The following is a 46,602-nucleotide window of genomic DNA, read 5'->3' on the forward strand; positions in this document are numbered from 1 at the left end:
TCCGACGTACGGCGGGGTGAGCACGCCGAGCCTGTCGCCCGCCTCGACCCCCTGAGCGACGAGGCGGCCGGCCGTCTCCGAGACGAGGCGGTCGAGGTCCGTGTACGTCCACGCCTCGCCGTCCTCGGCCCGGACGAGCGCCGCGTCGTCTGGGGAGGCCGCGACCCGCTGTGAGAGCCAGTCGCGCACGGGGGTCACCCCCGTCGCGGCGGCGACTCACTCATCGTTCGGTTGCCGGACGGTGAGGACCGGGACGTCCGAGGTCCGGACGACCCGCTCGGTGACGCTGCCGAGGAGGTACCGGTCGAGTCCCTTCCGCCCGTGCGTGCCCATCACGACCATGTCGATCGCGTGCTCGTCGACGTATTCCCGAATCGAGCGGTAGGCGGTCCCGCTGGCGACCGTCGACTCGCAGTCGACGCCGGCGCCCTCGGCGGCGTCCGCGACCCGCCCCGTGGCCTCTTTCCCCTCTGACTCGAGGGCGTCGACGACGACCTCGGCGCCGGCTTCGAGCGTCGAGTACGCTGCGCCGTCGACGACGTACAGCGTGTGGAGGGTGGCGCCGTACCGCTCGGCGAGGTCGATCGCGTGTTCGATCGCGGCGTCCGACGCGGGGCTGCCGTCGGTCGGAACGAGAATCTGCGAGTACATCTCACCGCCGGCTACGCCCGGTACCGATTAAAAACCCGATCACAGCGGGCCGACGTCGGTCCGGCGCCGGTCCGATCGCACGACCGCGCTCCGGAGACGGCCGTCTCGACGGCGTCGTCGTTAGCGGAAACCCATCGCTTCGATCTGCTCTTGATACCGGTTGCGGATGGTGACCTCGGTCACCTGCGCGACGTCGGCGACCTCGCGCTGGGTCTTCTTCTCGTTACAGAGCAGCGAGGCGGCGTAGATCGCGGCGGCGGCGAAGCCGGTCGGGGACTTCCCGGAGAGGAGCCCCTGCTCCGCGGAGACGTCGATTATCTCCGTCGCCTTCGACTGCACCTCCTCGCTCAGCTCCAGCGAGGACGCGAAGCGCGGGACGAACTGCTTCGGGTCGACCGGCTTCAGCTCCAGGCCGAGCTCCTGGGAGATGTAGCGATACGTCCGGCCGATCTCCTTCTGCGGGACCCGCGAGACGTCGGCGACCTCGTCGAGCGAGCGCGGGATCCCCTCCTGCCGGCAGGCGGCGTACAGCGCGGCGGTGGAGACGCCCTCGATCGATCGCCCGCGAATGAGGTCCTCGTTGAGCGCGCGTCGATAGATGACCGAGGCGACCTCGCGTACCGACCGCGGGACGCCGAGCGCGCTCGCCATGCGGTCGATCTCCGAGAGCGCGAACTGGAGGTTGCGCTCGCCCGCGTCCTTGGTGCGGATCCGCTCTTGCCACTTGCGCAGTCGATGCATCTGTGACCGCTTCTCGGAAGAGAGCGACCGGCCGTACGCGTCCTTGTCCTTCCAGTCGATCGTCGTCGTCAGCCCCTTGTCGTGCATCGTCTCGGTGATGGGGGCGCCGACGCGCGACTTCGACTGCCGCTCGGAGTGGTTGAACGCGCGCCACTCCGGGCCGCGGTCGATGTTCCGTTCGTCCAACACCAGGCCGCAGTCCTCGCACACGAGCTCTTGATCTGCGTCCGTGACGATCTCTTCCGAATCGCACTCCGGGCAGGAGAGCGTCTCCGTCTCGTCCGATTCTTGCTCGGTGTTCCGCTCTTGTTGACGCTGGCGGCTCGGACGTTCCATTATAAGATTTCTGGTTATTGGAGTATTTAAACCTTTGTCCGGAACCCGCGGGAGACGTCGGCCCGCGACCGCATCGCGTAACCGGCTTCGAACGAGTCCGTAGCGAGTGAAACGCCCGTCCACGCTGACGTTCCGCCGTCGGTCCCGCGCTCTCAACCGCCGTCGCCGCCGGGGGTCGAACACGAAATGTGACTGTCGCGGAGGGCGGTACTGGCGTCTCGCCGGTCGCTCTTAATCAATTACTACCAAGCATTCACAAAGACTTTTGTATAACCACGGCATATTGGATATCATGAGTACGACGCGGTCCGACGCGATCGAGGGGACGCTCCGCGGCTGTCGACCCGCGGAGATCGACCCGATAGTGATCGACGGCGACGACCTCGACAGCACCGCGCCCGAACACCTCCGTGACCTCAAGGCAGAGCTCTCGGCCCGCGGCTACCAGCCGGCGACGCTGTCGGTCGAGGCCAGCTTCGACTCCGAGGAGACGCTCGCGACCCAGCGCGAGGCCGACCGGCTCCGCGAGTTCGTCCGCGCCGCCTCGTTCCTCGGCGCCGGTCGGATCGAGGTCCGCGTCGACGAGGTCTCGGACCCGGACGCCGCGGAACCGGCGCTGTCGGCGCTGACCGAGCGCGCCCGCCGCGAGGGCGTCGAACTCGTCCGGGCCGACGGCGACCCGACCGCGGCCTGACGGATGGCGTCGAAGCGCTCGCTGGCGACGAAGCTCGGCGTCGTCGCCGGGTTCGACGAGCCGAGTCTCGCGCTCGAACAGTACCCCACGCCGCCCGACCTCGCCGCGCACGTCGTCCACCTTGCGGACCTCCACGGCGACGTCGACGGCCGCACCGTCCTCGACCTCGGCACCGGCACGGGGATGCTCGCGCTCGCCGCCGCCCTGCGCGGCCCCGCCCGGGTGTTCGGGGTCGAACTCGACCGCACCGCGTTGACCACCGCGGCCGCCAACCAGCGCCGGGTGGCCGCGAGCGCCCCCGTTCACTGGGTCCAGGCTGACGCGACGCGACTTCCCCTCTCCGTCCCGGACCCCGTCACGGTCGTGATGAACCCCCCGTTCGGCGCGCGGGACGGGAACCGGAACGCCGACCGGGGCTTCCTGGCGACGGCGAGCCGCGTCGCGACCGTCTCCTACTCGGTCCACAACGCGGGCAGCGAGGCGTTCGTGGAGGCGTTCGCGGCCGACAACGGCGGCGAGGTGACCCACGCGTTCGCGGCCGACTTCGCGATCGACGCGCAGTTCGACCACCACGAGGACGCGTCGCGCGACATCGACGCCGAAGTGTACCGGATCAAGTGGGCCTGACGGCGACGATCGTTTATAAATGAATGATTCGGTGGCGCGTGCCGGTGAGCGGCCGGAGGGCCGCGGACCGCACGCGCGAGGGAGCCGCGAACAGAGAGGGACCGGTAGTCACTCTCGCAGCCGGCGCTCCGCGCCGGCGAAGTGAGCGACGAGGCTGGGGAGGTGTGAGGTGCGTTGTTGTGCGGGGTGGGACTTTGGGGACCTTCACCGCGACTCCCCCCTACTGCCGTCCCTCGTATCGCTCTCGCGTCGCGATCCGCACCCGGGTCTCCCCGCGCTCCGCGAACACGGCGTCCTCCTCGTGGACGAGCGTCACCCCCCGTAGCGTCACCGACTCGTTGGCCGCGGGGAGCACCGACCGTTCGGTCTCGCCCTCGTACGCCACGCGCAGTTCGAACCCGCCCTCCACGGCCGCGACCGTGACGTTCCGCCCGTCGATCCGCGGCTCCGCCCGCGCCGACTCGCTCGTGAACAGCGTCGAGCGCGTCTCGTTCCGGACCGCGTCGACCCGGTACGTCGGGCCACCGTTCGCCGCGACCCAGCCGACCCGCTGGACCCAGACGGTCTCGCGCCAGCCGGTCCCGCCCACGTCGACGGCGCGGTAGCCCCAGAAGGCGAGGTTCCCGCGCGAGACCGCCGTGGTCCAGATCTCCCGGTCCGCGTTCTTCACGATCACCCCCGAGGTGTTGACGCTCGTCGAGCGGCCGAACGCCCGGACGTCGACGACGTTCACCGTCCGGTCCTCCACGTCCTCCGCGTACGTCACCTGGTACCCCTCGACTTCGACCGGATCGCCCGGGAGGTCCCCGTCGCCGACGGCGACGAGGTTCGGGACCACCCCCGGGCCGGCGACGACCGCCAGCGCCGACGCGAGCAGCAGGAGCCCGACCGCGGCCGGCGTGGCAGAGCGGATCGCCCCGCGGACCGTCGCGGACTCCGGCACGGCCAGATCGGGGCGCAGCGGCTCGTCTCGCCCCGCGACCGCGAGGGCGACGACCGCCGCGAGGACCGCGAGCAGGCCGAGGCCCACGGCCCGGTACAGCTCGTACCGCTGGTTCCCGAGATACCAGTACACCGCCCAGAGCCGGCGCGAGGCGCCGAAGAGGAGCACCGCGCCGAACGCGGCGAGCGCCGTCGTCCGTCGGCCCGCGCCCGCCTCGTCGACGTCGGCGTCGCCCCCGCGTCGCCGCCGGACGAGCCAGGCCGCCGCGAGGGCCCCGGCGATGAGCCCGAGCGCGTGGCCCTGGATCGCCACGTTCGCCCATCCCGGCGGGCCGTAGAAGCCGCTCGCCTCGGCCGTGACGACTGGGTTCCGGAGCGTCTCGGAGGCGACGTCCAGCAGCGTCGCGCCCGTCAGCGCCGCGATCGTTCCGACCGGGTAGAAGACGAGCGCGAACCCCCACAGCGCGAAGACGACCCCCGAGAACCCGATCACCGGTCCCAGCGCGAACAGCGCGGAGACGACCCCGAACGCCGCCATCGCTCCCGGCACGACCGCGAACGCGCGGACGTAGGGGCTCTCGCCGAGCGAGTCGCCTTCGGCGAGCGACGCGAGCGCCGAACGGGCGACGCGCCCCGGCTCCGACGCGGCGAGCCCCTCCGCGCGGACCCGCCGCAGCGACTCCCGTGACGGGAGCGCGGATCGCAGCGTCCCCGTCTCGTCGTCGACTTCGCGACCGCCCGGAAAGTGCCCGTACGCGTACTCGGCGACTCCGCCGGCGACGAGCGTCGACAGGAGGTTCCCGGTGATGTGCCCCCGGTTGGCGTGCGCGAAGCTCGACCAGAGGAGTCCCTCCGGGTAGAGGTACGACCACGAGCGGAACGGGATCACGACGGGCCGATCGGGGTTCTCCAGCCCGCTCTGAACGAAGAGGTACACGCAGATGACGCCGGCGACGGCGACGAGTGTCCCCCACGGCACGCCGAGCAGGAAGCGCGAGCGGAGCGCCCGCGTCCACGCGCCGCTCGGGCGGTCCGTCTTATAAGCGACCGCGAGCGCGACGGCGACGAGCGCGCCGCCGACCGCGAGGTGGGCGGCGTCCGACGTCAGCGCCTCGGCGACCATGTGCAAAACGGAGCGGTCGACCGCATATCAATCCGCGGGTCGGCCGGTCCGAGAGCCCCCGGTGGCGCCCGCGAGACGAAGTCGAACCCTCAGATCTTGTTCTCGGCGTCGTCCGCGAGCTCCTCCATCCGCTTGCCGACGCGGCCGGCGGGGGAGAACTCGTCCTCGCTCATCGCGTTCGCCAGCGCGTTGCCGAGCACGAACACGGCGTGTTTGTGCTCGCTCTTCGACTTGTGGACGTGCGAGGGGTCGACCTCCAGCTCGTCGTACGGGTCGAAGAGCGAGCCGTCGACGGTCTCGTGCGAGCGGAAGTGCTCCATGATCGTCACCATCTGTTCGTGGAGTTCGAGGAGCTCGTCTTTGTGCATACCCTCTGATACGGGTCGTAGACCCTTTAAGCGTTGTTGAGGGGCATACGCACGGCTCAGAGTGTAGGCAGCCGCGACGAGCGGCGGGACGCGAGTCGCGGTGGGGCACCGACTCAGAACACGTACTCGTCTTCGTGGCCCATCATGCCCTCGTCCTCGAATCCGCCGGAATCGTCCTCGTCCTCTCGCGGACCGCTCGTCTTGAACGCCTTTATCCCCGTCGACAGGAGCTCTTCGACCGCCTCCTCGCGGTTGAGGAACTCCCCCTGCTCGACCATCTGAGCGATCTGCATCTCCAGATGCTCCGGCACGGTTATCTCTACTCGTGGCATTTCCTGCCCGGGAGTAATGGGAATGGGTATATAAATGTGGCGTCGATGATACGGCTATTAGAAATCACTCTCGGGCGATATCGGAAGTACGATTTGCGGATTTTTAACGATTCTTTCGATCACTGTAACTATTATAACTTCGCCGATGCTTGTGTGGCTTTTTCGGCCGGCGTGGTCGGCGGCGTGCGCAGCTGGGGTCGTCGGTCCCTCTCGCGACTACCGCTCTCGCGACTACCGCCCTCGACCGCGTCCACGACTGGGCCCCTCGACTGCTTCCGCGAGAGCGACATCCATACGTGCTACCGGGACGTACTGTGGATCATGACCGGATCCGGCGCCTCGGACGCAGCGGGCGGAACGGAGGTCGACGGCGAGACCGACGTCGAGGACCTCACGGGGCTCTACCGCCAGTACGGCGACGACCGACTCCCGCCGGGGCAGCGCGAGACCGACCGCTTCCCGGTGCTCTCGAAGAGCGGAACGCCCTCGTGGGACGCCGAGACGTTCGCGTTCGAGGTCTGGGGCGCCGTCGACGAGCCCCTCGCGTACTCGCTGTCCGAGTTCCGCGAGCTCCCGGCCGTCACCCAGCGACAGGACTTCCACTGCGTCACCGGCTGGAGCAGGTTCGACTGCGCGTTCACCGGCGTCGAGTTCGCCGAGATCGTCGACCGCGCCGGGATCGGCGACGACGTCGACCACGTCCTCTTCCACGCGCTCGACGGCTACACGACGAACCTCTCGCTGGAAGAGTGCGCCCGCGACGGCGTGCTGTTCGCCTACGGATTCGACGGCGACGACCTCCCCGCGGACCACGGCGGCCCGATCCGAGTCGTCACCCCGCACAAGTACGCTTATAAAGGCGCCAAGTGGGTCTCGGGGGTGGAGTTCCTCTCGGAGAAGGAGCTCGGCTACTGGGAGAAGCGCGGCTACAGCGACACCGCGAACCCGTGGAACGAGGAGCGGTACAGCTGACGACCGGCGCCGCACTCGACCCCTGGGATAGTCAGGGTAAAGGGGCCACGGCACCCAACTACGGGTAATGGAACGGGCGCGTTCGACGTCGGTCCCGCCCCTCGTCAGCCGCACGACCGAGGTCGACGCGCCTCCCTTCGCGGCCGCGTTCGACGCCCTCTCGGCACCGCGGACGACGTGGAGCGCGCCGGACGACGCCCTCGTCCTCGGGAGCGGCGCGGCCGCGACGCTGGCCGCGAGCGGTCCGGACCGGTTCGCCGAGATCCGGAGCGCCGCCGCCGACCTGTTCGACTCCGGCGACGTCCACGCCGGGACCGAGGCCGCACGCCCCCGGGTATTCGGTGGGTTCGCCTTCCACGAGGGGGCGTGTGACGGCGACCCGTGGGGGACGTTCCCGGAGGCGCGCTTCGTGCTCCCCCGGGTGCAGCTCACGTTCGCGGAGAACGGGGCGTGGCTCACGGTGAACGCCGCCGGACCGGACGCCGCCGTCGACGCGGTCGAGGACCGGCTCGCCGCGGAGACCGAGCGCCTCGCCGGGATCGACGACGGGAGCGACGCGGACGCCCCTCCGCGTCCCGGTATCGCCGAGACCCGCCGGACCACGAGCCGCGCGGCGTGGCGCGCGAGCGTCGAGGCCGCGGTCGACCGCATTCGCGGCGACGACTTGCGGAAGGTCGTCCTGGCGCAGGCGCTGGAGGCGGACCTGGCGGGCGAGTTCCCGCTGGCGGCGACGCTGGAGCGCCTCGCGGGGAAGTACCCGGACTGCCACCGCTACTGCTTCGAGCCCGACGGGGGCGGGAGCGCCTTCTTCGGCGCGACCCCGGAGCGGCTGGTCTCGCTGCGCGGGCGGACCGTCGAGACCGACGCGCTCGCGGGGACGACGGGACGGGGAGAGACGCCGTCGGAGGACGAGTGGCTCGCGCAGGAGCTGCTCGAGGACGCGAAGAACGTCCACGAGCACCGGCTCGTCGCCGACACCGTCCGCGAGCAGCTGGAGCCGTTCGCGGCCTCGGTGTCCGCCGGCGACCGCCGCGTCCGCCGGCTCGCGACGGTCCAACACCTCCACACGCCGATCACGGCCGAACTGGACGCCGACCGGCACGTGCTCGAGCTCGTCGAGGCCCTGCACCCGACCCCGGCCGTCGGCGGGCTCCCGCCGGACCGCGCCCTGGAGACGATCCACGAGACGGAGCCGTTCGAACGCGGCTGGTACGCCGCGCCGGTGGGCTGGATCGACGCCGCCGGCAACGGCGCCTTCGCGGTCGCGATCCGCTCGGCGGTCGCGACGCCGCGGCGGGCCACCCTCTTCGCCGGCGTCGGGCTCGTCGCCGACTCCGACCCCGACCGCGAGTGGGACGAGATACAGCTCAAGTACCGACCGATCCTCGACGAGCTGGAGGCCGGAGACGAGTCCGCGGGCGCGGGCGACGACTGAGGGTCTGACGACTCCCGCGCCGCTTACTGGAACATCTTCAGCGGCTCGGCCTGCGAGCTCTCCTCGGTGGCCCGCTGCATCCGCTCGGCGAACTCCTGTTTCGCCTCCCGGATCTCTTCCGCCTGGTCGACGAGCCCGTCGGTGTCCGTCTCCGTCCCCGCGATCGGGTCGATCCCCTCGCGGATGAGAATCCGCGCGGCCTCGGGGTCGGGGAACTGCGGGTCCGACTCGACGACGAGCCCGACGGCGTCGCGGCCGCGCTCCAGCGCCTCCGCGAGCATGGCGCCCGTCGGCCCCGAGACGAGGCCGGCCTCGGGCGGGTCCTCGACCTCGACGCGGTCGAGCCGGTCGCCGCCGTCGCCGGTCGCGAGGCCGTAGAGGGCCGGCGGCGCCTCTCCCTTCTCGCGTCCGAGCCCGGAGAGGAAGACCGGGAACGTCGCCGTCTCCGCGAACCAGCTCTCCAGGCAGCCGGCGACCTCGGTCGCGGCGCCGGGCTTCACCGGGACGTCGCTGCGGAGCGCCACGAGGTCTCGCTCCGTGTCCACGTACAGCCGGACGGGCGTCGTCACCGCCGGGTTGTCCTCGCGGTAGACGGCCACCCGCGGGAGCCCGTCGCAGTGGACGTTCGCGTAGTGGTCCATCTCGTGCGCCTCGATCATGTGGTCCGTCGCGATCTTGCCGACGAGACCGACCCCGGGGAACCCCTCCACCAGCGTCGGCTCCTCCAGCGAGACGTCGTCGTCGAGGACTGAGATGCGTGCCATGCGTTCCTCTACTCCGGGCAGCGACCTAAAGGTGGGGCGCGAGGGAAGGCGAACGACCGCGATGGGACGTCCCGCCGCTCCCGTCCCGAAACCGACTAACGGGCCGGCGCGAAATGGAGGCCATGAACCCGTTAGAGCGGTACGAACCGCTCGTCGACGACGCGGCGGCGTTCCGCGCGGCCTGCGACCGGCCGCTGCCGTCGGTCGTCCGCGTCAACCAGATGGCGGCCTCGCCGGCCCGCGTCCGCGAGGCCTTCGACGAGGAGGGCGTCGCCCACGAGCCCGTGGGGTGGCACGACGGCCTCTTCCGGCTTCCCGACGGCAACCCCGGGGGGAACTGGCCGTACGTCCACGGCTGGACCCACGGGCAGGAGGAGGTGTCGGTGCTGCCCGGGCTCGCCCTCGACCCGCAACCGGGCGAGCGCGTCTGGGACGCCTGCGCGGCGCCGGGCAGCAAGACGACCCAGATCGCCGACGCGATGGACGACGAGGGCACCGTCGTCGCCAACGACAACAACCTCGGCCGGCTCTCCGCGCTCCGCCACAACGCCGAACGGCTCGGGATCACGAACGCGATCGTCACGAACCAAGACGCGCGCAACTTCTCGACGAAGCCGCTCGCGTTCGACGAGTTCGACCGCGCCCTCGTGGACGCCCCCTGCTCCTGCGAGGGGACCTGCCGCAAGAACCCGGACGTCGTCGACCAGTGGACCCTCGACCACGTCCACGCGGTCGCCGGGATCCAGAAGGGAATCCTGGCGCGCGCCGTGCAGGCGACCCGTCCGGGCGGGACCGTCGTCTACTCGACCTGCACGTTCGCGCCCGAGGAGAACGAGGCGGTGCTCGACCACGTGCTCGGCGAGGAGGCGTGCGAGATCGTCGATTCCGACCTCCCGGTCGACACCGTCCCCGGCGTCACGGAGTGGGACGGGGAGACGTACGACGAGTCGGTGACGCGCGCCCAGCGCGTCTACCCGCACCACAACGACACGGGCGGGTTCTTCTGTGCGAAGCTGCGCGTGGGCGGGGAAGACGAGGAGAGCGCCGGCGAGGCCGGCGACGGCGAGGTGGCCGCATGACCGACGACGCGCCCACGAACGACGGCCAGCGGTTCGACCGCCTCCCGGAGACCCCCGACGACCGCGAAGTCGAGGGGCGAGCGAGCCGGCGGGAGGTGCTCGACTGGTTCGAAGAGCGGTTCGGGATCGAACCGGACGTGTTCGAGGGGTACAGCTTCTGGGAGAAGGGCGCGGGGAAAGTCTGGATCTTCAACGGCGAGGCGACCGACCCCAGCGAGGTGGAGGCGATCGGGATGACCCTCCTCCGAACGCGACAGGAGCACTGGAAGCCGACGAGTCGGGCGGCCACCCGGTTCGGGCACCGCGCGACGACGGGCGTGATCGAGCTCAACCCCGAGCAGGCGTCCCGGTTCGTCGCGGGCGAGGACCAGGCCCTCCCGGCGTGGGACGGCGACTGGGGGTACCTGATCGCGACCCACGAGGTCGCCGGCGAGCGGGCGCCGATCGGGGCGGGGCTCTACCTCTACGACGAGCTCCGGTCGGTGGTGCCCAAGGGGAGCCGGGCGGACCTGCCGGTCGTCGAGTGAGCGGTCTCCCCGTTCCGCTTAAAAATTCGGTTCGTCGAAACGCCGGTGGCGCTCCGGCGTGACGTGCGGTTCAGATCGACGTGTCTCTCGGTGGCTTGGTGGCGAGGTTGGAGATCCCGTACGCCGCCAGCAGCACCAGTCCGAGCAGGATGGTGTACGACCGGACGCTGAGACTGATCACCGTCTCGTGGACGACCTGCCCCTCCCCAGACACCGGATGCGGCGCTCCAGCAATAATCTCCAGCAGCCCCATCCCGACCGTACCGACCAAGAGGAGCGCCGCGCCGCCGTACAACCCGATTCGTTCCATTGCGTTGAGTTCACTCATATCTTGTCACCTCGTTACCCTATCAGGTACCGCAGCCGCGGGTGGTCTCTGACGAACGACGTCTTCGCGAGGTAGGCGTCGACCCCGAGTACGCGCCCGGCGCCGAGCGTGGCGATCATCGCGAAGATCAATAGCCCCAGCAGATCGCCGGTGATCACGCCGTGGGCCCAGCCGCCGGTCTCGCCGTTGATGAAGTAGAAGAACGTCATCAGGAACGCCCCGAAGAACGCGGCGAGCCGGGTCAGCGCGCCGACGATCAGCCCCAACCCGATTAGGGTCTGTCCGAGCGGGACCATGACGTTGGTAAACGACAGCAGGATCCCGTCCGAGAACAGCGTGACGACCGGACCGAAGGTCGTCTGGGCGGCCGCGCCGCCCACGAACCAACTCGCGTCGAAGGGCCACCCGAGGAACTTGTCGAGGCCCGCGTGGAGGAACCACCAGCCGACGATGAGGCGCATCACGACGAGCCAGTAGGCGACCCGCGATTCCTCTACCGGGAACGATACGTCTCTGCCGAGCAGCTGTGTCTGAATGTTGGTAACCATGGGTTGCCCCAATCAGACAACTGGATTATTAAAGTATATAAAAGTATCAGCATTGTCATCTAAGAGGAATCCGCAGTCGCCACTCTACCCTTTCCGCCTGACCGTTCCCCCGCCGAGCCCCTCCCACTCGACGCGGTACCCGAGCGCCGAGAGCGTCGCGCTCGCGTCGTCGATTCCGTGCTCGTCGAACACCGCCTCCGCCTCGGACAGCGCGGTCCCGTCCGCCAGCTCGCCGGCGATCCGCTCCAGCACCGCCGGCCGGACCAGCGTCCGCCCCACGCGCTCGTGGTCGGGGAACGGGCCGTCAGCTATCGCCGCCTCGCCCACCCCGTACCGGTCGGCGAGGTCGGACAGCGCGAGCACGTCGTCGTCTGGAGCGAAGGCGTCGGGGAGGTGGGCGGCCGCGTCGGCGACGAACTCGGCCTCGTACTCGCGGAGCACGTCGACGACTTCCTTCACGCGGACGGCGCCGGAGTACGTCACCACTCGGTGGTCCCGCGCCGCGACCTCCTCGCCGACGCCGAGGCTCTCGTCGACCGCGACCAGCAGGTCGACGGCCTCCACGTCCGCGAGTTGGCCGAGCTTCTTCTCGACGTACTCGGGGGTCCAAAAGCCCATCACCTCGAAGAACAGCCGGAAGTCGGCGTGGTCGTAGTCGAACGCGAAGTCGGGGATCATCACCCGGCTTCCGGTCTCGAGCGGTTCCGGCTCGCGAACCAAGCTCCAGTCGAGGTCGAGCCCGCGGAACCGTCCGGCGAAGTCGGCCTCGACCCCGCTGTCGAAGTCGGGCTCCGCGACCGGCTCGACGCCCGGGACCGTCACGTCGCCGTCGGAGAGGCGCATAGTGCGCTCCCGGCCGCGGTCGTCGATCGTCGCTGTCAGCTCCCACTCCGCCGACTCCGCGACGGTCCGGAGCAGCCGCGCGAAGGCGGTCCCGTAGCGCCGGGTGCGCGAGAACAGGGCGTCGGGACCCGTGACGACCAGCTCGCGTCCCTCGGGGGTCTTCTCCAGTTCGTACATCAATCGGAGCCGCTTGACCGCCGAGACGAGCCGCTTCGGGTCGTTCGACCGCACCCGGACTTCGGTGGCGTCGAACAGGGCCGTCTGCGCCAGAGAGAGGTTGTACTGGGTCCGCAGCGAGTCCGGCCCCCACCGCACGTCGGCGTCGACGAGGACCTCGTTGACGTCGCGGTCGGCGTACAGCGACGCCTCGACGTCTCCGGAGTCGATCCCGAGCGCGTCGGCGGCGCGGTCGACCGCGGCCTCGCGCTCGGCCTCGCTCGCGACCCCGACCGCCTCCGCGGCCTCGAACGCGGCCCGCCGGACGCGACGCGGCGGAACCGGGGCTCGCGTCTCGAAGGCGCACTCGCGCTCGACGAGCGCCGCGAGCCCGCGGACGAGCTTGAAGTCGCCGCCGGAGTCGGCGGCGTCGGCCTCCAGCGCCGCCAGCGCGTCGTTGAGGTCGCCGCGCCGCTCCCCGGCGTGAGACTCGAAGGTCCCGAGCACCCGGGCCGCGAGCGGGCGGTGCTCGCGGGCGGCGAAGCGCGGGCGGTACCCGCCCCCGGCCCGCGAGACGCGTAGGAGGTCCTTGCGTAACACGGCGACTGCTACGCGAGCGCCGACCTAAAACCGGCCGGTTCCCGCGGTGCGACACGCTTAACTCCGAAACCCGTCGAACGGAGGGTAATGAGTACTGACGCGGCGAGTGACGCGGACGCCGAAAGCGAGGGCGACGCCAGAGAGGAGTCCGGGAGCGGGGGAGCCGCCTCCGACGCCGAACCCCAGGCGTTCGTCCGGACCTGCGAGGCGCTGGTCGACCGGATCCTCGCCGGCGAGATCGACCGCGACGACCTCGAGGCCGCCAAGCTCGACGCCTGCTCGGAGTTCGCCTCCCCGAAGGTGCCGAAGAACACCGAAATTTTGGACCACGCGCCCTCTGAGGCCCGCGACGACGTGATCGAGGTCGTCCAGCGGAAGCCGGTCCGGACCGCCTCGGGCGTCTCCCCGGTCGCGATCATGACCTCGCCGAAGCTCTGCCCCCACGGGAAGTGCCTCTACTGCCCCGGCGGGCCGGCCTCGGAGTTCTCCTCGGCGCAGTCGTACACGGGCCACGAGCCCGCCGCGGCCCGGGGCGAGCAGAATGATTACGACCCGTACGGGCAGGTCACGCTCCGGCTCGAACAGCTCCGGAAGATCGGCCACCCGGTCGACAAGGTGGAGCTGATCCTGATGGGCGGGACGATGACCGCGCGCTCGCACGACTACCAGGAGTGGTTCGTGAAGCGCGCCCTCCAGGCGATGAACGACTACAACCTCGACAAGGAGCCCGAGCCGGCCGAGGGCGAGTCGTTCGCGCCGGACCCCGAAGAGACGGAGTTCGAGTACCTCGAGGACGTGATCGCGGAGAACGAGACGAACGCGATCCGCAACATCGGCACGACGTTCGAAACGAAGCCGGACTGGTGTGACCCCGAGCAGATCGACCGGATGCTCGATCTGGGCGGCACGAAAGTCGAGGTCGGCGTGCAGACGACCTACGAGCGGATCAACCGCGAGATGCACCGCGGCCACGGCAACGACGCCTCCCGCAGCGCGAACCGCCGCCTGCGCGACGCTGCGTTCAAGGTCGGGTTCCACATGATGCCGGGCCAGCCGGGGATGACGCGGGAGATGTGCGTCGAGGACTTCCGCCAGCTGTTCGAGAACCCCGACTGGCGCCCCGACTACCTCAAGATATACCCCACCCTCGTCGTCGAGGGGACCCGGGTGTACGACCGCTGGCGTCAGGACTCGTTTGAGCCGCTCTCGAACGAGGAGGCGGCCGACGTCGTCGCCGAGGCGATGGGCCAGATCCCGAAGTACACCCGGCTCCAGCGGGTCCAGCGCGACATCCCCGCCGACTTCATCGAGGGCGGCGTCTGGAAGTCGAACCTCCGGCAGCTCGCCGACCAGCGAGCCGAGGAGAAGGGGATCGTCCAACGTGACATCCGCGCTCGCGAGGTGGGCCATAACGACGCCGACCCGGACCCCGACGACGTCGAGCTCGACGTGATGACGTACGAGGCCGGCGGGGGGACGGAGCACTTCATCTCGTTCGAGGACCCAGTCCGCGACCTGCTCGTCGGGTTCTGTCGGCTGCGATACCCCTCGTTCGCCCCCGACCAGCCCGGCGCGCCCGGCTCCGAGGACGACGCGATCCGCCGCGAGCTCGGGGACGCCGCGCTGATCCGCGAACTGCACGTGTACGGCAGCGAGGTCGCTCTCGGCGGCGACGGCGACTGGCAGCACCGGGGGTACGGGACGAAGCTCCTCGAACGCGCGGAGGAGATGGCCCGTGACGCCGGCTTCCGCAAGATGGCGATCATCTCGGGGATCGGCGCCCGCGAGTACTACCGGACCAAGCTCGGTTACCACCAGGACGGGCCGTACGTGTCGAAGCGGCTGTAGCGCCGTCCGAGTCACCCGCCGTCTCGCTCGCCGGCTCGCACTCACAACGACACGCCTTTTTCCGGGCCGGCCGTCTCTCTGTCGTATGGACCAGAAGCGGGAGCTGTCGAGCATCGACCTCGCCGCCCTCGTCACCGAGCTCAATCGGTATGAGGGGGCGAAAGTCGACAAGGCGTACCTCTACGACGACGACCTGCTCCGGCTGAAGCTCCGCGACTTCGATCGCGGCCGCGTTGAGCTCATGATCGAGGTCGGGGACACCAAACGCGCCCACGTCGCGGACGCCGAGCACGTCGCCGACGCCCCGGGCCGACCGCCGAACTTCGCGAAGATGCTCCGGAACCGGATGTCTGGCGCCGACTTCGCGGGCGTCGAGCAGTACGAGTTCGACCGGATCCTCACCTTCGAGTTCGAGCGCGAGGACGAGAACACGACGCTCGTCGCCGAGCTGTTCGGGCAGGGCAACGTCGCCACGCTCGACGAGACCGGCGAGGTCGTCGGCTCGCTCCAGACCGTCCGGCTGAAATCTCGGACGGTCGCGCCCGGGTCGCAGTACGAGTACCCCGCCTCGCGGCTCAACCCCCTCGACGTCAGCCTCGGCGGGTTCAAACGGCACATGCGCGAGTCCGACAGCGACGTGGTGCGGACCCTCGCCACGCAGCTCAACCTCGGCGGGCTCTACGCCGAGGAGGTGTGTACCCGCGCCGACGTCGAGAAGGAGACGCCCATCGACGAGGCGACCGACGACCAGCTCCGCGCGCTCCACGAGGCGCTCGAACGGATCGGGGACCGACTCCGCTCCGGCGACATCGATCCCCGGGTGTACGAGGAGGAACTGGACGGTGGCGACGGGGGGGAGGACGGGTCGGACGCCGACTCCGACTCGGACCGCGACCCCCGGGTCGTCGACGTCACGCCCTTCCCGCTCTCGGAGCACGAGGGGCTCCCGAGCGTCGGGTTCGACTCGTTTAACGCCGCCGTCGACGAGTACTTTTACCGGCTCGAAGGCGAGGACACCGACGCGGGCGAGGCCCCCGCCGACGCGAGCCCGTCCCGCCCCGAATTCGAGGAGGAGATCGCGAAACAGGAGCGGATCATCGAACAGCAGCGCGGGGCGATCGAGGGGTTCGAGGAGCAGGCCGAGGCGGAGCGCGAGCGCGCCGAGCTGCTGTACGCGAACTACGACCTCGTCGACGAGGTGCTCTCGACGGTTCGGGAGGCCCGCGAGAACGAGGTCCCTTGGGACGAGATCGCGGAGACCCTCGACGCGGGGGCGGAGCGGGGGATCCCGGCCGCGGAGGCCGTGGTCGGCGTGGACGGCGGTGAGGGGACCGTGACGGTCGAGCTCGCCGCCGAGGGCGACGACGGGGGAACGGCTCGGATTGGACTCGACGCCGGCGACGGCGTCGAGGTCAACGCCGACCGGCTCTACCGGGAGGCGAAGCGCATCGAGGGGAAAAAAGAGGGCGCGATGGAGGCCATCGAGTCGACTCGCCGGGAGCTGGAGGCGGCCAGGGAGCGCAAGGCGGAGTGGGAGGCGAAAGAGGCGGCCGAAGACGAGAGCCCCGGGAGCGACGGCGGTGACGACGAGGACGATGAGGGGTACGAGACCGACTGGCTCTCGCGCTCGTCGGTCCCGATCCGGAGCCCCGACGACTGGTACGACCGCTTCCGGTGGTTCCACACGTCGACCGGCTACCTGGTCATCGGCGGGCGCAACGCCGACCAGAACGAGGAGCTCGTCAAGAAGTACATGGGCAAACACGACCGGTTCTTCCACACGCAGGCCCACGGCGGACCGGTGACCCTGCTGAAGGCCGCGGGGCCCTCCGAGTCCGCGGACCCGGTCGACTTCTCCGAGGAGACGCTGCGGGAGGCCGCGCAGTTCGCCGTCTCGTACTCCTCGGACTGGAAGGACGGCCGCGGCGCCGGCGACGCGTACATGGTCGAGCCCGATCAGGTCTCGAAGACGCCCGAGAGCGGCGAGTACATCGAGAAGGGGAGCTTCGTGATCCGGGGCGACCGGACGTACTTCGAGGACGTCCCCTGTCGGATCGCCGTCGGCGTCCAGTGCGAGCCGGTCACCCAGGCCATCGGTGGCCCGCCGTCGGCGATCGTGGACCGCGCGGCGACGAGCGTCACCTTCGAGCCGGGGATGTACGCGCAGAACGACGCCGCGATGATGGCGTACCGAACGCTGAAGGAGCGCTTCGCCGACCAGTCGTTCGTCCGCAAGGTGGCGAGCGCGGACCAGCTCCAGGAGTTCATTCCGGCGGGCGGCTCGGACATCGTCGAGTGAAGCGGTCGGCGGAGGCCGCGGTGAGGCGAACCGCGGCCGCGTCAGCGCCGGAGCGCGACCCTTTCAAGCCTCGGCGCCTCACACCGCACATGAGCTTCGAGGCGCTGCCGGACGGCTGGCGGGTGTGGAACGAGGAGCCGAGCGGGCGCGCCATCCTCGTCTACCGCCCCGACGTGTTCGACGGCGACGACCTCCCGGCCGAGTGCATGCCGACCGTCTACCTCACGAACGGCGCGCGAACGGCCCGGCCCGGCTCGGGCCAGTACGCGACCGACGAGTGGCACGTCGTCCTCTTCTTGGAGCCCGAGGTCGAGGCGGTCTCGGAGACCCTCGACGACCGGGAGGCGGGCGCCGCCGCGGCCGTCGCGGTCGCGGAGCGGTTCGCCGCCGGCGACGTGGACTACCGCGCCGCCTACCAGGTGCCGCGGGAGGCGTACTTCGAGCGGTTAGACGAGTGTATCGGCGGGGAGTGAACGCCCGACACCGACCGGAGGCGGTCTCCACTATTGATCCGCGTTCGTGAATATATCTTCTGTTCTCAATCCCGATGCCAGCACGAACACGAGGACTTTTATCGCTTCCCGCCTCACCGTCGCGTACATGAACGCCGGTGGGGACAACATCGCTGACGAGCCGCGAGAGAAGTGCGGCGTGGTCGGCATCTCGCTCGCCGACCGCGAGGCCGCGCGGCCGCTGTACTACGCGCTGTACGCGCTCCAACACCGCGGGCAGGAGTCCGCGGGGATCGTCACGCACGACGGGTTCCAACAGCACAGCCACGTCGATCGCGGGCTCGTCGGCGACGCGTTCGAGAAGGGGGACCTCGAGTCGCTGTCCGGCGGGACCGGTATCGGCCACGTCCGGTACCCGACCGCCGGCAGCCTCGACAAGAGCTGCGCGCAGCCGTTCTCCGTCTCGTTTAAGTCCGGGTCGCTCGGGCTCTCGCACAACGGGAACCTCGTGAACGCCGACGAGGTCCGCGAGGAGCTCGCGGCCGCCGGCCACGCGTTCACCTCTGACGGCGACACCGAGGTGATCGCCCACGACCTCGCGCGCAACCTCCTCGAGGAGGACCTCGTGCGTGCCGTCAAACACACGATGAACCGCATCCACGGCTCCTACTCGTTGGCGATCACCCACGACGACACCGTCCTCGGCGTGCGCGACCCACTCGGGAACCGCCCGCTGTGCCTCGGGAAGATCGACGGCGGCTACGTCCTCGCCAGCGAATCGGCCGCCATCGACACCCTCGACGGGGAACTGATCCGGGACGTGCGACCGGGCGAGCTCGTCGTCCTCGACCCCGACGGCTCGGGGTACGACACGTACCAGCTCGTCGAGCGCGAGTCGACCGCCCACTGCTTCTTCGAACACGTCTACTTCGCCCGCCCCGACTCCGTCATCGACGAGAACCTGGTGTACGAGGTCCGGCGTAAGCTCGGGCGGAAGCTCTGGGAGGAGTCCGGTACCGAGTCGGACGTCGTGATGCCCGTCCCCGACTCCGGGCGAGCGTTCGCCTCGGGCTACGCCGACGCCGCCGGCGAGACGACCGCGGACGGGGAGCCCCGCCCGGACGACGACGGCGGTATCGCGTTCGCCGAGGGGCTGATGAAGAACCGCTACGTCGGCCGCACGTTCATCATGCCGACGCAGGACGAACGCGAGCGCGCGGTCCGGCTGAAGCTCAACCCCATCCGGTCGACCGTGGAGGGGAAGTCGGTCACCATCATCGACGACTCCATCGTCCGGGGGACGACCTCGACCCAGCTGGTCGATCTCGTCCGCGAGGCGGGCGCCGAGGAGGTCCACCTCCGGATCGGCGCGCCGGCCATCGTCGCGCCCTGCTACTTCGGGATCGACATGGCGACCCGCGAGGAGCTGATCGCCCCCGACGCCTCCACCGAGGAGATCCGGCAGGCGGTCGGCGCCGACTCCCTGTCGTACCTCTCGATCGACGCGGTCGCCGAGGCGCTCGGGGAGAGCCGCGCGGACCTCTGTCTCGGCTGCGTCACCGGCGAGTACCCCTTCGACGTCGAGGGCGAGGAGAGCGACCGCGACCTCGACGGCGTCGCGCCCGGTCCCACGCCCGCGGACGACTGATCGGGTCGCGGTCTCGCGTTTTGTCCCGTGTCGCTCGACCCCACCGATACGCCAGCGACGCGTTCCCGCCGCGGGAGCCCGGAATCGGGAATTTAAATACGCCCACGCCGGGAGGTACGGGTATGACATCCGACGCCGACGACGCGACCATGAGCCGCCGCGGGCTGTTCAGGGCCGGCGCCGCGGGCGCCGCCGCCGCGACCGGCCTCGCCGCCGGGTCCGGGACCGTCGCCGCCCAGTACGGCGGCTATCTGGACGACGTGGGCAACTACGACGGCACGCACGACTACACCGGTCAGGACGAGGTCACGGTCGCCGTCGGCGCGGTCAACGGGCTCAGGTTCGGCCCGGCGGCGATCCTGATCGACCCCGGGACGACCGTCGTCTGGGAGTGGACCGGCGAGGGCGGCGCGCACAACGTCGTCGCCGAGGACGAGACCTTCGACAGCGGCGAGACGGTCAGCGAGGCGGGGGCCACCTTCGAGTACGCGTTCGACGACGCGTCGGAGGGCGACACGTTCAACTACTACTGCACCCCTCACAAGGCGGCCGGCATGAAGGGCGGCGTCGCCGTCGGCTCTGTCGACGACGACCTCGTCGACCCGAGCGCGGACGGCGGGGACGGGAGCGACGGCGGGGACGGCGGGGACGGAAGCGACGGCGGGGACGGCGGGAGTGACGGCGGGGACGGCGGAAGCGGTGACGGCGGCGACGGCGGGGACAGCGGCACGCCCCTCACCGCGGGCGACATCGGGGCGCTCGCGCTCAGCTTGGGGTTCGCCGGAGCGTTGCTCATCCCTCTCTTCTACGCGGCCCACCGGAAGGCGAACGACGAGCAGTAGGCCGGGCGCGTCTCCGGTCACCGGTCCGCGTTCCGGCTCGCGCCGACGCCGAACCGCCACCGGAACGCGAGGAGGATCGCCGTCAGCCATATCGCCACTTCGAGGTAAAACGAGGGCGTTCCGACGTAGAAGCGCGCGAATTCGCCCGGCGGGATGCCGAGCGGGTCGGGCTTTTTGAGCACCGGCCACGCGAGCGACACCGCGTTGCCGGCTCGCCCGTTCACGACGATGTGGAGCGTGTCCAGCGCGAGGTGCGAGCCCCAGCCGACCGCGACCGCGAGCCCGTGCCGGTGCCTCGCGGCGACGGCGACCGCGAGGGGAGCGAGCAGCGCGGAGTGGCCGACGGAGTGATACGTGTCGACGACCCCCAGCGCGCCGAGCGGCTTGTCGACGGCGTCCGGGAGCGTCGCGCCGGCGACGAGCCACGGGACCGAGAGCGTCGGCGTCTCGGGGAGACGCTTCCGGACCCGGGAGCGCCCCGACAGCCACCCGATCCAGCCGGCGACGAAGAGGTGAGTCGGGAACAGCACGGCGGGTCATACGGGCGACGGCGGCTTCAAACTTCGTCGTCAGGCGACCCCTCCCGAGCCGGTCGCGCCGCCCGGTCAGAACGCGTGGTACAGCATGACGTACACCCCGATTCCCATCGTGAAGGAGATCAGCCAGAGGACGGCGGCGACGAGGCCGACCTGCGCGTGTCGGGTGTGATACAGCTCCTCGTACGGGCGGGTCGCGGCGAGCAGGAGCGCGTGGAAGACGAAGGGCAGACAGCAGATCGCGAGTAGGATGTGGATCCCGAGGAAGGGGAGGTAGAGGTAGGTGTAGGCGGCCTCGGGGCCGGGGAACTCGGTCGTGCCGACGTGGATCAGCCGGTAGAGGTACGCCCCGAGGAAGGCCGTGAAGAGGCCGAACGACGTCAGCATGAACGCGCGGTGTCGGCGCACGTCCCCGCGCGAGATGGCGCGCCAGCCGAGGACGATGGTGCCGATCGCGGTCGCCGAGACGGCGGCGTTGAAGTGCGGGATCGCGGCGAGGACGGCGTCGCTCGCGCGCGGGAAGAGAGCGCTCGGAATCGCGCCGCCGACGGCGCCGAACACCACGGCGAGGGCGGCGACGGAACAGATGGCGGTCAGGAGGGGGACGTTCTCCCGGGCCCACTCGGACATGGGCGGATTGAGGAGCGCCACCCCCAAACCCGTGCCGGTTTCGCCGGCCCGAGCGCCGATGCGCTCGACGTCCGCGGCCGAAATCTCGACGCCCTCGGCCCCGCTTCCCGATGTCACCCCGCGGCACGGCGCTATCGAATGGAAGGGCTTTTAATTAGGGGAAGGGTACGTGGAGTTGCGACAGAACACCGCGAGCGTGGGTAGCCAAGCCAGGCCAACGGCGCAGCGTTGAGGGCGCTGTCCTGTAGAGGTCCGCCGGTTCAAATCCGGTCCCACGCATCGCTCGGGGCACACCCCCGCGATGCACGGTGTTGTCTACACGACAGCACCCACGCATAATTCCTTTCGAACGCTACTCGACGAGTGACGACTACACTTGGCTCTGACTGGTGATGTAGTGGGTGTTCTTGCGGCCCGAGTTGTTCGCTTATAAATGGCTGACCGCAGATCGGCGGCGAACACCTCCAAAGCCCCAGCCGCGAGGGCTCGGTGCGCTCGCTGCGCGCCTCGGTCGCTCACTCCGTTCCCTCCCTCGGTGCTTACGTCGCGCGCCTTCGCCCTCGCGGCTGCCCCTTTGAGTCCCACCCCGCACCGCTCCGCACAGCACCTCACACCTCCCCAGCCTCGTCGGTGGTCCTCCGCTTCGCTCCGGACCACCGACTCCCTCGCGCGTGCTGACTCGCGGCCTTCGGCCGCTCGCAGGCACGCGCCGCCGCCCGGTCATTTATAAACGACATCAGCTCTCACGATCCGCATCGCTCGCGCGAACTGCCACCCTTTTAGTCCCGGCCTGCCGGAGTATGGCGTAATGAGTACGGACGCGACCCCCGAGTACGACCACGAGGAGCTGGGGCTCGTCGCCGGGCTGGAGATCCACCAGCAGCTCGACACGGAGACGAAGCTGTTCTGCGACTCCCCGACGGCCGAGCGCGACCCGGACGAGGCCGAGCGGGAGATCACCCGCCGGCTCCACCCGACGAAGAGCGAACTCGGCGAGCTCGACGACGCCGCGATGGAGGAGAGCCGAGTCGACCGCGAGTTCACCTACCTCGCGTACGACACCACCTGCCTCGTCGAGGAGGACGACGAGCCGCCGCGCCGCGTCGACGGGGAGGCCCTCTCTGTGGCCCTCCAGATCGCCGACCTGCTCGACGTCTCGGTCGTCGACCAGGCCCACGTGATGCGGAAGCTCGTCATCGACGGGTCGAACACCTCCGGCTTCCAGCGCTCGATCCTGCTCGGGCAGGAGGGCGAAATCGAGACGAGCGAGGGGCGCGTGTCGATCGTCGACCTCATGCTGGAAGAGGAGTCGGCCAAGCGCGTCGAGGAGACCGAGGCGGGCGTCGTCTACTCGCTGGATCGGCTGGGCGTCCCCCTGGTCGAGATCGGCACCGGGCCGGACATCCGGAGCCCCGAGGGCGCCCGCGAGGCCGCCGAGCGCATCGGGATGCTGCTCCGGTCGACGGGAGCGGTCAAGCGCGGGCTGGGCACGATCCGCCAAGACGTCAACGTCTCCATCGCCGAGGGCGCGCGCGTCGAGGTGAAGGGCGTCCAGGACCTACAGGGGATCGAGGACATCGTCCGCGGCGAGGTCGGCCGGCAGGCCGAGCTGCTCGAGATCCGCGAGGAGCTCCGCGACCGCGACGCGAGCGTGGGCGACGTCTCGGACGTCACCGAGGTCTTCGCCGACACCGAGTCGGGGGTCGTCCGCGGCGCGCTCGACGCGGGCGGGAAGGTGGCCGCGGTCCCCCTGTTCGGCTTCGACGGCCTCGTCGGCCGCGAGCTCCAGCCGGACCGGCGGCTCGGCACCGAGCTCTCGGACCACGCGAAGCGCCACGGCGCGGGCGGGGTCTTCCACACCGACGAGCTGCCGGCGTACGGCGTGACCGAGGCGGAGGTCGCGGGCCTCCGCGACGCGGTCGGCGCGGGCGAGGAGGACGCGGTCGCCATCGTCGCCGCTGACCCCGAGACGGCCGACCTCGCGATCGAGGCGGCGGCCGAGCGCGCGGGCACGGCCCTCGAGGGCGTCCCCGAGGAGACCCGCGGCGCCAACGACGACGCGACGACCCGCTACCTCCGCCCGCTCCCCGGCGCCGCGCGGATGTACCCCGAGACGGACGTCCCGCCGGTCGAGCCCGACCCCTCGGACGTGGACCGGCCGGAACTGCTCGACGAGAAGACCGACCGCTACGTCGAGGCGTTCGGGCTCGACCGCGGGCTCGCCGAGCAGGTCGCGTTTGGCCGTCGCTTCCCGCTGTTCGAGGCCGCAGTTGACCGCGGCGTCGACCCGACCTTCGCCGCGTCGACGCTGGAGTCGACGACGACGGAGATCCGGCGGGACGGCGCCCCAGTCGAGGATCTCACCGACGACCACTTCCTCGACCTGTTCGGTCTCGTCGAGGACGGCGACCTCGCGAAGGAGGGCGTGCCCGAGGTACTCACGACGCTCGCGGCGGACCCCGATCTCACGGCCGCCGAAGCGGTCGAAGAGGCCGGCCTCTCCGGCGTGAGCGAGGCGGAAGTGCGCGAGGCGGTCGCGGAGGTAGTCGAGCGCAACGCCGACCAGGTCGACGAGGAGGGGATGGGCGCGTTCTCCGGGCTGATGGGCGAGGCCATGGGCGCGCTCCGCGGGAAGGCCGACGGCGAGGTCGTCTCCGACGCGCTCCGCGAGGAGATCGGGAAGCGGTCGTAGCGGGTTCCGTGCCAGTCAGGCCCGTTCTTTACGTATCGGGAGTCCGTGTCTCGATCCGAGAGGGACTACCGGATGGCAGACTCGCCTGCGGCCGACCCGTCGGATGACTCGCCCGCGACAGACTCTCACGACGAGCCGTCCACCGACAGGACGTCTAGCGACCGCGTCTTCGACGCGACCAGTCGGTTTATCACCGGCGTCGAGCTGGCCGCGGCGGCGATGTTCGCGCTCCTCTTCGGCATCGGCGTCATCGACCTCGCGATCCAGATCGCGGAGTCGGTCCCGACCGGTGCGATCACGAACCCGAACGTCGTTATCGGCTTCATCGAGACCGGACTCCTCCTCCTGATCATCGTCGAGGTGTACGAGACGGTCGTCGCGTACATCGAACAGAGCGAAACTCGAGTGATCGTCAGGCTGGTGATCTACACCGGCGTCATCGCCATGGTCCGGAAGGTGATCATCTTCCGGACCTCCGAGTACGCGACGACCCAAGACGCGCTGTTCGCCGCGGTGTCGTACACCGTCATCGTTCTCGGACTGGTCGCGCTGCTGTACGTCGAGCGGTCGATCGGGAACTCGCTCGAAGGCTAATGCTCGGACCGGGCGGCCCGGGTCCCCGATCCGGATTCCGCGATCCGCATCGCCGAATTCGACCGGTTCCCGGTCGACTCGCCCGCCTCGTTTACGATTAATAAATTCGATACACACCCATCCACAGGGAACTCGATCCCGTGAGAGAGCCGTTCGGTCCCGGCCTCCGCTTCGCACGAGGGACGCTCCGACTCAGTCCGTCAGCTCCGCGAGCAGCGTGTCGAGGTCGTATGTCGCCGGCGCGCGCGGCTCGTCTCTGAGGGTGGCGATCGTGAACGTCGAGTTCGTGCGCTCGACCTCCGGGATCGCCTCGAAGTCGCTGATCAGCCGCTCGACGGTGTCGGACGAGGAGAGCCGCGCGAGCACGACAAAGTCGGTCTCGCCCATCGTGAAGAACGCCTCCGTGACGCCCTCGACCGCGAGCAGCTCCTCCGCGAACTCCTCGTACGGCCCCTCGTAGCCCGCGAGCACCTCGACGATGACGGTGACGCCGAGGCCGAGCGCCTCGTGGTCTATGTCGTAGAGGTCGTTCTCGATCACGCCGTCCTCGCGGAGGTTGTTCAGCCGGTAGTGGATCGTCGACACCGGGATCCCCGTCTCCTCGTGGAGCCGCTCGGGACTCCCCGTTCCCAGGTCCGATATCGTCTTCAGGAGCCGCACGTCGCGCTCGTCCATACGCCCCCTTCGCGTGAGGGATTATTGTATATTCCGACTGATAGGGTTGGAGTCGAATTCAAAAACCCGGCTCGTTTCGGGACCGTATTGCACCGTATTCGTATGCGTGATTGTTCATTCAGAATACGGCAGGTTCTGAAAGAATAGTTTAACTGTCTCAACAATCTTCGAACTAACACTCAATGAAGTCACGGAACTTCCTCTCTACTCCGGAATCCGTCGTCAGCGCGTTCGTTCTCCTCGCGATCCTGTGGGGCACCTCCTTCGTCGCCATCGAGGCCGGGTTGCACTACTTCCCGCCGCTGCTCTTCGCCGGCGTCCGGTACGCGATCGCCGGGGCGATCGTGTTGGGCGTCGCCGCGGTCGCGTCCGGCCGCACGGTCCCCCGCGGTCGCGACGAGTGGCTCGGCGTCGCCGTCGCCGCGACCTTCGTGATCGCCACGTACCATGGCCTGTTGTACGTCGGCGAGCTGTACATCTCCGGGGCGGTCGCCGCGGTCGTCGTGAGCCTCGTGCCCGTCTTGACCGCGGTGTTCGCCGCGCTCCTCCTCCCGAACGAGCGGCTCGGAGCGGTCGAGATCGGCGGCTTCGCGCTCGGGGTCCTCGGTGTCGTCGTGATCGCCGACCCGACGGGGGGCGGGGCGGGGAGCGCCGCCCCCCTCGGCGTCGGGCTCGCGTTCGCCGGCGCGGTCGCCTTCTCGCTGGGCGCGGTCCTGCTCCGCCCGCTCCGCACCGACCTCCCGATCGCCGCGCTACAGGGGTGGGCGATGGTGATCGGCGCCGGGCTCCTGTTCGTCGGCGCCGCCGCGCTCGGCGAGTCCCCCGCCGCGATCATCTGGAGCGACACCGCGATCGCGTCGCTCGCGTACCTCACGCTGCTGTCGGGCGCGCTCGCGTTCCTGATCTACTTCGCGCTGCTCGACGCGGTCGGCCCGGCGCAACTCCACCTCGTCGGGTACGTCGAGCCGGTCGTCGCCGCGGTCGGGAGCTGGGTCTTCCTGGGCAGCCTCATCGAGGCCGAGGCGATCGTCGGGTTCGTCGCGATCCTTGCCGGCTTCCTCGCGCTCGAACGCCGCGAGATCGCCGCGTACGTCGGATTCGACGTGTATCACTGGTCCGCGCTGACCGGGCGGAAGTGAGGGATCGCCGCGCCGCTCAGCCGCCGACATCCGTGGTCAGGCCGGCGCGGAGGTCGCGGCCGAAGTAGTGGCCGACCAGCGCGACGACGAGTCCCACCCCGCCGCCGACGGCCAGCAGGGGCAACCCCCACTGCTGGAGGTAGTCGATCCCGATCGGGAGGAAGCCGACGCCGAGGACGTTCGTCACGGCGACGGCCGCCCCCGCGGCGCCGCCGGCGATCCCGGTTTCGACGTACCGGCGCGCAGAGAGGACCAGCCCGATCAGGAACGCCGCGAGGAACACGCCCCCGGCGGAGCCGATCGTCCCGCCGATGAGCGGGATCGCGCCGCCGACGAACACGCCGGCGGCGACGGCGACGAGGGAGAGCGCGAACGCCTTCGCGGAGAACCAGCGACCGCTGGTTCCGACCCGCCCGCCGTCGTCGCTCGCGCCGGCCGCCCGTTCGGACGAGCCGCCCGCCGTGGCGTCGGACCCCGCGTCGTCCGACGACGCGGTCGACTCGCCCCCGGCGAGGTCGTCGTCGAGGAGGTCGTCGAGGTCGTCCATCGGGTCGCCGTCGGACGCCGCTTCCTCCTTGGAGGGTTGCATACCGGAGCGTTCGCCCGTGCGACCTTGTGTCTTGTGCCCACGCGGGGACCCCGCCTTCGTCACGCCGAACCGTTTCACCGGAAACGAGGTGTCTCGGGGGCGATCGGCGGCGACGCGGGGACTGCGGTCGGGCTCTCAGTCGTCCCCGTCGCGTTCGCGCGGCCCCCACACGCGCTTGTCGACGAGCTCGACCGTCATCGGCCGGTCGACGGTCACCTGACAGGACAGCCGGGGGTAGCCGAAGCGGGCCGCGAGCCGGTCGTGCCAGTGGTCCGGGGGCGGCCCCTCTCGTATCCGGACGCCGCAGGTGGCGCAGACGCCCCGCCCGCCGCAGTTCAGCCGGCGGGTCGCGGCCGCGTACGGCGACAGGCCCGCGTCGAGGAGGGCCCGTCGGAGGGTCCGGCCCGGTTCGACCGCCAGCTCGGTGCGCTCGTGTCCGTCGACGACGGTCACCGGAACGCTCTCGGCGCTCGGATCGGTCATTCAATAGTCGGAGCGTGGTGCTCGGTGCCCATAGGTGTGTGCTCGCTCCGGGGCGCTCTCGGGCCCGACTCGGAACGGCTTTGCATGCTCGCGCCGATCCCGTCGACATGGACACGCGTCGCGCGCTGCTGGACGCCTTGGAAGACGGACCGGTCTCCGGCCCGGCGCTCGCGGCGGAGCTCGACGTCTCGCGGGCGGCGGTGTGGAAGGCGGTCGAGGCGCTCCGCGGGGAGGGGTTCGCCGTCGCGTCGACCTCGGAGGGGTACGTCGCGCCCGGGGATCCCGACTACTGCGCGGCCGGGATCGAGTTCGGGCTCGACGCGCCGTACGCGGTCGAGCACCACGACAGCCTCCCGTCGACGAACGACCGCGCCCGCGAGCTGGCGGGCGAGGGCGCCGGCGGCGTCGCCGTCGTCGCCGATGAGCAGACGGGCAGCCGGGGGCGGCTCGACCGCGAGTGGGTCGCGCCCAGCGGCGGCGTCTGGCTCTCGCTCGTGGTCCGACCCGACGTCCCGCCGGCTCACGCCCCGCTTTTCACCCTCGCCGCGGCGGTCGCGACGGTCGACGCCTGCCGCGAGGCGGGCGTCGACGCGCACATCAAGTGGCCGAACGACGTGTTGGTGGGCGACTCCGGCGGTCGCGGCGGCCGCAAGCTGGCGGGGATCCTCACGGAGATGGAGGGCGAGGCCGACCGGGTCTCGTGGCTCGTCGCGGGGGTCGGCGTCAACGCGAATATCGACGCCGAGACGCTTCCGGCGGGCGCGACGTCCCTGCGGGAGGAGTTCGGGGGCCCCGTCGACAGGCGCCGGTTCGCCGCGACCCTCCTCGAGCGCTTCGCGGCGCTCGCGGGGGAGCCGGACCGGATGGACCGGATCCTGCCGGCGTGGCGCGAGCGGGCGAGCACGCTCGGGCGGCGGGTCCGGGTCGAGACGTCGAGCGGCTCGGTAACGGGTACCGCGGTCGACGTCGAGTCGCCGGGCGCGCTCGTGGTCGACACCGGAGACGGAACGCGACGGGTCCACGCCGGGGACTGCGAGCACCTCCGGGACGCGGACGACTGACCGCGGCGGATCGGGTCGCCGAGGCGACCCGGTGGGAGCGTCCTACGTCCCGCCCGTCGCCTCCGACTCGGGGTCCTCGGCGGCCCCCTCGCTCGCGGTCGTTCCGGCCCCGTCGGTCGGTCGCTCCTCGGCCGTCCCCTCGTCGACGGTCCCCACAGCGCTCGGCTCCGGCGAGGCGTCGCCGTCGATCCGGACCGTCAGGACGGGGACGTCGGCGCCGCGGACGACCTTCTCCGCGACGCTCCCGAGGAGGAGCCGATCGATCCCGCCGCGGCCGTGCGTCCCCATCACGACGAGGTCGCAGTCGTTGCCCTCGGCGTACCGGATGATCTCGCGGCTCGGCGACCCCTCGACGACCGCGGTCTCCACGTCGATCTCGGTCTCCGCGGCCAGCTCCTCGACCTCGTCCACGGCCTCGTCGGCGTCGCCCCGCAGGAGCTTCCCGACTCCCTCCCACGACGTCTCCATCGGCATCCCCGCGTATCTCGCCGCGTCGACGACGTGGACGGCGTGGACGGCCGCGCCGTGGACCGCGGCGAGGTCCAGCGCGTGCGCGACCGCTCGCTCCCCCTCCGCCGAGCCGTCGGTCGGGACCAGGATCCGGTCGTAAAGAGTCATCTGTTCACATAGACCGTGACACCGCCGAGGCATAACTCTTTGCAGTTCTTGCCGGTTCTTTTCCGGTGTGCCCCGAGGCGCGCGTTTAAGCCGCTCCGAAGCGACGGACAGCCACGACGACCGAGATACACCTGTCGCGGGTCGAGAGCGAGCTCGAGGACCGCTCGTTCCCCGCGGCCCGAAGCGACCTCGCCGAATCGTGTGCGGGGACCATCGTGTTGTTCGCCGACGGCGACGCCTGATCGGCTCCGGGGCCAACGCCTCCGACGCCTGATCGGGTCCGGGTCCCGCGCCCCTCGCCACCCGTGCGCACGGCACGCCGCGTCTCGCATCGCTTTTTACCGTGGATCGCGCAGTAGCGGTAATGAGTTATCGGATCGGCCTCGTCGGCAAGCCCTCCGTGGGGAAGTCGACGTTTTTCAACGCCGCGACGATGAACGACGTGCCCGAGGGCGCGTACCCGTTCACCACGATCGACCCGACCGTCGGCGAGGCGTACGTCCGCGTCGACTGCGCCGCCCCCGAGTTCGACGAGAGCTGCACGCCGAGCGTCGGCGTCTGCCGCGACGGCACCCGCTTCGTCCCGGTCAAGCTCGTCGACGTCGCCGGGCTGGTCCCGGGCGCCCACGAGGGGCGCGGGCTCGGTAACCAGTTCCTCACCGACCTCAACGAGACCGACGTCCTGATCCACGTCGTCGACTTCTCGGGGAAGACCGACATCGAGGGCGAGACCACCGAGGGCCACGACCCGCGCGAAGACATCGACTTCCTCGAGGCGGAGCTCGACGAGTGGTACCTCGACGTGTTGGAGAAGGGCCTCGAGAAGTTCGCGACGCGCTACCACGGCGCGGACGCCGCGATCGAGGCGGAGCTCGCCGACCAGATGTCGGCGTTCGGCATCGACAAAGACCGGATGAAACGGGTGATCCTCGCCGAGGGACTCGAACTCGACCCCGAGACGTGGGACGACGCCGACAGGGCCGACCTCGCCCGCGAGATCCGGAGGCGCACGAAGCCGATGGTCGTCGCCGCCAACAAGATGGACACGCCCGAGGCCCAGGCGAACTGGGAGGAGATCACGGCGGACCCCGACTACGACCACCTCTCGTTCGTCTCCGCGAGCGCTCACGCCGAAAAGGCGCTTAAAAACGCGGACGAGGCCGGCGTCGTCGACTACACGCCCGGCGAGAGCGACTTCGACCTCGTCGGCGACGTCTCCGGCGAGCAGAGAGCCGGTCTCGATCGGATCGGGGAGTTCGTCGCCGACTACGACGGGACCGGCGTGCAGGGCGCGCTCGAAGCCGCCGTCTTCGACGTGCTCGGCTGTATCGCCGTCTTCCCCGGCTCCGCGAACGGGAGCAGAGACGAGAAGGGCGTCTTCCGCGACTGCTTCATCCTCCCCGACGGGGCGACGACCGAGGACTTCGCGTTCCACATCCACTCGGACATCGGGCAGGGGCTCCTCCACGGCACCGACTGCCGGAGCGGCCGGCAGGTCGGCACCGGCCACGAGCTCTCCCACCGGGACGTGATCGAGCTGATCTCGACGAAGCAGGCGGCGCCGTAGCCGCCGGTCGCAGTTATACCCGGTCGTCGCCGTCGACGCTGGGCACGTCTTCGATCGACCCGACCGGCGTCGCCTCGTCGGGCAGATCCGCGAGTCCGAGCCGGTCGAGCAGCCGGGCCGTCGGCCGCCCCTCGCGGTCCCAGCCGCGGTGCGCGTAGTACCGGTCGAGGAGCCCCTCGAACGCGTCGGGATCGAGCCCGTCGCGTTCGCCCTCGCTCCCGTTCTCGGTCCCCCCCTCGCTCCCGCCACTCGTCTCCCGTCTCAGCGCCTCCGGGAGCCGGTCGTCGGCCCGGGTGAACCCCTCCCGGAGGTTGAACAACCGCGCGAGCGTCCACGTGCGATGACCGAGCAGCCGGAGGTCGTCGGGGTCGCGCTCGTCGCCGAGCGCCGCGAACCACTCGGCGGCGACCTCGGGACCGAGGCTCTCGGCGAGGAAGTCGTCGCCGACGAGACACCACAGCGCGGCCCGGCGGTCCTGCTCGTCGGCGACGGCCGCGGCGCGCTCGGCGGGGCTCCGCTCGGGCGCCGCCACCGCCTCCGTCTCGACCGGTCGGGCCCGCCGGTGACACCCGCCGCGGTCGCTCGTCGCGAACGCGAGCGCCATCGTCTCGGCGCCTCGGGGGTCGTAGGAGCCGAGTTCCATCCCCTTCACCGTCGGGATCAGGTCCGCGCCGCCGAACCGGTCGGCCGCGGCTCGGACCCCGTCCGCGAGCGCGTCGCCCAGGGGAGTCGACCGCGACGCGATCTCTTCGATCAGCGCCCGCGCCGCCGCCTCGTCGCCGAAGGCGAGGTCGGGGTCGGCGCCGACGTCGCGGTCGGCGGGGCCGATCAGCCCCGCCTCGCTCGCGCGGACCGCCCACGCGACCGCGTTCCCCGCGGAGATCACGTCGATCCCGAGCCGGTCGCAGACGTCGCCGAGCGCGGTCACGGCGTCGAAGTCGTCGATCCCGAGCCCCGCACCCAGCGCGATGGGGGTCCCGCCGCGGGGGACGGTGTCGTCGGGCTCGGAATCGGTGTCCGAGTCCCCCTCATCGCCCGCCGGGACTCGGAACCCGCCGGGGACCGGTTCGTCCGCGCGCTCGCGGCCCGCGGCCCGCTCGCTCGCGGGCTCGACGCCGAGGTCGTCGGCCCCGTCGAACCGGCGGGCCTGCCAGCCGCGGGTCGGGAGCACCCCCGTCTCGTCGGCGAACGAGACCGTCTCGAGGGTATCGCCCGCCGCGAGCCAGCGGCCGGCGTCGCTGTCGGCGAACCGCTCCGCGTCGCGCTCGCGGAGCTCGCGGAGCGCCGGCGGCGTCTCGGGCGGGGGGTCACGGGCGACGACGGCCTTCAGGTTCTTCGAGCCCATCACGGCGCCCGCGCCGCCGCGGCCGGCGTGGTGGTCGCCGCCGTCGGAAGCGATCGTCGCGTAGCGCACGCCCGCCTCGCCCGCCGGGCCGATACAGGCGACGGCGGCCTCCGGGAACCGCGCGTCGGTCTCCGCCGCGTCGAGCCCCCGAAGCTCCTCGGCCGGCTCGATCGTCGCCTCGCCGCCGGCGAGCGAGAGCGCGACGGGGTCGTCGGCGGCGCCCTCGACCACGGCGCCGAGGTGGTCGCCGAGCGACCCCGCAAGCCGGCTCGCGAACGAGCCGCCGCCGTAGGAGTCGAGGAACGCCCCGGTGAGCGGCGACTTCGTGACGGCGGCGTAGCGCGGTTCGCCGGGGAGGTGGCCCGTCAGCGGGCCGACGAGGAACGCGAGCCGGTTCGTCGGCGCTGTCGGCTCGACGCCGGGTTCCATCCCGTAGAGGTAGCGCGCCCCGAGCCCCTTCCCCCCGACGTACCGCGCGAGCCACTCCTCGGGGACCGGCTCGCTTCGCACGCGGCCGGCGGAGAGGTCGACGCGGAGGACTCGGTCGGGGACGGTCATCGTGCACACGCTCGCGCTCGGACGGGATTAAACCACACGCCGCGAGGGTGCGCCCGGCGGGCTCGGAGTCCCGCCGGAACCGACGCGCTTTCGCCGGCGGGCGCCCCTACGGGGAGCCATGGACGACGTCGTCGACGCGCTCGACGCGGCCGGGGGAACGACCTGTCTCGTCGGTGCCGGCGGGAAGAAGACCACCCTCTACGCGCTCGCCGACCGGCTCGACCGGGCGGTGCTCACGGCGACCGTGCGGATCCCGATCTTCGACCGCGAGGTCGCCGGCGTCCGGGTGGCCGAGGACCCCGTCGACGCGCTCGCGGACCTCGCGAACGGCGGCGACGAAGACGCGTTCCCGCTCGGGCTCGTCCCGGAACGCGAGCGCGACGATCGCTATCGGGGGTACGACCCGGCCGTCGTCGACGAGATCGCCGCCGCACACGACGGCCCGGTGCTCGTGAAGGCCGACGGCGCCCGGACCCGCCTACTTAAAGCCCCGAACGAGCGCGAGCCGCAGGTCCCGCCTGGCGCGGACCGCGTGGTGGCGGTGGCGAGCGCCGGTGCGGTCGGCGAATCGCTCGACGCGGAGACGGTTCACCGGCCCGAGCGCGTGGCCGCCGTTACCGACGCCGAAGTCGGCGACGAGATCACGCCCGAGCTGGTCGGGCGGGTGCTCGCCGACGAGCTCGGAGGCCGCAAGGGCGTGCCGCCGGACGCGACGTCGATCCCGTTTATAAACGCAGTCGACGACGCCGACGACGAGGCGGTCGCGCGGGAGATTGCCGGAGCGGTTCACGAGCGCGCTGACGTGCCGCGCGTGGTGCTCGCGCGGATGATCGCGGGCGAGATCGTCGACGTCATTGCCTGACCGAGCGCGCCGGAAGCGAAGGCGGCTTGTCCGCGAGCGACCAAGCCTCGCCGGATGGATCTCAAACGGGCCCTGCGCCGCCGGCAGGTCGCGGCCTACGCGGTCGCCGTCGCGCTCGCGCTGGCCGTCGCCCTCGGTCGGCCGAGCGCGGCGCCGGTCGTCGAGCGGTTCATCGACCCGGTGCTGGTCGTGCTCCTGTACGCGACGTTTCTCGAGGTCCCCTTCGTGCGACTGCGGCGCGCGTTCACCGACGGGCGCTTTCTGGCGACGGCCCTCGCGATGAACTTCCTCGTCGTCCCCGCCGTCGTCTGGGCCCTGACGCGGGCGCTCCCGGCGAGTCCGGCGATCCTCGTCGGCGCGTTCATGGTGCTGTTGACGCCGTGTATCGACTACGTGATCACCTTCACGGAGCTCGCGGGCGGGGACGCCGAGCGGATCACGGCGATCACCCCGGCGCTCATGCTGGTCCAGCTCGCGCTGCTCCCGGCGTACCTCTGGCTGTTCATGGGCCGAGAGGTCGCCGCGGTCATCGAGGCGGGGCCGTTCGTGGAGGCGTTCCTGACGGTCGTCGCGCTGCCGCTGGCGCTGGCGTGGCTCACCGAGGCGTGGGCGACCCGGTCGGCGAGCGGCGCGTCCTGGCAGGGCGCGATGGGGTGGCTCCCCGTGCCGGCGATGGGCGCGACGCTGTTCGTCGTCGTCGCCTCGCAGGTCCCCCGGGTGAGCGAGTCGATCGGGCAGATCGCGGCGGTCGTCCCGGTGTACGTCGCCTTCCTCGTCGTCATGCCGCTGCTCGCGCGGGTCGCGGCCGGGCTGGTCGGGCTCGGCGTCGGGGCGAGCCGGGCGCTCGCGTTCACCTCCGTCACGCGGAACTCGCTGGTCGTGCTCCCCCTCGCGCTGGCGCTTCCCGCGGGCTACGAGCTGGCGCCCGCGGTCGTCGTGACGCAGACGCTCGTCGAGCTGGCGGGGATGGTCGCGCTCACGCGGATCGTGCCGGCGTGGCTGCTTCCGGACGCCCCCGAGCGGGTCTCGCGGGATTCGATTCGGGGAGGCGAGTGAGGCGCCCTCGAGAGCGGCTCGCGTCGGGGTAGTACCGATCCGTACCTCTTTGTTCGTGTGTGGTGTCGACGTAACATGGAACTACCCGGGGGAAAGCCTCGACTCCTCCTACTCGTGGGGATCGTCCTCCTCGCGGGATGTGCCGGCGCCGTGCCCGGCGACCAAGGTCCGACGAGCACGGACGGGGGTACCGAGCAGGCGGTCGAAACGGCGAACGGCACCGTCGAGGTCCACTACATCAACGTCGGCCAATCGGTCAGCACGCTCGTCGTCGGTCCGGAAGGGGAGACGATGCTCGTCGACACGGGGCATTACAACGACGACGGCGAGCACGTGTTAGAGTACCTCCGGCGACACGACATCACCCGGATCGACCACCTCGTCGCCTCGCATAACGACGCCGACCACATCGGGGGTAACGCGGCGATCATCCGGTACTACGAGACGGAGGCGGACGGGGTCGGCGCGGTGTACGACCCCGGGATCGCCGCGAGCACGCAGACGTACGCCGGCTACCTCGACGCGGTCGAGGAACACGACGTGACGCTGTACGAGACGCGCGAGGCCGACGCGATCCAGTTTGGAGACGTCGACGTCGACGTTCTCGGGCCGCCGGAGCCGTACCTCGAAAACGAGGCGCGCAACGAGAACAGCATCGTCCTCAAGCTCACGCACGGGGAGACGAGCTTCCTGCTCTCCGGCGACGCCGAGGGCGATCAGGAAGAGTACTTGGTCGACGCGTACGGCGCGGAGCTGCGGTCGACCGTACTGAAAGCCGGCCACCACGGGTCGTCGAGCTCGTCGAGCGAGGCGTTCCTCGACGCGGTGGAGCCGAAGGCGGTCGTCGTGTCGAGCGATTACGACTCGCAGTACGGGCACCCGCACGACGAGGTCCTCCGGCGGCTGTCGGACCGGTCGATCCCGACGTACTGGACCGCGACGCACGGCGACGTCGTCCTCGTGAGCGACGGGAGCGGTGTCTCCGTGCGGACGCAGCGCGACGCGCCCACCGACCCGCTCGCGCTGCGCGACGGCGAGCCGATCGCGCCGGGGACGAGCGGCGACGTCGTCGAGCGCGCCCGGCTCGGCGGGGATCCGGTCGAAGGCGGTTCCGGGAGTGACGCCGACGAAACCGACGACGCCGCCGAAGAGGACGAGGCGTCGTCGACCGAGCCGGGCGCGGCGCTGGAGGTCGCCGCGATCAACGCGGACGCCGAGGGCGACGACCGCCAGAACCTCAACGACGAGTACGTCGCCTTCGAAAACGCGGGCGACGACCCGATCGACTTGGGCGGGTGGACGCTCGAAGACGAGGCCGGCCGGAGCTACGAGTTCCCGAGCGGATTCGCGCTCGACGCGGGCGCGACGGTGACGGTGCGGACCGGCAGCGGGACGGACACCCCCACCGACCTGTACTGGGGCTCGGGGTCGGCGATCTGGAACAACGGCGGCGACACCGTGATACTCTCGAACCCCGACGGGGAACGTGTGCTCGAGGTGACCTACGAATGAGCGATATCGAGCTGTCAGACGGGACGTACACCGCGGTCGTCGACACCGTCGAGGACGGGCTCGCGACCGTGTTCTTCGAACGCGACGACGAGGAGGTGGGGAACGCGGTGGTCGAGGCGACCCTCCTCCCCCCCGACGCGCGGCACGCCGACGCGGTCCTCTCCGTGACGATCGGTGACGGCCGGATCGAGGCCGCGTCGTACTACCCGGAGTCGACGGCGAACCGCGCGGCAGAGGCGCAAGACCGGTTCGACCGGCTTTCGAAGCGACCGCCGTCGGACGACCACGAGTAGCGGGGTCGCACGGCGGACTCTCCCTGCACCGGTCAGCCCGTAGCGCTCCTTTCGCCGTCGACGCGAATCCAACATGGTAGTTTATTACATTTCCGTGGGAGCGGGTAGACGGAGCACACAGATGACAGACGTAACCTTAGACGTCGCCAAGGCGGTCATCGCGGCCGCGGAAGAGCAGGCCGCGGCCATCGAGGTACCGATGTGTATCGCGGTGATGGACGACGGCGCGAACCTCGTGGGGTTCCACCGGATGGACGGCGCGCTGCTCGGGAGCGTCGACATCGCCCAGAACAAGGCGTACTCCTCGGTCTCGCTGAAACTGGACACCGAGGCGATCCACGAGGCGGCACAGCCGGGCGAGTCGCTGTACGGGATCGGGAACACGAACGACGGCCGGATCGTCACCTTCGGCGGCGGGTTCCCGCTGGAGGGCGAGGACGGAACCGTCCTCGGCGGCGTGGGGGTCTCTGGCGGCAGCGTCGAGGAGGACATGGAAGTCGCACGAGCGGGAGTGGAGCGCTTCGAGGAGCTCTGAGGAGGTGGCGGCGGTACGGAAATTGGGTGGCTGGGGAGTCCCAGCCCACCAATCTCGCACGGCCAGAGACCGTGCGAACAGTAGGTGGGCCAACACGGATTTGAACCGTGGACCTCCCGGTTATCAGCCGAGCGCTCAACCTGACTGAGCTATTGGCCCAGGTGAGCGCATTCAGTCGTAGCGCGGGTAGGATTTTAAGGGTTTCCTTTCGTCAGTCCGCCGCCGTCTCGCGGTTTCGACCGGGCGCGCCGCGACCGTCTCGCGGTCAGTCGGTTCGCTCGGTCTCCTCCTCTTCGACCGTGAAGTCGACGTCGACGACGTCGGCGCGGCTCGGGTCGTCGGAACGACCGGCGCCGGCTCCGCTCCCGCTTCCGCCGTCGGGCCCGCCGCCGGCGCCGCTCGCGCCGGGGAAGTCGTCGGGGTCCCCGGAGGCGTCCTCGCCGAATCCGTCGCCGCCGAACGCGCCGCCGCCCATCGTGAAGCCGGCCCCGCCGTCACCGCCGGGGAACCCGCCGATGTACACGTTACCGGACGCGAAGCCGCCGGTCTCGCCGTCGAGGTACGGCACCACGACGTACTTTTTGAGGGCCATCCGGATCGGGACCCGCGAGAGCGGCAACGCGAGCAGGAAGCCGACCGCGTCCGTGACGAGCCCGGGCGTGAGCAGGAACGCGCCGGCGGCTATCAGGAGCCCGCCGTCGAGCAGCTCGTCGGTCGGCGGTTCGCCGCGGGCGAGCTTGCGCTGGACGCGCGCGAGCGTGGCCCGCCCCTCGGCGCGCAGGAGGAGCATCCCGAGCACGGCGGTCAACACGACCAGCGCGACGGTGGTCGGCCATCCCAACTGCTCCGCGACCACGATCAGGAACAGCGCGTCCACGAGGGGGACGACGAGCAGCAGCGCGAGCAGCGTACGTGGGCGCATACCACGAGGGTTCCGGCCGGGGACTCATAGCCCTTTTCGTCCCGGCGGCGGCCGGAGACGCCCGAGGCCGTCGTCCGCCCTCGCGAGCCGCGACCGTCACGGCTTTGACAGGCGAGACCGACCCGAGCGTATGGACATCGTCGGCGCGCTCGGACGCGAGCCCCCGGATCGCGAGTCGCTGCCGCGGTGGGTCGCGCCGCTGCCGGAGGCGCTGGAGGACGTCGCCTTCCGGCTCGTGTGGGTCATCGTCGCGATCAACCTCGTCGGCACCGCGTTCGGCTTCTGGTACTACCGGTTTCAGTTTCAGTCGGTGCCCGTCGAGATGTGGGCGTTCGTCCCGGACAGCCCGGGCGCGACGCTGCTCATCGCCCTCGCGCTCGCGGCGTGGGCGGTCGGTCGATCGAGCGACACCCTCGCGACGCTCGCCTTCTTCGGGAACGTCAAGCTCGGGCTGTGGACCCCGTACGTGCTCGTGGTCTTCGCGCCGCGGTTCGTCGAGAGCTCCGGGCCGCCCCTGTACGCGTTCCTGCTCGTGAGCCACCTCGCGATGGTCGTGCAGGCGTTCGTGCTCTACCGGATCACGGACTTCCCGCCGAAGGCGGTCGCGGTCGCGACGGCGTGGTACACCGTCGACCTCCTGATGGACTACTTCGTCCCCCTGACCGGCGGCGTCACCCACACGTCGTTGCCGTACGCCGACGCGACGCCGTGGTTCACCACGACGGTGTTACAGGTCGCGGCCGCCGGCGCGGTCGCGCTCACCGTGGTCCCGCTGTTCTGGACGCTCGGGACGCACGTCGAGACGCTCCGGGCTCGACGCGGTCGCGGGGGGGACGGGTCGCCTCGCTGACGCGTCCCTGATTTAAGTTCGGCGAGCGCGTCGATGGGGCCATGAGCGCCTACGAGCGGATCGCGGGACTGTCCGTGACGATCGAGTCGGTGGAGCGGCGCCGATACACCGGCGCGACGACGAGCGGGTTCGAGCGCACCACCACCGAGTTCCGGCTGGCCGGCGACGGGGTGATCGGGCGCGGCGAGGACGTGACGTACGAGACCGAGGACCACGCCGCCCTCGTCGGGACCGACCCCATCGACATCGAGGGCGAGTGGACGATCGACGAGCTGTCGGCGCGCCTCGACGACGAGGACCTGTTCGCGCACGAGCCCCCCTCGCGGGAGTACTTCCGGAACTACCGCCGGTGGGCGGTCGAGAGCGCCGCCCTCGATCTGGCGCTCCGACAGCGCGAGGAGTCGCTCGGCGAGTGCCTCGGGATCGAGCCGGAGCCGGTGCGGTTCGTCGTCTCGACCCGGCTCGGCGAGCCGCCGACGACCGACCGCGTCGAGGAGCTGCTCGACCGCGACGACGACCTGGAGTTCAAGCTGGACCCGACGCCGGACTGGCCGGAGGAGGCGTTCACGGCCCTCAGGGAGACCGACGCCGTCCGCATTCTGGACCTCAAGGGCTGGTACGAGGGCACCGACGTCGACGCCGAGGCGGACCCCGAGCTGTACCGCGACGTGTTCGCCGCGTTTCCGGCCGAAATCGTCGAGGACCCGGCGTTCACGCCCGAGACGCGAGTCCTCGTCGAGCCGCAGGCCGACCGGCTCTCCTTCGACTACCCGATCGACGGCGTCGAGAGCCTCGAGTCGCTCCCGGTCGACCCCGGCTACTGTAACGTCAAGCCTTCCCGGTTCGGGACGCTCGAGTCGCTGTTCGAGACGATCGCGTACTGCGAGGAGCGCGGCATCGACATGTACGGCGGCGGGCAGTTCGAACTCGCCAGCGGGCGAGACGCGATTCAGGCGCTCGCCGCGCTGTTCTACCCCGACGGCCCGAACGACGTGGCGCCCCGCCCGTTCAACGACCCCGAGGCGTCGCCGCCGTACCCGAAGAGTCCGATTCGGCCCGACCGCGACGCGGTCGGTTTTGAGTTCTGAGACCGAGATCGACCGGTCGTCGACGTTGGCTATTTATAAACCGACTGCAGTGGCGTGTGCCGACGAGCGGCCTTGACATCCTCTCCGCCCTGAAGGGCGAAGATTCCCACGGCACCGCACCGCTGGGTTGGGATGTTGAAGGTTTGTAGACGCCTCGATGACGGCTACTGGCTGTGCCAACCAGCCGTTACTCCTATCCCGGCATGGGATTCGGAGGTACTTCTGACTGCCTACACCCTATTTCGACACGGAAGAGGGTGTCTTCCGCTTGAAATGAGGGAATCCCGATATTGTCCGATTAGTGGGGCGGGTGGACCGCCTCGGTTGCCATTAAATACGTCTCAGGTTACTTAAAACATCTTTTCGGCACGCCGAACGTGGTTCGTGGAGGGTTTGTCGGATTCATCCCCGCCGTGAACGGCGAGGCTTTCTCCTCAATTCTCCGTAAGTCCTCGCCGCACGGAGGGAGAACGCGGCGGGTCCGATTCGACGAGGCGGACATCGACGGAGCCGACCTTCACCGCAGAGGCCGCAGTCCCGTCGCTCGCTTGCGTCGGCCGCAAACGCTTTTATCAATCATAAATAGTGATAAACCGATGCGAAAACCCCTACTGACGACTGACTTTCTGGACCGGGCCCGCCGGCACTACGCGGACGAGGAGGCCGTCCTCGCGACAGACGGGACGCGGTACACCTACGCCGAGCTCGGCGAGCGCGCCGACCGGTTCTCGGCCGTCCTGCAGGCCCGCGGGATCGAGAAGGGCGACCGCGTCGCGGTGTTGGACCCGAACACGCACTACCACCTCGAGGCGGCGTACGGCGCGATGCAGGTCGGCGCGGTCCACGCGCCGCTGAACTACCGGCTCACGCCCGACGACTTCGCGTACATGCTCTCCGACGCCGGCGTCGACGCGGTCTACGCCGACGCCGAGTACGCCGACCGGATCGAGGCGGTCCGCGACGAGGTGCCCACGGAGACGTTCCTGACGAACGACGCGGACGCGGTCGAGGGCGACTGGGAGTCGGTCGACGAGGCGCTCGCCGACGCTGACCCCGACGGCTACGAGCGCCCGGAGATGGACGAGGACGACGTGATCACGATCAACTACACCTCGGGGACGACCGGCGACCCGAAGGGCGTCTGCCGAACGCACCGCGCGGAGACGCTCCACGCGTACCTGATTACCGTCCACCAGGAGATCACCGACGACGACGTCTACCTCTGGACGCTCCCGATGTTCCACGTCAACGGCTGGGGCCACATCTACGCGATCACTGGGATGGGCGCCCGGCACGTCTGCACCCGCGGGGTCGACGTCGGGGAGACGTTCGACCGGATCCGCGAGGAGGACGTCTCGTACTTCTGTGCGGCGCCGACCGTGCTCAACATGCTCGGCGACCACTACGCCGAACACGGCGGCGCGACGACCGGCGACAGCGACGTGCGGGTCGCCACCGCGGGCGCGGCGCCCCCGGAGGCGACGATCCGTACCGTCGAGGAGGAGTTCGGCTGGGAGCTCAAACACGTCTACGGCGCGACCGAGACCGGCCCCCTGATCACCACCTCGGACGCGAAGCGACACTTCGACGCCGACGGCGACGACCGGTTCGCGGTCAAGAAAAAGCAGGGGATCGGGTACCTCGGCACCGAGGTGCGCGTCGTCGACGAGGACGGCGAGGACGTCGCCGCCGACGGCGAGACGATCGGCGAGATCGTCGTCCGCGGCAACCAGGTGATGGACCGCTACTGGAACAAGCCCGAGGCCACCGAGGAGGCGTTCTCGGAGCGGCTGGAGGGGTACTACCACATGGGCGACCTGGCTGTCGTCGACGAGGACGGGTTCGTCTCGATTCAGGACCGCAAGAAGGACATCATCATCTCCGGCGGCGAGAACATCTCCTCGATCGAGTTGGAGGACACCCTCTTCGAGCACGACGTCGTCTCCGACGTCGCCGTCATCCCCGCCCCCGACGAGCGCTGGGGCGAGACGCCGAAGGCGTTCGTCGTCCCGGAGAGCGGCGACCTCGACGACCCGGGCGCGACGCCGGAGGAGCTCAAGGCGTTCGTCCGCGAGCGCGTCGCCGACTACAAAACCCCCGGTAAGGTGGAGTTCGTCGAGAAACTCCCGACGACGGCGACCGGGAAGATCCAGAAGTACGAACTGCGCGAGCGCGAGTGGGACGAGGAAGACAGGATGGTCGGCGAGGGGTAGTCGAAAGGGGAGACCGACCGCCGATTCGGTCGCTCCGACCTCAGTCGTCGGCGAGCAGGCTCTCGACGAGTTCTTCTGGCTCGAACAGGGTGAGGTCATCGTACCCCTGCCCGGTGCCGAGGAAGAGGATCGGCTTCCCGGTGACGTACGCCACCGAGATGGCGGCGCCGCCGGAGGAGTCGGCATCGGCCTTCGTGAGGACGGCGCCGTCGATTTCGGCGGCGTCGTTGAACTCCTTCGCGCGGTTCACCGCGTCCTGTCCCGCGACCGCCTCGTCGACGAACAGCGTCATGTCCGGGTCGACGACGCGGTCGATCTTCTCCAACTGCGCCATCAGGTCGTCGCTCGTGTGGAGCCGCCCCGCGGTGTCGCCGAGGACGACGTCGACGTCGTTGGCGGCGGCGTACTCGACACCGTCGTAGATGACGGCCGCCGGGTCGCCGCCCTGGTCGTGGGAGATGAGCTCCCGGCCGAGCCGGTCGGCGTGCTCCGCGATCTGCTCGTTGGCGCCCGCCCGGTAGGTGTCGCCGTTCGCCAGCACCGACGAGTAGCCCCGGTCGGCGAGCCACTCCGACAGCTTCGCGATGCTCGTCGTCTTCCCGACGCCGTTGACGCCGGTGAAGACGATGGTGACTGGCTTGTCGGCCTCGGCGATCCGCTCTTCGAAGTCGAACTGGCCGACGGCGATCACGTCGATCAAGGCGTCGTGGAGCGCCGACTCGACCAGCTCGCCGGTCGTCTCGACCTGCTTGCGCGACTCGCCGAGCATCTTCTCGCGGACGGTGTCGAGGATCCGCTCGGCGACGCTCATCTCCACGTCGCTCTCCAAGAGCGCCATCTCGAGGTTCCACAGCGGCTCCTCTAAGTCCTCCTCCTCGATGATGATCCGGCCGGTCGCGAACGCCTTCGCACGCTGGAAGGTGCTCGGCTCGTCGTCGCCGGACTTGTCGGCGTCGGCGGCCGCGTCGTCATCCTCCGCGCCGGTCGCGACGGCCGACGCCGAGGGGCCGTCGTCTGCGCTCCCCTCGACGTCTGCGGTGTCCGCAACCGCGCCGTCACTCGCGGGCGTCTCGTCGGCGTCCGGGTCGTCGCCCTCGGCGTCGGTGTTCTCCTCGACGTCCTCCCGGAACCCCGAGAGCTTGTCTTTCAGTCCGTCGAACACGGTTCGTCGTTACTCCTCGTCGCCCTGGCCCTGCTGCATCTGCTGTTGCTGCATCTGTTGTTGCTGCATCTGCTGTTGCATCTGCTGGGCCTGCTGTTCGAGCTCTTGGCTCTCGGACTCGAGCTCGTCGACCTCCTCCTGCGTCTCCTCGATGCGGTCGTCAAGCGCCTCCTGCTTGCGCCGGAGCACGTCGATGGCGTCGCCCTCGCTCTGCTCGGCGGAGTAGTTGCCGCCGAGCGAGACGATGATCTCGTCGATATCCTGGACCTCGGCGCGGACGTAGGCCCCGCCGCCGAGCGGGACCTGCACCGTCGACCCCGAGTCGAGGGTCTCGATCGCCTCGACCGCGTCATCGATGTCGGACTGCTCCTCGCGGTAGTCGGCGATCTCGGCTTCGAGCGCCTCGATCTCCTCGTCGAGCTCCTGGAGCTCCTGGGAGAGCTGCTGGAGCTGCTGTTGTCCGCCGCCCATCATGCCGCGGACACCTCCTCGATCTCGATCTGGGTGCGCTTCCGGTTGTGCTGGCTCCCGACCGTAGTGTAGATCCGCTCGCGGGCGAGATCCTCGTTCTCGGCCTCGACGTCCTTCGTGAACGGCTGGAAGTCGCCTCGACTCTGGAACCGTCCACTCACCGTGTAGGTACTCATGTTCAACGATCCGGCAGGGACAGGGAAGTATCTTCCTAAAAGGTGAAGAACCGGTCCCGTGGCCGAATCCGATTCGTTCAGGTCGGAGAACCCGAATTCGGAGGAAACGAGGGCAGTGTCAGGGGTGGTGGGCAGCGGCGCGTGCTCGACGGCGGACCCCCGGCTCGCGCTCGGTCCGTGAGAGAGCGGGAGAAACGAGAGCCGGGGAACCGCGCGGGGAGTCAGTCGATGAAACCGAGCGTCTCCTCGATGCGCCCGAGCTCCGGACCGGTCGTGTCCTCGCCGACGACGTACCCCTCGTCGGTGGCGACCAGGCCGGAGCCGACGAGCGGCGCGCCGTAGTTGACCGTGCCGAGGTCGGCGCGGACGTCGAGCGCCTCCTCGACCGCCTGCAGCTCCGACTCGGTCGAGTTGGGGTGACAGAGCACGCCCGTGTCGTTGGCCACCGCGGCCGTTCCGACCGTGCGGACGTCGCCGAGGTCGCCGCGCTCCACGGGGACGTCGAGGGTGTCTCTGATCGTCACGATCGACTCGCGCGAGAGGTCCGGATGGACGTAGGCGCCGTAGTCGTTCGCGAGGACGACGTTGCCGGCCGCGTTGATCTCGCCGGGGAGCTCGCCCACCTCGCGGTCGGCGGCCTCGGCGATCCGCGTCTGCTCCCGTTCGGTCGCCCGCGCCGAGACGAGAATTCCGTTCTCGTTGCCCGTCGCGAGGGAGCCGACGGTGTTGGCGCCGCCGACCGTCGTGAGGAGGGGCTCTGCGTCCAGCTCCTCGCCGAGCGACTCGGCGAGCCCCTCGTCGACGTCCGGCCGGACCAACAGGAAGTCGTCGATGGCGCGGGCGAACACGCCCACGTACGACGAGCCGGTGAAGGTCGCCCGTAACACGTTACTCGGCGTACTCGGCTTCGACGACGGGCTCGCCGTCCTCGACGAACCGGGCCGCGCGGACGCGGACCTTGCTCGGCGGGTTCTCGCGCCCGTTCGCCCAGACCGCCTCGTTGACCGAGGTGTCGATGACGACGTCCGCCTCGTCGACGGAGAAGTGCTGCGCGAGGTGTTCGCGGACGATCCGCATCGCGAAGTCGGCGCGCTCCTGTACCGGCTTGTCGTTGGCGTCGCGGAGGGGGACGGTGACGACGCGCTCCTCGAAGTCGCTGGTACTCATCTATTCGTCCAGGTCGTTCCGGCGCCAGTTGCGCCGCTTGGGGTTTCGCGTCACGTTCATATCAGTCTTCATCATGACCCACGCGGGGACGCGGGTGTTCTGGCGCTCCGCCTTCGCCAGACGCTTCTTTTGAGCCTTCGACTTGTCTCCCATAGTAGCCCACAGTTTTCGCGGGGCGCATAAAACCCCTTCCATACCGCGTCGCTCGCGCCGTCGAGCGGCCGGGGGCGGCGAATCTCTCGCGGCGCCCGCCGTCCCGGGACGCGTCGCGTCTCGGCGGGTCAGAACGACCGCTCGGCGACGCCCATATAAATGCGGTAACACCGGTCCAGGACGTCGACCCCGACGCTCTCCGTGTCGGTGTGCGCCTCGCCCGGCTCGGAGGCCCCGCAGACGAGGGGCTCGGTACCGGCCTCCGCGAGCCACCCGGCGTCGGTCGCGTGCGGCTTGACGACGTGCTCGGGCGCGTCGAGTCCCAGGTCGTCGTGGACCTCGCGGGCGACCGCGAGCGTCCCCTCCGCGAAGGCGTCGTCGCCGCAGGCCATCGGCGGGAGGTCCTGATCGACTTCCCACTCGACGCCCGGGACCGCCTCGGCGGCGCGGGCGAGGTCGGCGCGGTCGCCCGGCACCGTCCGTTCGTCGACCGTCACCTCGCAGCGCTCCGGGATCACGTTCCACGTTTCGCCGCCCTCGACGATCGTGACCGCGAGCGACCCGGTGACGGACTCGCCGGAGACGGTCGCCGCCGGGGCGTCGAGCTCGCGAACGACGTCGATCGCGTCGCTGGCGCGGTAGACCGCGTTCTCGCCGTGCTCGGGCTCGGAGGCGTGCGCTGCGGACCCGCGCGCGACGAGCGTCGACGCCCGCCGGCCCTTGTGCGCGACGACGACGTCGGTGACGCCCGGCTTCGAGTAATTCGTCGACCCCTCGGCGACGACCGCGCGGTCGGGGACGAACCCCGCGTCGATCGCGTGGCGCGCCCCGGTCCCGCCGACCTCCTCGCCGACGAACGAGGCGACCGCCAGCTCCCGGTCCGGTGGCGGCTCGGCGTCACGGAACGCGAGCACGCAGGCCGCCACCGCGCCCTTCATATCGGCCGCGCCACGGCCGTGAATCCGCCCGTCGCGGCGCTTGACGACGTACTCGCCCGCGTTGCCGTCGCCGGTCGTCTGGCGCTCGGCCGGCGGGACCACGTCGTGGTGGCCGATCAGGGCGAGGGTGTCGGCGTCCGGGTCGTCGGTCGCACCTTTATAAGCGAAGGCGTTGCCGACCTCGTCGCGCTCGACTCGCGCGTCCGTCTCCGCGCGCAGCCACTCCTCAATCGCGTCGCCGGCGGCGGTCTCGTCCTCGTGCGACGGGATCGCGACCAGTTTCTCGGTCAGGTCCGCGAGTTCGTCCATAGGCTGGTGTCGGTGTTCGGCGGCTTAAAAACTGAGCCCGGCGAGAGTACTTATAAATAGATCGCGGTGGCGCGCCCCGGTGAGCGGCCCGGAGGGCCGCGAGCCGACGGCGCGAGGGAGTCGCGAGCGAAGCGAGCGACGAGGCTGGGGAGGCGTGAGGCTGCGGTTGCGGTGCGGTCGGGTGGGATTCATACGGTCGTGCGTTAGTTTTTACCTGTAATTACGGACAAAGATAGTTCCAGATATTCGGTTC

Annotated in this window: 49 protein-coding genes and 2 tRNA genes (1 of these 51 cut by a window edge); 25 read left to right on the top strand and 26 right to left on the bottom strand. The window is 70.3% G+C overall.

Features of this window, described 5'->3' with window-relative positions; translation table 11 throughout:
* The 3 genes from menE to N5096_RS09080 all read right to left on the bottom strand — a co-directional run.
* A protein-coding gene (menE, locus tag N5096_RS09070) for an o-succinylbenzoate--CoA ligase (RefSeq protein WP_267664113.1) crosses the window boundary here: on the bottom strand, positions 1-189 show its 5' portion. 1,668 nt of this gene lie to the left of the window's left edge; the window shows 189 of its 1,857 coding nt (coding positions 1-189); it begins with the start codon at positions 187-189; its stop codon lies off the left edge, out of view.
* Between the two features lie 27 nt (positions 190-216).
* Positions 217-651 carry a universal stress protein gene (locus N5096_RS09075; RefSeq protein WP_267664114.1) on the bottom strand — a complete coding sequence of 145 codons (435 nt, stop codon included), beginning with the start codon at positions 649-651 and terminating at the stop codon, positions 217-219.
* A 120-nt stretch (positions 652-771) separates the two neighbouring features.
* On the bottom strand, positions 772-1,728 hold the full coding sequence (locus N5096_RS09080; RefSeq protein WP_137782622.1) for a transcription initiation factor IIB: 957 nt from the start codon (positions 1,726-1,728) through the stop codon (positions 772-774).
* 292 nt (positions 1,729-2,020) lie between these two features.
* On the opposite strand from N5096_RS09080, the gene N5096_RS09085 reads away from it, so the two are divergent.
* Complete coding sequence (locus N5096_RS09085) at positions 2,021-2,422, top strand: DUF7961 family protein (protein WP_267664116.1); 402 nt, start codon at positions 2,021-2,023, stop codon at positions 2,420-2,422.
* 3 nt (positions 2,423-2,425) lie between these two features.
* A complete protein-coding gene (locus tag N5096_RS09090) occupies positions 2,426-3,049 on the top strand; it encodes an METTL5 family protein (protein ID WP_267664117.1) in 624 nt (207 codons plus the stop codon).
* 220 nt (positions 3,050-3,269) lie between these two features.
* Here the strand turns inward: N5096_RS09090 and N5096_RS09095 are convergent, their stop codons facing one another.
* The 3 genes from N5096_RS09095 to N5096_RS09105 all read right to left on the bottom strand — a co-directional run bounded on the left by N5096_RS09095 (position 3,270) and on the right by N5096_RS09105 (position 5,814).
* Entirely contained in the window at positions 3,270-5,114 is a 1,845-nt protein-coding gene (locus N5096_RS09095) for a rhomboid family intramembrane serine protease (RefSeq protein ID WP_267664118.1), read from the bottom strand.
* Between the two features lie 89 nt (positions 5,115-5,203).
* Positions 5,204-5,482, bottom strand: coding sequence for a UPF0058 family protein (locus tag N5096_RS09100; protein WP_092563640.1), 279 nt, complete (start codon positions 5,480-5,482; stop codon positions 5,204-5,206).
* 113 nt (positions 5,483-5,595) lie between these two features.
* Positions 5,596-5,814 (bottom strand): DUF7120 family protein, encoded by a 219-nt coding sequence (locus tag N5096_RS09105; RefSeq protein ID WP_267664119.1) that lies wholly within the window; start codon positions 5,812-5,814, stop codon positions 5,596-5,598.
* Between the two features lie 321 nt (positions 5,815-6,135).
* On the opposite strand from N5096_RS09105, the gene N5096_RS09110 reads away from it, so the two are divergent.
* The gene (locus N5096_RS09110) at positions 6,136-6,786 is read left to right on the top strand and encodes a molybdopterin-dependent oxidoreductase (protein WP_267664120.1); all 651 of its coding nucleotides are present in this window, start codon (positions 6,136-6,138) and stop codon (positions 6,784-6,786) included.
* A gap of 67 nt (positions 6,787-6,853) precedes the next feature.
* On the top strand, positions 6,854-8,221 hold the full coding sequence (locus tag N5096_RS09115; protein WP_267664121.1) for an isochorismate synthase: 1,368 nt from the start codon (positions 6,854-6,856) through the stop codon (positions 8,219-8,221).
* 23 nt (positions 8,222-8,244) lie between these two features.
* Here N5096_RS09115 and N5096_RS09120 read toward each other — a convergent pair whose 3' ends face one another.
* A complete protein-coding gene (locus N5096_RS09120; RefSeq protein WP_267664122.1) occupies positions 8,245-8,985 on the bottom strand; it encodes a proteasome assembly chaperone family protein in 741 nt (246 codons plus the stop codon).
* Positions 8,986-9,107: 122 nt separating this feature from the next.
* Here N5096_RS09120 and N5096_RS09125 point away from each other — a divergent pair, with 122 nt between their 5' ends.
* Together N5096_RS09125 and N5096_RS09130 are read left to right on the top strand one after the other, a co-directional pair.
* Positions 9,108-10,064, top strand: a complete 957-nt coding sequence (locus tag N5096_RS09125; RefSeq protein ID WP_267664123.1) for an RsmB/NOP family class I SAM-dependent RNA methyltransferase — start codon at positions 9,108-9,110, stop codon at positions 10,062-10,064.
* The gene (locus N5096_RS09130) at positions 10,061-10,591 is read left to right on the top strand and encodes a DUF7122 family protein (RefSeq protein ID WP_267664124.1); all 531 of its coding nucleotides are present in this window, start codon (positions 10,061-10,063) and stop codon (positions 10,589-10,591) included. The genes N5096_RS09125 and N5096_RS09130 overlap by 4 nt, the downstream gene beginning before the upstream one ends.
* A 70-nt stretch (positions 10,592-10,661) precedes the next feature.
* On the opposite strand, the gene N5096_RS09135 is transcribed toward N5096_RS09130, so the two are convergent.
* The 3 genes from N5096_RS09135 to N5096_RS09145 form a co-directional block, all read right to left on the bottom strand.
* Positions 10,662-10,919 carry a hypothetical protein gene (locus N5096_RS09135; RefSeq protein WP_267664125.1) on the bottom strand — a complete coding sequence of 86 codons (258 nt, stop codon included), beginning with the start codon at positions 10,917-10,919 and terminating at the stop codon, positions 10,662-10,664.
* Between the two features lie 14 nt (positions 10,920-10,933).
* The gene (locus tag N5096_RS09140) at positions 10,934-11,467 is read right to left on the bottom strand and encodes a DoxX family protein (protein ID WP_267664126.1); all 534 of its coding nucleotides are present in this window, start codon (positions 11,465-11,467) and stop codon (positions 10,934-10,936) included.
* An 84-nt stretch (positions 11,468-11,551) separates the two neighbouring features.
* Complete coding sequence (locus N5096_RS09145; protein ID WP_267664128.1) at positions 11,552-13,066, bottom strand: DUF790 family protein; 1,515 nt, start codon at positions 13,064-13,066, stop codon at positions 11,552-11,554.
* Positions 13,067-13,153: 87 nt separating this feature from the next.
* On the opposite strand from N5096_RS09145, the gene N5096_RS09150 reads away from it, so the two are divergent.
* The 5 genes from N5096_RS09150 to N5096_RS09170 all read left to right on the top strand — a co-directional run bounded on the left by N5096_RS09150 (position 13,154) and on the right by N5096_RS09170 (position 20,155).
* A complete protein-coding gene (locus N5096_RS09150) occupies positions 13,154-14,914 on the top strand; it encodes a tRNA uridine(34) 5-carboxymethylaminomethyl modification radical SAM/GNAT enzyme Elp3 (protein ID WP_267664129.1) in 1,761 nt (586 codons plus the stop codon).
* Positions 14,915-14,999: 85 nt separating this feature from the next.
* Complete coding sequence (gene rqcH / locus N5096_RS09155) at positions 15,000-17,213, top strand: ribosome rescue protein RqcH (RefSeq protein WP_267664131.1); 2,214 nt, start codon at positions 15,000-15,002, stop codon at positions 17,211-17,213.
* An 89-nt stretch (positions 17,214-17,302) separates the two neighbouring features.
* The gene (locus N5096_RS09160; RefSeq protein WP_267664132.1) at positions 17,303-17,686 is read left to right on the top strand and encodes a DUF5820 family protein; all 384 of its coding nucleotides are present in this window, start codon (positions 17,303-17,305) and stop codon (positions 17,684-17,686) included.
* Positions 17,687-17,813: 127 nt separating this feature from the next.
* Entirely contained in the window at positions 17,814-19,313 is a 1,500-nt protein-coding gene (purF, locus tag N5096_RS09165; RefSeq protein WP_267664134.1) for an amidophosphoribosyltransferase, read from the top strand.
* Between the two features lie 122 nt (positions 19,314-19,435).
* Positions 19,436-20,155 (top strand): halocyanin domain-containing protein, encoded by a 720-nt coding sequence (locus tag N5096_RS09170; RefSeq protein ID WP_267664135.1) that lies wholly within the window; start codon positions 19,436-19,438, stop codon positions 20,153-20,155.
* A 17-nt stretch (positions 20,156-20,172) separates the two neighbouring features.
* Here the strand turns inward: N5096_RS09170 and N5096_RS09175 are convergent, their stop codons facing one another.
* Both N5096_RS09175 and N5096_RS09180 read right to left on the bottom strand, forming a co-directional pair.
* A complete protein-coding gene (locus N5096_RS09175; protein ID WP_267664138.1) occupies positions 20,173-20,685 on the bottom strand; it encodes a metal-dependent hydrolase in 513 nt (170 codons plus the stop codon).
* A 75-nt stretch (positions 20,686-20,760) separates the two neighbouring features.
* Positions 20,761-21,321, bottom strand: coding sequence for a DUF420 domain-containing protein (locus N5096_RS09180; RefSeq protein ID WP_267664139.1), 561 nt, complete (start codon positions 21,319-21,321; stop codon positions 20,761-20,763).
* A gap of 194 nt (positions 21,322-21,515) precedes the next feature.
* Between N5096_RS09180 and N5096_RS09185 the strand changes: the two genes are divergently transcribed.
* The 3 genes from N5096_RS09185 (at position 21,516) to N5096_RS09195 (ending at position 24,607) form a co-directional block, all read left to right on the top strand.
* Positions 21,516-21,600 (top strand) — tRNA-Leu (locus N5096_RS09185).
* A gap of 529 nt (positions 21,601-22,129) precedes the next feature.
* Positions 22,130-24,013 (top strand): Glu-tRNA(Gln) amidotransferase subunit GatE, encoded by a 1,884-nt coding sequence (gene gatE / locus N5096_RS09190; RefSeq protein ID WP_267664140.1) that lies wholly within the window; start codon positions 22,130-22,132, stop codon positions 24,011-24,013.
* A 72-nt stretch (positions 24,014-24,085) separates the two neighbouring features.
* Positions 24,086-24,607, top strand: coding sequence for a phosphate-starvation-inducible PsiE family protein (locus N5096_RS09195; RefSeq protein WP_267664142.1), 522 nt, complete (start codon positions 24,086-24,088; stop codon positions 24,605-24,607).
* Positions 24,608-24,799: 192 nt separating this feature from the next.
* On the opposite strand, the gene N5096_RS09200 is transcribed toward N5096_RS09195, so the two are convergent.
* Complete coding sequence (locus tag N5096_RS09200) at positions 24,800-25,282, bottom strand: Lrp/AsnC family transcriptional regulator (RefSeq protein WP_267664145.1); 483 nt, start codon at positions 25,280-25,282, stop codon at positions 24,800-24,802.
* 182 nt (positions 25,283-25,464) lie between these two features.
* Between N5096_RS09200 and N5096_RS09205 the strand changes: the two genes are divergently transcribed.
* Positions 25,465-26,421 carry a DMT family transporter gene (locus N5096_RS09205; RefSeq protein WP_267664147.1) on the top strand — a complete coding sequence of 319 codons (957 nt, stop codon included), beginning with the start codon at positions 25,465-25,467 and terminating at the stop codon, positions 26,419-26,421.
* A 16-nt stretch (positions 26,422-26,437) separates the two neighbouring features.
* On the opposite strand, the gene N5096_RS09210 is transcribed toward N5096_RS09205, so the two are convergent.
* Positions 26,438-27,010 (bottom strand): hypothetical protein, encoded by a 573-nt coding sequence (locus N5096_RS09210; protein ID WP_267664148.1) that lies wholly within the window; start codon positions 27,008-27,010, stop codon positions 26,438-26,440.
* 135 nt (positions 27,011-27,145) lie between these two features.
* On the bottom strand, positions 27,146-27,493 hold the full coding sequence (locus N5096_RS09215) for a 2Fe-2S iron-sulfur cluster-binding protein (RefSeq protein WP_267664150.1): 348 nt from the start codon (positions 27,491-27,493) through the stop codon (positions 27,146-27,148).
* 107 nt (positions 27,494-27,600) lie between these two features.
* Here N5096_RS09215 and N5096_RS09220 point away from each other — a divergent pair, with 107 nt between their 5' ends.
* Positions 27,601-28,554, top strand: a complete 954-nt coding sequence (locus N5096_RS09220) for a biotin--[acetyl-CoA-carboxylase] ligase (RefSeq protein ID WP_267664151.1) — start codon at positions 27,601-27,603, stop codon at positions 28,552-28,554.
* 42 nt (positions 28,555-28,596) lie between these two features.
* On the opposite strand, the gene N5096_RS09225 is transcribed toward N5096_RS09220, so the two are convergent.
* Positions 28,597-29,172 carry a universal stress protein gene (locus tag N5096_RS09225; RefSeq protein ID WP_267664152.1) on the bottom strand — a complete coding sequence of 192 codons (576 nt, stop codon included), beginning with the start codon at positions 29,170-29,172 and terminating at the stop codon, positions 28,597-28,599.
* A 364-nt stretch (positions 29,173-29,536) separates the two neighbouring features.
* Between N5096_RS09225 and N5096_RS09230 the strand changes: the two genes are divergently transcribed.
* The gene (locus N5096_RS09230; protein WP_267664153.1) at positions 29,537-30,739 is read left to right on the top strand and encodes a redox-regulated ATPase YchF; all 1,203 of its coding nucleotides are present in this window, start codon (positions 29,537-29,539) and stop codon (positions 30,737-30,739) included.
* A 13-nt stretch (positions 30,740-30,752) separates the two neighbouring features.
* Here the strand turns inward: N5096_RS09230 and N5096_RS09235 are convergent, their stop codons facing one another.
* Positions 30,753-32,642 (bottom strand): aldehyde ferredoxin oxidoreductase family protein, encoded by a 1,890-nt coding sequence (locus N5096_RS09235; protein WP_267664154.1) that lies wholly within the window; start codon positions 32,640-32,642, stop codon positions 30,753-30,755.
* A gap of 118 nt (positions 32,643-32,760) precedes the next feature.
* On the opposite strand from N5096_RS09235, the gene yqeC reads away from it, so the two are divergent.
* The 5 genes from yqeC (at position 32,761) to N5096_RS09260 (ending at position 36,900) form a co-directional block, all read left to right on the top strand.
* Positions 32,761-33,504 (top strand): selenium cofactor biosynthesis protein YqeC, encoded by a 744-nt coding sequence (yqeC, locus tag N5096_RS09240; RefSeq protein ID WP_267664155.1) that lies wholly within the window; start codon positions 32,761-32,763, stop codon positions 33,502-33,504.
* A gap of 54 nt (positions 33,505-33,558) precedes the next feature.
* Entirely contained in the window at positions 33,559-34,560 is a 1,002-nt protein-coding gene (locus N5096_RS09245; protein ID WP_267664156.1) for an arsenic resistance protein, read from the top strand.
* Between the two features lie 75 nt (positions 34,561-34,635).
* Positions 34,636-36,072, top strand: a complete 1,437-nt coding sequence (locus tag N5096_RS09250) for a lamin tail domain-containing protein (RefSeq protein WP_267664158.1) — start codon at positions 34,636-34,638, stop codon at positions 36,070-36,072.
* Positions 36,069-36,365 (top strand): DUF3006 family protein, encoded by a 297-nt coding sequence (locus N5096_RS09255; RefSeq protein ID WP_267664159.1) that lies wholly within the window; start codon positions 36,069-36,071, stop codon positions 36,363-36,365. The genes N5096_RS09250 and N5096_RS09255 overlap by 4 nt, the downstream gene beginning before the upstream one ends.
* A gap of 121 nt (positions 36,366-36,486) precedes the next feature.
* A complete protein-coding gene (locus tag N5096_RS09260) occupies positions 36,487-36,900 on the top strand; it encodes a GlcG/HbpS family heme-binding protein (protein WP_267664160.1) in 414 nt (137 codons plus the stop codon).
* An 85-nt stretch (positions 36,901-36,985) separates the two neighbouring features.
* On the opposite strand, the gene N5096_RS09265 is transcribed toward N5096_RS09260, so the two are convergent.
* Together N5096_RS09265 and N5096_RS09270 are read right to left on the bottom strand one after the other, a co-directional pair.
* A tRNA-Ile gene (locus N5096_RS09265) sits at positions 36,986-37,059 on the bottom strand.
* A gap of 106 nt (positions 37,060-37,165) precedes the next feature.
* On the bottom strand, positions 37,166-37,822 hold the full coding sequence (locus tag N5096_RS09270) for an FxsA family protein (protein ID WP_267664162.1): 657 nt from the start codon (positions 37,820-37,822) through the stop codon (positions 37,166-37,168).
* Between the two features lie 130 nt (positions 37,823-37,952).
* Between N5096_RS09270 and N5096_RS09275 the strand changes: the two genes are divergently transcribed.
* The 3 genes from N5096_RS09275 (at position 37,953) to N5096_RS09285 (ending at position 41,973) form a co-directional block, all read left to right on the top strand.
* A complete protein-coding gene (locus N5096_RS09275; RefSeq protein ID WP_267664163.1) occupies positions 37,953-38,672 on the top strand; it encodes a DUF1405 domain-containing protein in 720 nt (239 codons plus the stop codon).
* A 41-nt stretch (positions 38,673-38,713) separates the two neighbouring features.
* Positions 38,714-39,760 (top strand): enolase-like domain-containing protein, encoded by a 1,047-nt coding sequence (locus N5096_RS09280; RefSeq protein ID WP_267664164.1) that lies wholly within the window; start codon positions 38,714-38,716, stop codon positions 39,758-39,760.
* Between the two features lie 596 nt (positions 39,761-40,356).
* Positions 40,357-41,973: a long-chain-fatty-acid--CoA ligase gene (locus N5096_RS09285; RefSeq protein WP_267664165.1), complete on the top strand. Its 1,617-nt coding sequence runs from the start codon at positions 40,357-40,359 to the stop codon at positions 41,971-41,973.
* 40 nt (positions 41,974-42,013) lie between these two features.
* Here the strand turns inward: N5096_RS09285 and ftsY are convergent, their stop codons facing one another.
* From ftsY to N5096_RS09320, 7 genes are all read right to left on the bottom strand, one after another.
* Positions 42,014-43,135: a signal recognition particle-docking protein FtsY gene (gene ftsY, locus N5096_RS09290; RefSeq protein ID WP_267664166.1), complete on the bottom strand. Its 1,122-nt coding sequence runs from the start codon at positions 43,133-43,135 to the stop codon at positions 42,014-42,016.
* A 9-nt stretch (positions 43,136-43,144) separates the two neighbouring features.
* Positions 43,145-43,606 carry a prefoldin subunit alpha gene (gene pfdA / locus N5096_RS09295; RefSeq protein ID WP_267664167.1) on the bottom strand — a complete coding sequence of 154 codons (462 nt, stop codon included), beginning with the start codon at positions 43,604-43,606 and terminating at the stop codon, positions 43,145-43,147.
* Positions 43,606-43,782 carry a 50S ribosomal protein L18Ae gene (gene rpl18a / locus N5096_RS09300; RefSeq protein ID WP_267664168.1) on the bottom strand — a complete coding sequence of 59 codons (177 nt, stop codon included), beginning with the start codon at positions 43,780-43,782 and terminating at the stop codon, positions 43,606-43,608. The genes pfdA and rpl18a overlap by 1 nt, the downstream gene beginning before the upstream one ends.
* Positions 43,783-44,003: 221 nt before the next feature.
* Positions 44,004-44,669, bottom strand: a complete 666-nt coding sequence (locus tag N5096_RS09305) for a translation initiation factor IF-6 (RefSeq protein WP_267664169.1) — start codon at positions 44,667-44,669, stop codon at positions 44,004-44,006.
* A gap of 1 nt (position 44,670) precedes the next feature.
* The gene (locus N5096_RS09310) at positions 44,671-44,949 is read right to left on the bottom strand and encodes a 50S ribosomal protein L31e (RefSeq protein ID WP_267664170.1); all 279 of its coding nucleotides are present in this window, start codon (positions 44,947-44,949) and stop codon (positions 44,671-44,673) included.
* The gene (locus N5096_RS09315; protein WP_004050128.1) at positions 44,950-45,102 is read right to left on the bottom strand and encodes a 50S ribosomal protein L39e; all 153 of its coding nucleotides are present in this window, start codon (positions 45,100-45,102) and stop codon (positions 44,950-44,952) included.
* Between the two features lie 128 nt (positions 45,103-45,230).
* Positions 45,231-46,349 carry a M20 family metallopeptidase gene (locus N5096_RS09320; RefSeq protein ID WP_267664178.1) on the bottom strand — a complete coding sequence of 373 codons (1,119 nt, stop codon included), beginning with the start codon at positions 46,347-46,349 and terminating at the stop codon, positions 45,231-45,233.
* Positions 46,350-46,602 lie beyond the last annotated feature (253 nt).

It is taken from the genome of Halorubrum yunnanense (assembly GCF_026586675.1).
GTDB classification, from domain to species: Archaea; Halobacteriota; Halobacteria; order Halobacteriales; family Haloferacaceae; genus Halorubrum; species Halorubrum yunnanense.

Bases quoted from the DNA above. Each gene is read 5' to 3' on its own strand.
- N5096_RS09075 (WP_267664114.1), bottom strand. From the start codon at position 651: ATGTACTCGCAGATTCTCGTTCCGACCGACGGCAGCCCCGCGTCGGAC.
- N5096_RS09080 (WP_137782622.1), bottom strand. From the start codon at position 1,728: ATGGAACGTCCGAGCCGCCAGCGTCAACAAGAGCGGAACACCGAGCAA.
- N5096_RS09085 (WP_267664116.1), top strand. From the start codon at position 2,021: ATGAGTACGACGCGGTCCGACGCGATCGAGGGGACGCTCCGCGGCTGT.
- N5096_RS09090 (WP_267664117.1), top strand. From the start codon at position 2,426: ATGGCGTCGAAGCGCTCGCTGGCGACGAAGCTCGGCGTCGTCGCCGGG.
- N5096_RS09095 (WP_267664118.1), bottom strand. From the start codon at position 5,114: ATGGTCGCCGAGGCGCTGACGTCGGACGCCGCCCACCTCGCGGTCGGC.
- N5096_RS09100 (WP_092563640.1), bottom strand. From the start codon at position 5,482: ATGCACAAAGACGAGCTCCTCGAACTCCACGAACAGATGGTGACGATC.
- N5096_RS09105 (WP_267664119.1), bottom strand. From the start codon at position 5,814: ATGCCACGAGTAGAGATAACCGTGCCGGAGCATCTGGAGATGCAGATC.
- N5096_RS09110 (WP_267664120.1), top strand. From the start codon at position 6,136: ATGACCGGATCCGGCGCCTCGGACGCAGCGGGCGGAACGGAGGTCGAC.
- N5096_RS09115 (WP_267664121.1), top strand. From the start codon at position 6,854: ATGGAACGGGCGCGTTCGACGTCGGTCCCGCCCCTCGTCAGCCGCACG.
- N5096_RS09120 (WP_267664122.1), bottom strand. From the start codon at position 8,985: ATGGCACGCATCTCAGTCCTCGACGACGACGTCTCGCTGGAGGAGCCG.
- N5096_RS09125 (WP_267664123.1), top strand. From the start codon at position 9,108: ATGAACCCGTTAGAGCGGTACGAACCGCTCGTCGACGACGCGGCGGCG.
- N5096_RS09130 (WP_267664124.1), top strand. From the start codon at position 10,061: ATGACCGACGACGCGCCCACGAACGACGGCCAGCGGTTCGACCGCCTC.
- N5096_RS09135 (WP_267664125.1), bottom strand. From the start codon at position 10,919: ATGAGTGAACTCAACGCAATGGAACGAATCGGGTTGTACGGCGGCGCG.
- N5096_RS09140 (WP_267664126.1), bottom strand. From the start codon at position 11,467: ATGGTTACCAACATTCAGACACAGCTGCTCGGCAGAGACGTATCGTTC.
- N5096_RS09150 (WP_267664129.1), top strand. From the start codon at position 13,154: ATGAGTACTGACGCGGCGAGTGACGCGGACGCCGAAAGCGAGGGCGAC.
- rqcH (WP_267664131.1), top strand. From the start codon at position 15,000: ATGGACCAGAAGCGGGAGCTGTCGAGCATCGACCTCGCCGCCCTCGTC.
- N5096_RS09160 (WP_267664132.1), top strand. From the start codon at position 17,303: ATGAGCTTCGAGGCGCTGCCGGACGGCTGGCGGGTGTGGAACGAGGAG.
- purF (WP_267664134.1), top strand. From the start codon at position 17,814: ATGAACGCCGGTGGGGACAACATCGCTGACGAGCCGCGAGAGAAGTGC.
- N5096_RS09170 (WP_267664135.1), top strand. From the start codon at position 19,436: ATGACATCCGACGCCGACGACGCGACCATGAGCCGCCGCGGGCTGTTC.
- N5096_RS09180 (WP_267664139.1), bottom strand. From the start codon at position 21,321: ATGTCCGAGTGGGCCCGGGAGAACGTCCCCCTCCTGACCGCCATCTGT.
- gatE (WP_267664140.1), top strand. From the start codon at position 22,130: ATGAGTACGGACGCGACCCCCGAGTACGACCACGAGGAGCTGGGGCTC.
- N5096_RS09195 (WP_267664142.1), top strand. From the start codon at position 24,086: ATGGCAGACTCGCCTGCGGCCGACCCGTCGGATGACTCGCCCGCGACA.
- N5096_RS09200 (WP_267664145.1), bottom strand. From the start codon at position 25,282: ATGGACGAGCGCGACGTGCGGCTCCTGAAGACGATATCGGACCTGGGA.
- N5096_RS09205 (WP_267664147.1), top strand. From the start codon at position 25,465: ATGAAGTCACGGAACTTCCTCTCTACTCCGGAATCCGTCGTCAGCGCG.
- N5096_RS09210 (WP_267664148.1), bottom strand. From the start codon at position 27,010: ATGCAACCCTCCAAGGAGGAAGCGGCGTCCGACGGCGACCCGATGGAC.
- N5096_RS09215 (WP_267664150.1), bottom strand. From the start codon at position 27,493: ATGACCGATCCGAGCGCCGAGAGCGTTCCGGTGACCGTCGTCGACGGA.
- N5096_RS09220 (WP_267664151.1), top strand. From the start codon at position 27,601: ATGGACACGCGTCGCGCGCTGCTGGACGCCTTGGAAGACGGACCGGTC.
- N5096_RS09225 (WP_267664152.1), bottom strand. From the start codon at position 29,172: ATGACTCTTTACGACCGGATCCTGGTCCCGACCGACGGCTCGGCGGAG.
- N5096_RS09230 (WP_267664153.1), top strand. From the start codon at position 29,537: ATGAGTTATCGGATCGGCCTCGTCGGCAAGCCCTCCGTGGGGAAGTCG.
- N5096_RS09235 (WP_267664154.1), bottom strand. From the start codon at position 32,642: ATGACCGTCCCCGACCGAGTCCTCCGCGTCGACCTCTCCGCCGGCCGC.
- yqeC (WP_267664155.1), top strand. From the start codon at position 32,761: ATGGACGACGTCGTCGACGCGCTCGACGCGGCCGGGGGAACGACCTGT.
- N5096_RS09245 (WP_267664156.1), top strand. From the start codon at position 33,559: ATGGATCTCAAACGGGCCCTGCGCCGCCGGCAGGTCGCGGCCTACGCG.
- N5096_RS09250 (WP_267664158.1), top strand. From the start codon at position 34,636: ATGGAACTACCCGGGGGAAAGCCTCGACTCCTCCTACTCGTGGGGATC.
- N5096_RS09255 (WP_267664159.1), top strand. From the start codon at position 36,069: ATGAGCGATATCGAGCTGTCAGACGGGACGTACACCGCGGTCGTCGAC.
- N5096_RS09260 (WP_267664160.1), top strand. From the start codon at position 36,487: ATGACAGACGTAACCTTAGACGTCGCCAAGGCGGTCATCGCGGCCGCG.
- N5096_RS09270 (WP_267664162.1), bottom strand. From the start codon at position 37,822: ATGCGCCCACGTACGCTGCTCGCGCTGCTGCTCGTCGTCCCCCTCGTG.
- N5096_RS09275 (WP_267664163.1), top strand. From the start codon at position 37,953: ATGGACATCGTCGGCGCGCTCGGACGCGAGCCCCCGGATCGCGAGTCG.
- N5096_RS09280 (WP_267664164.1), top strand. From the start codon at position 38,714: ATGAGCGCCTACGAGCGGATCGCGGGACTGTCCGTGACGATCGAGTCG.
- N5096_RS09285 (WP_267664165.1), top strand. From the start codon at position 40,357: ATGCGAAAACCCCTACTGACGACTGACTTTCTGGACCGGGCCCGCCGG.
- pfdA (WP_267664167.1), bottom strand. From the start codon at position 43,606: ATGGGCGGCGGACAACAGCAGCTCCAGCAGCTCTCCCAGGAGCTCCAG.
- rpl18a (WP_267664168.1), bottom strand. From the start codon at position 43,782: ATGAGTACCTACACGGTGAGTGGACGGTTCCAGAGTCGAGGCGACTTC.
- N5096_RS09310 (WP_267664170.1), bottom strand. From the start codon at position 44,949: ATGAGTACCAGCGACTTCGAGGAGCGCGTCGTCACCGTCCCCCTCCGC.
- N5096_RS09315 (WP_004050128.1), bottom strand. From the start codon at position 45,102: ATGGGAGACAAGTCGAAGGCTCAAAAGAAGCGTCTGGCGAAGGCGGAG.
- N5096_RS09320 (WP_267664178.1), bottom strand. From the start codon at position 46,349: ATGGACGAACTCGCGGACCTGACCGAGAAACTGGTCGCGATCCCGTCG.